Below are 57,037 nucleotides of genomic sequence, written 5' to 3'. Positions count from 1 at the left end.
GGCCTGCCGCGCGTTCCGCCGCCGGCAGGCCCTAAGCTTCCCGTCATGCTGAAGGTGGGCCTGACCGGCGGGATCGGCGCCGGCAAGAGCGAGGTGTCCCGGCTGCTCGTCGAGTGCGGCGCCGTGCTGATCGACGCGGACCGCATCGCGCGCGAGGTCGTCGCACCGGGGACACCCGGCCTCGCGGCGGTCGTCGAGACCTTCGGCGAGGACGTCCTCGCCGAGGACGGCGGTCTCGACCGGCCGAAACTCGGCTCGCTCGTCTTCGCCGACCCCGACAAGCTCGCCGCGCTCAACGCGATCGTGCACCCGCTGGTCGGCGCCCGGTCCCGCGACCTGGAGACCGCCGCCCCCCAGGACGCCGTCGTCGTCCACGACGTACCCCTCCTCACCGAGAACGGGCTCGCCCCCCTCTACGACGTGGTCGTGGTCGTCGACACCGACCCCGCCACCCAGCTCGACCGCCTCGTGCGGCTGCGCGGAATGACCGAGGCCGACGCCCGCGCGCGGATGGCGGCGCAGGCGACCCGCGAGCAGCGCCGGGAGATCGCCGACATCGTCGTCGACAACGACGTACCCCTGCCCGACCTGGAGCGACGCGTGAAGGACGTGTGGGCCGACCTGGTCCACCGGGCGCGGACGGCGGAGCGGGACGGCGAGGGGCCCCGCGGGCGGTCCGGCGAGCGGCCCGAGGAATAGCGGCCCGCGCCGCGCGCGTTGAACGCCATGAGTGAGGGAAGGAATTTTCCGTGCCCGAAACCAGCGGTTCGACCGGACGTACTCCGGAGACGCACGTCATCGACTTCCGTGCCGCCGAGCAACTGCTCGCCGCACGGGATCCGCGGGGCGCGGTGAAGCTGCTCGACGGTGTCATCGCCGCGTATCCCGAGAACACCGCCGCCCGGCTGCTGCGCGCGCGAGCCTTCTTCGCCGCCGCGCAACTGCGGCCCGCCGAGCTGGAGTTCACGATCGTCCTGGAGCGCGAGCCGGACAACGCGTTCGCCCACTTCGCGCTCGCCCGCACCTATGAGCGGCAGGGCCGCGCCGACCAGGCGAAGAGGCACTTCCGCCTGGCCGCCGCCCTGGACCCGAACCCGCAGTACCTGAAGGCGGCACGGTTCGAGTCCTAGTCCTTCGCCCGGAGTCCTTCGCCCGGATCGGGCCGGGCGGGACCGGATCGGAGCGGGACCGGACCGGATCCCGGGTGGTCGCCGCCCCGGGCCTCAGGGACGATGCCGCTCCGGCGGCCGGTACGGCGGGACGTCCGGGCCCGGCTGGAAGTGGGACCCCTCCCGCAGATGCCTGGCGATCACCGACATGTCGACGGTGATCACGAGCCACAGCACCCCGCAGGCGACCGCCCAGCCCCAACGCCCCACGAGCGCGAACGCCACCGTCCCGAAGATCGCCCAGAGCAGCCCCCACGCACTCAGCCACAGTCGCATCCTCAGTGCACTGCGCGCTGTCACCGGCTCACTGCCCGTACGCATCGGATCACCACTCCTTCCTGCAACGTACTCCCCGGCCCGGACGTTCTCCAGGGAAGCCCGGACGTTCTCCAGGGAGGCGTGTCCACCGCCGGCCGCGCCTTCGTCGAAAAGACTGCCTTCACTCGAACGAATGAACCCGAGGGGTGGTGGAACGGCCGTGCGGGCGTGGGCCGTTGGGAGGGCATGAGGCGTGAGATGCGAGAAGGACACGAGGTGACGGGCCCCGGTGCCGTCACCCCGGACGGCTGCGCGGTCGAGCTGTACAGCCGTCCGCCGGTGGGCGGGGAACCCGATATCTGGCCGAGGACGGGATCTGGGTGCGGGCGGTCAGGCGATGAAGTCCGGCGCGGAGCGATGAGTTCACGACGGGGGAGCGGTCTGTCCCTCCGACAGCATCACCCGCCGCTTCCCCCAGGAGACCTCCATGTCCGAGACCACGGCACCGCTCCCCTCCGCTGCTTCCGCCGTCGCCGTTCCGTCCGAGTCGACGAACCCCGGACGCAGGCGTGCCCGCCTCGCACTGCGCGGACTGGAGGTGCTGCTCGCTCTCTTCTACGGGATCGCCAGCGCACTGCCGAAGCTGATCGCCCACCCGTCGGCGGCCGAGGGCTTCGACAAGCTGGGCTGGGGCAGCACCGGCATGTACGCCATCGGCGTCCTCGAACTGGCCGGCGCGATCGCCCTGCTTATCCCGGTCCTCCGGTCGGTGGCCGCGGTCTGCCTGGGAGCGCTCATGGTGGGCGCGTTCATCGTGACGATCGTGGCCATGGACGGGCAGAACGCGGCGACGCCCCTCGTCCTGCTCGTCCCGCTGGCCCTGATCGCCTGGGCCCGACGCGGCTCCGTGCGGGACCTGCTGCGGCTGGTGCGGCGCACGCGGTGACCCGGACCGGGCCGTCCGGCCCCCCGACCCCGCCTTACCGTAGACCCATGGCCCCGGACGCACCGCTGGACCCCGCTCCCCTTCCCGCCCTGGACCGGCGGGTCGCGGGGTGCCGGGCCTGCCCCAGACTCGTCGCATGGCGGGAGGAGGTGGCTCGCACGAAGCGGGCGGCCTTCGCCGACTGGACCTACTGGGGGCGGCCGGTGCCGGGGTTCGGTCCGGCCGACGCGCGGCTGCTGATCGTGGGGCTGGCTCCGGCCGCGCACGGAGGGAACCGTACGGGCCGGATGTTCACGGGCGACCGTTCCGGGGACGTGCTGTACCAGGCGCTGTACGACGTGGGGCTCGCCTCGCAGCCGACCTCCGTGTCCGCCGACGACGGCCTCGCCCTGCACGGCGTGCGGGTCACCTCCCCGGTGCACTGCGCGCCGCCCGCCAACAAGCCGACCCCGTGGGAGCGGGACACCTGCCGGCCGTGGCTGGTCCAGGAACTGCGACTGCTGCGGCCGACGGTGCGGGCGGCCGTCGTGCTGGGGGCGTTCGGCTGGCAGGCCGCGCTGCCCGCGTTCGCCGAGGCGGGATGGGCCGTGCCCCGGCCCCGGCCGGCCTTCGCGCACGGGGCGCGGGTACCGCTCGACGGCCTGGACCTCTTCGGCTGCTTCCACGTCAGCCAGCGCAACACCTTCACCGGGCGCCTCACCCCGGAGATGCTGCGGGAGGTACTGCGCACGGCGGCGACGGCGGCGGGACTGAACTGACGCCCCGGCGCGGCCGGCCTGTTCCTGCCGCCAGGCCGGCCCGCCGGTGTCGGTCCGGCCCGGTCTGCCGTTGCCGTTGCCGTTGCCGTTGCGACCCGGCTTGAGCCGGCTCGGCTCGGCGTTGTCGGTCCGGCCTGCCTGCCGCTGCCGGCGAGCCGGACCTGGTCGACCTCACCCGGTCGACCTCACCCGGTCGGCCTCACCCCGTCGACCTGCCCAGGGTGGCTCGGCCGGAAGGGAGAACCCCGGATCCGGCCCAGGCGTCACCTCTTCGAAACGCGGCCGTTCCGCCTTCTCCCCGATCGCCCCGTACTGTGGAGACACAGCCCCAAGCAGCAGCCCCGGCCACCGTCGCCCGAAGGCACGCCCGCCCTCGTCCGAACGGAGCCCTGTGTCCCCGCGTTCTGCCGTGGCCGTTCGCCCGCCCACCACCCTGCCGCCCTGGCTCGCGCACGCCCTGCGCGCCCAGCGCGGGCCCGTCCCGTGGAGTGCGGTCGTCCGCGGCGCGCTCGCCGCGGGACCGCTGCTGCTCACCGCCGTCCTGGCCGGGCACGCCTCCCTCGGGGTCGTCGCCGCCATCGCCGCCATGCTCGCCGGGATCAACGACCGCCCCGGCAGCCGGCGCACCGCCGTCCGGCGGCTCGGAGCGCCCGCGCTCGCCGGAGCGGCCGGACTCCTCGTCGGGACGTACGCCGGCGACCACACCGGGCCGGTCGCGCTGACGCTCCTCCTCACCGGTCTGGGCCTCCTCGCCGGCGGTGTGAGCGCCGTCGGGCCCGTCGCCTCCGGAGGCGCGACCCAGCTCCTCGTCGCCGCGGCGATCGGCGCGGGCATGCCCCTGCCCGACAGCGGCGGGGCACGGGCCCTCGCCTTCCTCGCCGGCGCGGGATGGCTGATCGTGCTGCGGCTCGCCCTGCCCACGCCGGGCGCGTTGGCCGGAGACTTCCGCTTCGACGGGGAGCGGGCGGCCGTGGCCGGCGTGTACGAGGCCGTCGCCGCCCTCCTCGACGCCGCCGGCACCGAGCACGCCACCGCCCGCCGGGCCGCCCTCACCGCCGCTCTCGACCACGCCCAGGACGCCCTCGCCGGGCCCAGACTGCGCCGCTACGCCAGTTCCGCGGCCGAACGCCGGCTGCACGCCCAGTACGCCGCCGCCCTGCCCCTCGCCGAGGCCGCCACCGCCCTCGCCTGGGCCGGCGCCCCCCTCACCGACCGGGCCGCCGAGGGACCCCGGCGCCTCGCCGCCGCCGTACGGGAGAACACGGCCACCGGACCGCTGCCCGCGCCCGCCCGGTCCGCGCCCGCGCTGCGGGCCCTGGACGACGCCCTGCTCCGGGCCGCGGACGCCTTCGACCGGGGCGTCGGATCGGACCTGCACACGCGTCGGCGCGGCGCCCGGGACCTGCTGCGGACCACGTTCGGGGCCGGTGGACGGGAGTACGGGCTGCGGGTCGCCCTCTGCTTCGGCGCCAGTGCCGCCATCGCCCAGGCACTGCACCACTCGGGCTGGTACGGGCAGCACACGCACTGGTACTGGCTGCCCGCCACCGCCGTCTTCCTCGTCAAGCCCGACCTCGGGCCGCTGGTCTCCCGCGTGCTGTGCCGGGCCGCCGGGACGGTGCTGGGGGCGCTGCTCTTCGCCGGGTTCGCCGCCGTGCTGCCCCGCCCGGAGGGGCTGGTCGCCCTGGTCGCCGTGTGCGGGGCGCTGATCCCCGTCGCCACGCGCCACTTCGCCGCGCAGACCGCCGTCGTCACCGTCCTGGTCCTGTCGCTCGTCATGGTCGGAGGGGAGCCCCAGGCCTCCGTCGGGCGCATCGGCGAGACGCTGCTGGCCTGCGCGCTCGTGCTCGTCGTCGGACACCTGCCGATGCCGGGGGAGCGCGGCGGGCAGGTGCGCGCCCGGCTCGCGTCCGCCGCGGGCGCCGCGCACGTCTACCTCGTTCATGTACTGGACGGCCGGAACGGCCCCGACGACCGTGCCGCCCGCTGGACCCTGCGCCGCGAGGCCTACCGGGCGCTCGCCGAGGCCCGCGCCGCCATCGCCCTCTCGGCCGCAGAACTGCCCGCGCTCGCCCGGCACACCGAGGGCACCGACGAGGTCGCCGCCCTCCTCGAACGCCTCGTCGACACGGCCACCGCCGCCGCCGTCCACCTCGACGACACCGGCCGGCTCGACCGCCGCCACAGCGACCGGCTCACCGAACTCCTCGCGGAACTGGCCGCACACCGGGAACGGGTGGGGCTGCCGGACCACGTCACGGACCCGGCCGTCGTGGTGTGACCGCGCTCCCGGACGGGCCGGCACGGCCCGGTGCGCGGGCCCGGTACGTGGGGTGCGGGGTGCGCCACCGGGCGGCCCGGCGGCGGCCCTCCGCGCGCGCCGAAGCCGGGGACCCGGGAAGCCGGGGCCCGGGGACCCGGGGTCGAGGACACGGTGTGTACGGATTCCGACGCGAAGGGTGGCAGGCGCGTTCGGAAGGTGATCCGGTCCTCACACTCCGCGTTGAACTTGTGTCAACTGCGTCTCAGTAAGGTCACCGACCGAGGCGTTCCCTCTCCGAAGAGCGTTAACTCCTACAGGTACGACGCTTATCGGAGGTGTGCGAGATGGTGAACGGGCGAACGGTGCTCGAACGCTTTCCCGCGGGTGGGCCGCGTGGATCGTGGCCCGCGGAGGAGTTCGCGCAGGCGCGACGCAGCGAGGGACTGGCCGCCGAGGTTGTCATGGACCTCGCGACCGACACGTTCCTGGTGGTCGTCCGGGGCGGCGAGGCCACCGACTGACGCCGCGCCGGCCCGCCTCCGCGGCGGGTGCCGGGCCCGTCGGCGGACCGGCGGACGGCCCGGCCGACGGCACATGAGGTTCCGCGCACCCCTCGCCCCCGGCCGGCGGCTCGTCGAGGGCGCCTGACTCCGGAGCCGGCCCGGCTCCGGGGCGCGCACCGGGTACGTCGGACGCCGGGCGCGGACGGGCGCCGCCGAGGGGCCGAGGACCGCGTCAGGGCCACGGAGCGATCAGGGCCCGGTGCCGGGCACCCGGACGCGCGTCACGCGCTGATCGGCCGCGACCAGGTGGGCGGGGTGTCCGTGAGGCGGCACAGCGTCAGGTAGAGCGGGATGGGCGGGGTGTAGGGCAGGGTGCCGTCCGGCCGGTGGATGAGGCCGGGGGCCCGCCGGGAGTCCGGTACGACCGCGCCCGTCGCGTACCGCGTGGGAGCGGGCCACTCCAGGGCGTAGTCGGAGTCCGACGGCACCAGCCACCACCAGTGCGCCTCGTCGGCGTACACGCAGCCCACCCGCGGGAGGCGGGGCATGACCAGCGGGCCCAGCGGCGCCGGGACGGCCACGGCGTCGCAGCCCAGCGGGGCCGTCATCCCCTCGGGAACCGCGAGCCGGTGCGGAACCCGCGGGGGGTCGTCGCCGAGGCCGCGTCCCAGGCGGACGAGTGTGTCCAGGCTGAGCACCCCGATCCGGCCGGGGGCCGCGCTCATGCCGTGTCCCGGCCGCGCGGGGGGAGGCCCACGGGATCCGTGCCGGGGTGCGGGCGCCGGACGGGCGCCCCGCCCGTCGTGTCGAGCGCGTGGTCGGCACGGTCGGCGGGCCTGGAGGACTCGCCGGTCCCCGGGCCGCGGTGCCACTGCGGCGCGATGCGGGGCGGAGGGCCGTCGGACGGGTACGGGAGCCGGCCGAGGGGGACACCCGGCCGGGCGGTGTCGGACCGGCCGTCGGCGAGGGTGTGGGAGGGCCGGTGCGGGTGGCCGGAGGCGCGGGCTTCCGTGCGCCCTTCCGCGGGGTGCGTCCTGCGGGCCTGCTCGGCGGTCCCGGCGTCACCGTGTCCGTCGTGTCCGTCCCCGGCGGCACCGTGCACCGGGTGTCCGTGCGGGGTCTCTGCGTGCCGGGTGTCTGCGTGCCGGAGGCCGCCGTGCCGGACGTCTGTGTGCCGCAGGTCTGTGTGCGGCACGTCCTGGAGCCGGGCGTCTGCCTGATCGTTGTGCTCGTCGGGGGCGTCGGCCTCGTCGTCCGGGCCGCCGGCCGGGTCCGGCTTCGGGCGGGCGCCCCAGCCGAGGTCGGCACGCGGGACGCGGACCGGGTCGGCGGCGGGGGCGTCGTGGACGGTGAGGTCGTCGCGTCGCCCGGCGGAGTGCGCGGAGCGGCCGGAGTGCCCGCGACCGACGGCGTCCTCGGAACGCCCGGCGTGCCCGGGGAGAGCGGTTTCACCGGAGCTTCCGGGGTTCCCGGGCTCCTGGGGGGCATCGGAGGCCCGGCGGGACAGGTCCGCCCAGACCAGCAGTCCGGAGCCGTGCTCCTGGGCGCCCCAGGAGTGACAGAGGGCGTCGACGAGGAACAGGCCCCGCCCGTGTTCCTCCTCGGGACGCTGCGGCGAGGGGTGCGGCTCGCCGGGCGCGCAGCCCTCGTCGCGCACGGCTATGCGCACGAGGTCGTCACCGTCGTACAGCTCGCAGACGACCACGCCGCTCGCGGTGTGCACGACGGCATTGGTGACCAGCTCGGATATGACCAGGGCGGCCGTGTCACAGGTGTCCTCGCACACCGACCAGCCGGTCAGCCGGGCCCGCGCCAGACGTCTGGCCTGCGCCGGGGAACCCGGATGCGCGGCCAGTTCGAACCGGAACCGGCGCTGGGCAGCGGCCTGGTCGAAGCCCGCTCCCTCCCCCACTCTCGAATGCGCTCGACCGGGGGAACCCGCATCGGCACCGAGACCCTGGGGGTGGCCTGCGGCAGCGTCTGTTCCTAAGGGCGCGGACGGAATCACGCTTGCCACTATCGCCCCGCCGTGAACACTTGGCAAGTGTCACTCTGAAAAATGCAGAGTGCCGTGTGACGCGGTGAAAGGCCGTGGCACACTGCTCGCAACAGCATGTCGAGCGGCGCCAGTTGGGATCACCGGAGTTCCGTACGTATTCGTACGCACCTTCGAATCAGGTCTTCGGGTGGCGCCGCACGGCTGTCGGGAAGTTCTCGTGATCGCCCGGCCGGGCCAAGTGAGCCGTCGGCCGGGCTCTTCGTGGAGGTGGAGCGTGAGCGAACCGCGGTCCGCGCCGACGGTGGGACAGGTCGTCCTCGGCCGGCGCCTGCTGGACCTGCGGGAGGGGGCGGGGCTCAAGCGCGAGGAGGCCGCCCGCATCCTCCGCGTCGCGCCCGCCACGGTCCGCCGCATGGAGATGGCCGAGGTCTCCCTCAAGATCCCCTACCTCCAGTTGCTGCTGAAGGCGTACGGCGTCACCGACGCGGAGGCCGAGGGCTTCGTCCAGCTGGCCGAGGAGGCCAACCGGCCGGGCTGGTGGCAGCGCTTCCACGACGTGCTGCCCGGCTGGTTCTCGATGCACGTCAGCCTCGAGGGCGCCGCGGCCCTGATCCGCCAGTACGAACCGCACTTCGTCCCCGGCCTGCTGCAGACCGAGGACTACGCGCGCGGAGTGCTGAAGTCCGGAGCCATCGGCCAGACCCGGCCGGAGGACATCGAACGCCACGTCGACCTGCGCATGCAACGCCAGGGGCTGCTCACGCGCGAGGACGCGCCCCGGCTGTGGGTGGTCATGGACGAGACCGTGCTGCGCCGCCCGGTGGGCGGCCCGGAGGTGATGCGCGCGCAGATCGACAAACTGCTCGACGCCATGAAGCTGCCCAACGTGACGCTGCAGATCGCCCCGTTCTCCGCGGGGCCGCATCCCGGCACGTACGGGCCCTTCGTGCTGTTCCGATTCGCCATGCCCGAACTTCCGGACATGGTCTACGGCGAGTACCTGACCGGCGCCGTCTACCTGGACGCGCGCACCGAGGTGGCGACCCACCTCGAGGTCATGGACCGCATGGCGGCACAGGCCGCCACTGCACATCGCACGAAGGAGATCCTCCAGGATCTCCGCAAGGAGTTGTGAATGGAACGCATCAAGTCCCCGACCAGGCCGCGTGGCCGCGCTCAGCGGATCTACAACGGCATGCCCGCGAGGGAACTGGGCAGCGAGGGCTGGCACAAGCCGTGGAGCGGCGGCAACGGAGGCAACTGCCTGGAGGCCATGAAGCTCGCCGACGGCCGGATCGCCGTCCGCCAGTCCACCGACCCCGACGGTCCGGCGCTGATCTACACCTCCGACGAGATGACGGCCTTCATCCAGGGCGCGAAGGCGGGAGAGGCGGACTTCCTGCTGTCCTGAACCGATCCACCTGTTCCTTCTTCCTGCGCATCTTTTACTCAACTTCCTTATCTTGGTACTGACTTGATCATTATTCGTGTCACATGCTCATGGAGTTCGTCATGACCGGGCAGGACCCCGCCGGAGCCGTCGAGATCGACACCGGCAAGCCGCACCCCGCGCGGATGTACGACTGGTACCTCGGTGGCAAGGACAACTACCCCGTGGATGAGGAGATGGGCCGGCAGATGCTGGCCCTCGATCCCCGCGTCCCGGTGATGGCCCGGGTCAACCGGGCGTTCATGCACCGCGCCACGCGCTGGCTCGCGGGCCACGGCGTCCGGCAGTTCCTGGACATCGGCACGGGCATCCCGACCGAGCCGAACCTCCACCAGGTCGCCCAGCAGGTCGCGCCCGACGCCGCCGTCGTCTACTGCGACAACGACCCGATCGTCCTGGCCCACGCGGCCGCCCTGCTGCGCAGCACCCCCGAGGGCGTCACCGAGTACCTCCAGGCGGACGTCCGGGACCCGGCCACCATCGTCGAAGGCGCCCGGAAGGTCCTCGACTTCGAACGTCCCGTGGCGCTCTCGCTCATCGCGCTGCTGCACTTCGTCTCCGACGAGGACGGGGCCCACGAGCTGGTCGACCGGCTGCTCGCCGCGGTCCCCTCGGGCAGCTACCTGATGATGACCCACGCCACCGCCGACTTCACCCCGGAGGAGTCCGCGGCGGCCACGGCGAAGCTCAAGGCGGCCGGTGTCACGCTGGCGCTGCGCTCGCGCGACGAGTTCGGCCGTTTCTTCGACGGACTGGAACTGGTCGAACCCGGTGTCGCGGTGGTGCCCGAGTGGCACCCCGAACTCGGTGAGCCGGTGCCGGGCCAGGAGGACGGCGTCATCCCCGGCTACGGCGCGGTGGCACGCAAGCCGTAGGCGTCGGGCGGGCCGGGGCGCGCGACGGGTTTCGGCGGTCCGGCGGTGCGTCGGTGTGTCGGTGCGGCACGACGGGATTCCGCCGTTGTGCCGGTGCGGGATGACGGGACTCGGCGGGGCGGTCGTCGGCGTCCGGAACCGACCGCGTCGGGCGGTCGTCGGCGTCCGGAACCGACCGTGCCGGGCGACGGTCGGGGTCCGGTGTTCGAGGCCGGCTCCTCGGGACGGAGCCCGATGCCCCGTCCGGCGGGGCCGGGGGCCTGCGACGGGCCGGGGGATAGGCGGCGGGGCGGGGAGCGGTGGCCGGCTCGGGCGGCACGCCGACGAGCACGGGAGCGGGGGCCGGCTCAGGGCAGCACGCCGAGCAGGGCCTCCAGCGCCGCCCCGTAGGCGTGCTCGGCGGGCGTGGCGTACCCCACGACCAGCCCGTCGTGCGCCGCCGCGCCCGTTTCCGGGTGCCGGAAGCCGGCCAGGCCGTCCAGCGCGATGCCCTGCCGGCCGGCCGCCTCGACCGTGGCCCGCTCGGTGCCCGGCGGCAGCCGCAGCACCGCGTGCAGCCCGGCCGCGACCCCGGTGACGCCGACCCGCGGCGCGTGCTCGGCCAGCGCCGCCACCAGGCGGTCCCGGCGGCCCCGGTACCGCTGTCGCATGCGCCGCACGTGGCGGTCGTAGGCCCCGGAGACGATGAGGTCCGCCAGGCCCAGCTGGTCCGGCGCGCTCGCCCAGGCCTCCCGGTCGCCCTTGGCCGCGAGGACGGCGCCGACGTACCGCTCCGGCAGCACCATCCAGCCCAGCCGCAGGGCCGGGGACAGGCTCTTGCTGACCGAGCCGACATGGATCACGTGCTCGGGGTCCAGGCCTTGGAGCGCGCCGACGGGCTTGCGGTCGTAGCGGAACTCGCCGTCGTAGTCGTCCTCCAGCACCACGGCGCCCCGCGCGCGTGCCCAGTCGATCACGGCGGCCCGACGGCTCGCGTGCAGCGGACCACCGGTCGGGAACTGGTGGGCGGGCGTGAGCAGCACGCCCCGCTCGCGCCCCAGCAGACCCACGTGCGCCCCGTCCTCGTCCAGGGGGAGCGGCACCGTCCGCACGCCCGCCGCGGCCAGCAACTCCCGGTGGAACCCCAGGCCGTACGCCTCCACCGCCAGCGGACCGCGCAGCACCCCGCCCCCGTGCCGGCCCCCGCCGAACAGCAGCCGCAGCGCGTGCGCGAAGCCGGAGCAGATCACGATGCGGTCGGGTGCGGTGCGCACGCCGCGCGCGCGTGCCAGGTACTCCGTGAGCGCCTCGCGCAACTCGCGGCGCCCGGCGGGGTCACCGGGACCGAACACCTCGTTGGGCGCCTGCTGGAGCGCCCGCCGGTAGGACGCCAGCCAGGCCGCACGCGGGAAAGCCGACGTGTCCGGGGTGCCCTGGCGCAGGTCGTGCCGCGGGCCACGCGCGCGTGGGGGTGTCTCGACGGGCCTTCGCGCGGCGTGTCGCAAGGGCTCCGCGCGGTCGGCGACCCGTGTACCGGATCCCTGGCGGGCCGTCAGCCAGCCCTCCGCCACCAGTTCGGCGTAGGCGTCGGCCACCGTGTTGCGTGCCACCCCGAGATCGGCCGCGAGGGAACGGTAGGGCGGCAGCCGGGTGCCCGCCGGAAGCCGTCCGCCGCGCACGGCCTCGCGCAGCGCCCGGATCAGCGCGGCCCGCCGTCCGCCCGCTCCGGACAGCTCCAGATGCAGGTCGGCACCGATCCGCTCAGCGGAATCGGCCCATGATCCCTCCATGGAAATGCACCTTACAGAGGGTCTTCCGGCTCGTGGATCGATCTGCGTGACGACGGCGAACGCCCAGAACCGCGCCTCCCTTCCCTCGACCACTGCGCGTACCGCCTGCACCTGCACACGAACGACGCACGCAGGGCCGGCGAGAGGAGTACCGGCTGCCCCTGGTCGCGGTCCGGCGTGGGGCCCGGCACTTCCGTGCGGAGAAGGAGCAGGTCGCCCCGGCCCCGGCCGAGGAGCTCCCCCGGTGGCCGACGGAGGTGTCCCGGACGACGTCCACGCGGCGGCCGCGGCCTGTTCCGACGGCGCGGAACCCGTCCGGGCACCGGCCCTCGTCCGCACGATCGACACCTGGAACCGGGCCGCCCTGGCCACCGCGGGGGTGGCGGGCTCCGACGAGCGCTCAAGCGGCCGCCCGCGGGCCGGCGGCACCGCACGGTCACCGGCCACGAGTCCCACCGGCCGTGCGTCGCACCGGCCGCCGGTCCCCGGCCGCCGGTCCCCGCCCGCGCGTCGGCCGTTCGCGCGCCTGCCTACGCACTCATCGGGCGGTCGTACGGCCCGATCGGTGCCGGCAGCCGTGAGCTTCCCGTCAGATGGCGGTCGACGGCCGCGGCGACCGACCGTCCCTCCGCGATGGCCCACACGATCAGCGACTGCCCGCGCGCGGCGTCCCCGGCGGCGAAGATCCCGGGCACGTTCGTCGCGAAGCCCGCGTCCCGCGCGATCGTGCCGCGCGGCTCCAGCGCCAGCCCCAGCTGTTCGGTGAGCCCGTCGTCCCGGTCGGGACCGGAGAAGCCGAGGGCGAGCAGGACGAGGTCGGCGGGGAGCGCCCGCGCGGTGCCCTCCACCGGCCGCCGCCTCGCGTCGACCTCGACGAGGTGCAGCGCCCGGACGTGCCCGCTCCCGTCGCCGGTGAAGCGGAGCGTGGACGCCGCGAACAGGCACGCGTCCGCGTCCGCCGCCGGAGCGACACCGAGTTCGCGCGCCTCCTCGTGCGCGGCGGACAGCCGGTAGATCTTCGGATACGTCGGCCAGGGATCGGTGTCCTCGTCGCGCTCCGTACCCGGCCGGGCGTAGATGTCCAGCTGCGTCACCGACGCGGCACCCTCCCGCAACGCCGTGCCCAGACAGTCGGCACCCGTGTCGCCGCCGCCGACGATGACGACGTGCCTGCCCGCGGCGGACATCGGGGACCGCTCCAGATCTCCCTCGCACACCCGGTTGGCCAGCGGCAGGTACTCCATCGCCTGCTGGATACCGGTCAGCTCCCGCCCCGGCACGTGGAGTTCCCGCCACTCGGTCGCTCCGGTGGCGATCACCACGGCGTCGTGACGTGTCCGCAGATCATCGGCCATGACATCGCGCCCGACCGTGGTCGACGTACGGAACTTCGTGCCCTCCGCCCGCATCTGCTCGATCCGGCGGTCCAGCTGCCGCTTCTCCATCTTGAACTCGGGAATGCCGTACCGCATCAGCCCGCCGATCCGGTCGTCCTTCTCGTAGACGGCGACCGTGTGCCCGGCCCGCGTCAGCTGTTGGGCGGCGGCCAGTCCGGTCGGCCCGGAGCCGATCACCGCCACCGTCCGTCCGGACAGCCGGTCCGGTGGCCGGGGCGGGGTGAGTCCGTCCGCCCAGGCCCGGTCGGCGACGGCGGCCTCGACGTTCTTGATGGTGACGGCGGGCTGGTTGATGGCGAGCACGCAACCCGCCTCGCACGGAGCGGGGCACAACCGCCCCGTGAACTCCGGGAAGTTGTTCGTCGCGTGCAGCCGGTCGCTCGCCGCCCGCCAGTCCTCGCGGGAGACCAGGTCGTTCCACTCGGGGATCAGATTGCCGAGCGGGCAGGCGTCGTGGCAGAACGGGACGCCGCAGTCCATGCAGCGGTCGGCCTGTGCGCCGACGAGGGGGAGCAGCGCCCCGGGGACGTACACCTCGTCCCAGTCCCGGACCCGCTCTCCCACCGGCCGACGCGGCCACTCCTGGCGGGGCGTGGTCAGGAAACCCTTGGGATCGGCCATGGCCGTCTTCCTCGCGCGCTTGCGACGGGGCCGTGCGTCATCGGGCGGCACTCTTGCGGCCACGATACGTCCGCTCCGCGCCCCGCGCAGGGCGCCGGGCAACGCCTGCCGGGAAGTGCCCGGCCGGGAGCAGCCCGTCGGGCAGCGCGGCCGGACGTCAGGGCGACACCCGCCTGGGCCGGGATCGGACGTCGGGGCGACACCCGCCGGGGCCGGCGCGCGGGCGAGCGCGACGCCGGTCGAGGCGACCGCGCGAACGTCGTTCCGGACGGTCCGCACCGCCCGTACACCGGCCGGGAGGAGGCCACGTTCGCCGTGCCCCTCGTCGGGCCGCCGCACGACCGTCACCTCCGCGACCACGGCCCCCGGCCCGGCCGCGCCGACGGACCCGGAGGCCGGCCCGTCCGGTGCCGCCGACCTCAGCGGCCGACGGCACCGGCCTCCCCCCACCCCCACTCCCGCAGTACCGCCGCCACGCCCGCCGTGATCCGCTGCCGCGCCTCCCGCCGAGGCACCCCCCTCATCAGCAGTTCGTCGTACGGGGTGTCCAGATGCCGTACGGACGCCACGACCGCCGACACGACCGCGCCCTCGGACAGCAGCCGCCCGGCGGCACTGCGTCCCACCCGTCCGCTGCCCCGCTCCGACGCGTGCGCGGCGATCGTGCCGGCCCGGTCCCGCGGGCAGTGGGGGAACAGCCGCAGGACCTCCTCCGCGAACGCCTCCGTGAACCGCGCGTCCTGTGCCACCCGCCGCCGCGCGTCCCGCACCCGGCGCCGTCCCCGTGCCTCGGCGTCCGCCAGGCATCGCGCCTCCGCCCGCGCCAGCCCGGCCTCCTCGACGAGGACGCCCCGCCGCTCGTAGCGCCCCCTGCGGCGGTCGAACCGCACGACGATCACGGAGAGCCCGCTCTCCTGCCGCGCCCTGCGCGTGAGCGCCGTGTCGCCGCGCGGCAGGAAGACGAGATGCCCCAGGTCCACGCAGCCGAGACAGTGCGGCACGCCGTCCTCGACGACGAGCAGCGGCAGCGGTCCTCGTCGGCATCCCGCACAGTGCCGACGGCGCGACGGCTGGACCGCGACAAGCCCGCTGCCGGGCAGTGGAGTCAGGGGAACCCGCATACCGGCTGCATTCCCCCTCCCGAACCCGCCCACCCGGTCGTCGCACCCGCCCGCAACGAGCTCAGCCCGCAACGAGCTCAGCCCGTCCCGTGCGACGGACATCCGGGTGCGGCGGGACACCGCCGCCTCGAACGCGTCCGGACCGTCTCCGCCGCGCCTCTCCTCCCCGTGGCAGGCCCGGTGGGGACGACATGGTCGTCCGGGACCGGTGTCTGTCGCATCATGGGCCGTGTGCGACTCGAAGCGATCACATGGGAACGCCTCGGTGACCTCCTCGCCGACCGCCTGCTCGACCTGAAGCCGGAGGACGGCAGCCCGTGGCCACGCATCGCCTTCGACGGCGCCCCGGCGGCCCGACCGGGCGACCTCGCCGAACGCGTCGCCGAGGCGCTGCGGATACGCGGACGCCCCTCCCGCGCCATCGACACCCAGGGCTTCCTGCGCCCGGCCTCCGTCCGCCTGGAGTACGGCCACCACGACGTCGAGGCCTACTACGACGGCTGGTTCGACACCGGCGCCCTGTGGCGCGAGGTGTTCGGCCCCCTCGAACCCGGCGGTGACGGACGGATCCTGCCCGACCTGTGGGACCCGGTCACCGACCGGGCCACCCGCAGTCCCTACGTCCCGCTCCCGCGGGGCGGTTTCCTGTTGCTCCACGGCCCCCTCCTGCTGCGCCACTGGTTCCCCTTCGACCTGACCGTCCACGTCCTCCTCTCCCCGCCCGCCCTGCACCGCCGCACCGCCGAGGCGGACCGGTGGACTCTGCCCGCCTTCGAGCGCTACGACCAGGAGACCGACCCGGTGGCCACGGCGGACGTCCTGGTCCGCGCGGACGACCCACGACGCCCGGCGTGGAGCGGGCACTCCGGGGACGGCCGCTGACCCGATGCCGTCACCCGCCGCTTCCGGCCGCCCGACACTTTTAAATGCACGTGCATGCAACTAGGCTGCCGTCATGACGTTCTCCTCCGGTACGCCCGTCTCCCTCGACGCCTCGGTCCGCCGCCTCCTCGACGGCAGGAACTTCGCGTCCGTGGCCACCCTCGGCCCCGACGGGGCTCCCCAGAACTCGGTGGTCTGGATCAAACGCGAGGGCGACACCGTCCTGTTCTCCTCCACCGACGGACGGCAGAAGGTGCGCAACCTCCGCCGTGACCCCCGCGTCAGCCTCTCGGTGTTCGACCTCGCCGATCCCTACACGTCCGTGGAGATCCGCGGGACCGCCGAGATCCTCCCCGACGACGACAAGCGCCTGCCGCACGAGCTGTCGCACAAATACCTCGGCACCGACCCGCCGGCCGAGAAGGACGACGAGGCGCGCCTGATCATCCGCGTCGTCCCGCGGAAGATCGTCGGCTTCTCGGTCTGAAGCGTTTTCGGCACCTCCCCTCCGCCACCCGGCCCTCCTCCCCGACCGGCCCACTGCCGCCCGGTTCTCCCGCCGGCGGGTCCCTGCCGCCCGCCGTCTCCCGCCGGACGTGCGATCGACGGAGGGCCCGGAGAGAATGGGACGCCGGAACACGAGAGTGCAGGGCGCCGGGACGGCGGCGCACCCCCGCGTCACGCCGGCCGCCCCGCACCGGGAGGCACGCCATGACCACCGCCGGACAGATCATGCACCGGGGCGCCCAGTGGATCCCCGCCCACGAGACCCTCGACCGCGCCGCCCAGTTGATGCGCGACCTCGACGTCGGAGCCCTCCCCGTCAGCGACGAGAACGAGCGGCTCTGCGGCATCCTCACCGACCGCGACATCGTCGTCGGCTGTGTGGCCATGGGGCACGACCCCGCCGAGGTCACCGCCGGTCAGATGGCCAAGGGGACCCCGCGCTGGGTCGACGCCGACGCCGACGTCGGCGAGGTCCTCCAGGAGATGCAGGGACACCGGATCAAGCGGCTGCCGGTGATCGAGAACAAGCGCCTGGTGGGCATGATCAGTGAGGCCGATCTCGCCCGGCACCTGACCGACGAGCAGATGGCCTCCTGGACCGAGAGCGTCTACGCCAGGACCGGCACCGCCCCCTCTTGACCCGGCCGTCGCGAGCCGCCCCCTCAGAGCCAGCCGTTGCGGCGGAAGCCGCGGTACAGCGCCAGACAGGCGGCGGTTATCAGTCCGACGGCCATGCCGTAGCCGTACTTCCAGTGCAGCTCCGGCATGCGGTCGAAGTTCATGCCGTAGACCCCGCAGATCATGGTCGGTACGGCCACGATCGCGGCCCAGGCGGTGATCTTCCGCATGTCCTCGTTCTGCGCGACGGTGACCTGGGCGAGGTGCGCCTGGAGGATCGAGTTGAGCAGTTCGTCGAAGGCGGCGATCTGTTCGGTGGCGCGCAACAGGTGGTCGGAGACGTCCCGGAAGTAGGCCTGTATCTCGGGATCGACCACCCGCATCGGCCGGGCCGCCAGATCCTGGAGCGGCCGGCTCAGCGGCACCACCGCCCGCTTCAGCTCCAGCAGTTCCCGCTTGAGCTGGTAGATCCGCCCGGGGTCGGCCCGCGCCCCGTTCTCCGCGAAGACGTCCGTCTCGACCTGGTCGATGTCCATCTGTGCGGCGTCGATGACGTTGAGGTATTCGTCGACCACGTGGTCCGCGAGGGCGTGCAGCACCGCCGACGGCCCCTTGGCGAGCTGACCGGGGTCGGACTCCAGCCCTTCGCGCAGCGGGCCCAGCGAGCCGTGCCGCCCGTGGCGCACGGTGATGACGAAGTCCTGGCCGACGAACACCATGATCTCGCCGGTGTCGACCACCTCGCTCGTCGCCGTGAGCTGTTCGTGCTCGACGTAGCAGACCGTCTTGAACACCGCGAACAGCGTCTCGCCGTACCGCTCCACCTTCGGGCGCTGATGGGCCTCGACCGCGTCCTCGACCGCCAGCGGATGGAGGTCGAAGAGGTCGGCGATGCCCGCGAACTCCGCGTTCGTCGGCTCGTGCAGGCCGAGCCAGACGAATCCTTGCCCGCTCTTGCGCACCCGCTCCACGGTGTCGACCAGGTCGCCCTCGGCCGGGACGCGCGCGCCCTCGCGGTAGGTCACGCAGTTCACCACCGAGGAACCCAGCGGTGACCGCGCGGGATGGCTCAGATCGACCCGGGCCCGCCGCCGGGCCAGACGCGCCACCCTGCGCAGGCCGCCCACCCCGCCCAGGCCAGTGACCTTCCGCAGATTCCCCGCCATGGTCATCCCGACCTCCTTCTCGGATACCCCTGCGTGATCCCACGCCGTGGCGCGCCAGTCTGCCAGGCCGGCGCAGACTCCGGGCAAGCCTGGGGAAAAGGGACGTTCCGCTTGGTTCCCGCCTGTGGACGACCTGAAGTGGGTCTGCCCCGCGGACGGCTTCCCATCCGCTTCCCACCTCGCCGGGACCGTCTCCGGCCCTCGTCCCCCGCCGCGTCGCCCACCCCGTCCGACCGGGACGGCTGGGGTGATCGCGGCATGACGCGAGCCGACCGCCACTCCCTCCTCACCTCAGGCGGCTCCACCTTCTTGATCGGGTTGATCGAGCCATTTGTAGGGTCGGATCGCCCAGGGGTGCTGGGTGTGGCTGTCAGGCGGCTGCCGTCTTGTGGTTTCCCCTGCTTCGCCGCCCAGTGCCCCACGACGACTCGGCCGCCGATCAGGAAGCATGGACCTGGCGACGGCCCCGATGATCCAGGCCCGGGGGAGGAAGGGACAGGCGCCGACGGCAGGCGTGGTCACCGTCGCCGGCAGCGGTCCGCCGGGACCCGCCCCGCGACCGACGGCGCCTGACGTCGACGGCGCCTGACGTCGACGGCGCCTGACGTCGACGGCGTCTGACGGTCGACGGCGCCGCCGGGTCCCGACCCTCGTCGCACGCGGCGGCTCCGTACCCTCACCCGGCGCGCGCCGGATCCACCGCTCCGGTGCGCCGTCCCGGTCTGCCGCCCACCCGCTCCACCGCCAGCGCGCCCGCTCCGCACCCCTCGGCCGCGGCCTTCGCGGGCTCCGCGCCCCCGAGCAGGGCGGCGAGGAACGCGCCGGTGAAGGCGTCGCCCGCGCCCGTCGTGTCGCGCGGTGTCGCCGGGACGGCGCGCACACGGGCGACGACGGCGCCGCCCCGGGCCACCAGGGCTCCGTCGGCCCCCTGCTTGGCCACCACCAGCGGCACGCGACGGCTGAGTTCGGCGGCCGCGTCCGCCCCGTCGGCCGATCCGGTCAGCAGACAGGCCTCGTCCCGGCTGGGCAGCAGCACGTCCACGCCCCGCACCAGGGCCAGGAACCGGTCGGCGCCCAGTTCCGCCAGGAAACCCGCCGACGCCGGGTCCAGGCTCACCGGCACCCCCCGCGCGCGTGCCGACGCCAGCGCCGTCCGCACCAGCGCCCGTCCCGACGCGGAGAACAGCAGATAGCCCGACAGGTGCAGCTGGGCGACCCCGTCGAGCAGCACGTCCGACCAGTCGTCCGGTTCGAGCCGCAGGGAGGCACCGCTGTCGGTGAGGAACGTCCGCTCCGCCGCGGCCCCGGTGTCGACCAGGCAGACCACCGTCCCCGTCGGTGCCTCGGGATCGACGACGAGCAGGGGCCGTACCCCGCAGGCGACCAGCTCGCGTTCGTGCCAGGCCGCCGACTCCGCCCCCACCCGGCCGAGCAGCCGTACGTCCGCACAGCCCCGGTGCGCCGCCCAGCACGCCACGTTGGCGCCCGCGCCGCCCGGCAGCGTCCGGACCACCGCGGCCGTGTCCGTCCCCGGGGCCAGCGGCCCCCGGTGGCGCGCGACGACGTCCGTGACGACGTCCCCGACCACCAGCAGCGCCCCGCCCCCTCGCCGGCCGGACGCGGGGACGGCAACCGGTCCCGGCCCGCCGGAGCCGCGGTCCGCCCCGTCAGGAGCCGGCCCCGGGTCCTCGGAGCGGCGATCCGCCCCGCCCGGACCGCCGGTCACGCCCCGGCCCACGCCGAGGCGATCCGCCCCGCCAGCCGTACGTTGCCGCGCACCGCGGCCAGGTTGGCGCTCAGAGAGGCGCCGTCGGTGTGACGGACCAGGTGATCGAGCAGGAACGGCGTGACGGCCTGGCCCGTGACCCCTTCCGCCGCACACGCCTCCAGCGCCTCGGCGAGCACACGCGCGTGCAGCGCGGGATCCAACTGCTCCTCCTCCGGCACCGGGTTCGCGACGACCAGCGCCGACTCGGGCAGCCCGAGGTCGACCTGAGCCCGCATCACGTCCGCCACCTGAGCGGGACTCCCCAGCGTCCAGTCCACCGGATGTCCCGAGTCCGACAGGTAGAAGCCGGGAAAGCGGTCGGTGCCGTACCCGGCGACGGCGACCCCCAGCGTCTCCAGCCGCTGAAGCGTCGCCGGCACGTCCAGGATGGACTTCACCCCCGCGCACACCACCGTGATCCGGGTGCGCGCCAGCAGGCCCAGATCGGCCGACTCGTCCTGGGTGACCGCCCATTCCCGGTGCACCCCGCCGAGTCCACCCGTCGCGAACACCCGTACCCCGGCCAGCGCCGCGAGCAGCGCGGTCGCCGACACCGTGGTCGCCCCGCTCGCCCCCGAGGCCACCGCGAGCGGCAGGTCACGGTGGCTCAGCTTGCGGATGCCGTCCTCGCTCGCGACCCGCTCCACCTGCTCCTCGTCGAGGCCGACGTGGGGCCGCCCGTCCAGCACGGCGATCGTCGCCGGTACGGCGCCCTCCGCCCGCACCAGCGCCTCCAGCTCCCGCGCCACCTGAAGGTTGCGCGGGCGCGGCAGCCCGTGCGCGATGATCGTGGACTCCAGAGCCACCACCGGGCGACGCGCGTCGACCGCCTCCCGCACCTCTTCCGACACCACCAGCACCACGTGCCCGCCTCCTGTCCGTCGGTCCCCCCTCATCCCTGGCGGGCGGCGCGCCCGGCCAAACCCTTGCGGCCTGTGGGGGACGACACCAGCCTGGAGGGCATGACCGACAACCCGACCCGCCTCGACCACGTCGTCCTGTGGGTGCGCGACCCGATCGCCGCGGCCCGCTTCTACGAGGACGTCGTCGGCCTGGCACCCGTCCGGCTCGCCGCGTTCGCCGCGGGTGAGGAGCCCTTCCCCTCCGTCCGGGTCGACGACGGGAGCCTCCTCGACCTGATGCCGCTGACCATGGTGAAGCGCATGACGATGCTCCCCGGGGCGGCCGACAGCGCCGGACACCCCGTGAACCACGTCTGCCTCGCCCTGTCCCGCACCGCCTTCGACGCCCTCCGCACCCGCCTGGCCGAGCACGACGTCCCCGTCTCGGACGTCTCGCACGGCTCCTTCGGAGCCCGGGGAGAGGCCACGCGCAGCCTCTACTTCCGCGACCCCGACGGCAACGTCGTCGAGATCCGGCACTACGACTGACGCGGGCGCCGCCACGCTCGGGCGGGACGGCCCCGTCCCGGAGCGGCCGTCCCGCCCGAACCGCTCCGCCTGCTCCGTCCCGCCCCGGGCCCGCTCAGAACAGCGGCTCGGGCAGGACCCCCTCCAGGGCGAGCAGCCTGCGCTTGGCCTCCAGGCCGCCGCCGAAACCGCCGATCCCGCCGTCCCTCTCCACCACCCGGTGGCAGGGCACCACGACCGGCAGCGGATTGGCGCCCATCGCCGTCCCCACCGCCTGCGCCGCGCCGGGCTGGCCCACGCGTCCGGCGAGATCGCCGTAGCCGACGACCGCGCCGTAGGGGACGCCGCAGGCCAGCTCGCGCAGGACCTGCCGGTGGAAGCCGGAGATCAGCGACCAGTCCAGGGGAAGTTCGAAGTCGCGCCGCTCCCCGGCGAAGTAGGCGTCGACCTGGCGTATCGCCTCGGACAGCAGCGGTGACCCGGGCGACTCGACCGGCTCCGCGCCCAGCCGGTCCGCGAGGCGGCGCAGCGCTTTCCCGCGCACCGGCTCATCGGCGTGGAACACGACGTTGACCAGGCCCTCGCGTGTCGCGGCCAGCAGCAGCGGACCGATGACGGTGTCGACGACGGTCCACACGACCTGCTGCTCGTCCTGCCCGTGGCTGTCCATGCGCCCACCGTACGACCTGCCACCGACAACACGGTGCCCGCCGACGAGCGCGGTGCCCCGACCGGGCGCGGGGTCAGCCCCCGTGCAGGGCGCGCGCCACCACGTCCGGCTTGTCGGTGATGACGCCGTCGACGCCGTACCGCGCCACCCTTCGGGCCGCCGCGGCGTCGTCGACGGTCCAGACGAAGATCCTCAACGGGCTGCCGTGCGGTCCCCCGACCGCGTGCACGGCGGAGACGTACTCCGCGGAGAGGGCCACGTACGAGGGATTGATCAGGTCGGCGAAGGCCGCGCAGCCGGGCAGGTCCCGCACCGCCGGCCTGCCCAGCAGGCCGGTCGTCACCGACGGCGCCAGGCCGTGGACGGCCCGCAGGCTGCCGGCGTCGAAGCTCTGCACGACCAGCCGGTCGAGATGCTCCCGGTCCAGCCACCCCTCGCCGGCGAGCACCTCGAGGGTGTCCTGTTCGATCCCCGGGTACAGCGCGGGGTTCTTCAGCTCCAGCAGCAGTTTCTGGCCGTGACGCTCGACACGGCGGACGTACTCCCGGAGCGTCGGCACGCGCGCGCCCGCGTACGCGGGGCCGAACCAGCCGCCGGCGTCGAGCCGGGCGACCTCGGCCGCGGTGAAGTCCCGCACCTTCCACGGGGCCCGCCCGGGAAAGACCTCCTCGACGTCGGTGGTCCGCTCGAGGCTGTCGTCGTGGATCACCACCAGTTCACCGTCCTCGGTGCGCTGGACGTCGTTCTCCACCCAGCGGGCGCCCAGGCGGGCGGCCGCGTCGACGGCCGCCAGCGTGTTCTCGGGAGCCCGGGCGGAAGCACCCCTGTGGGCGATCACCGCGGGCCGTCCGACGATCCCCGCCCGGGCGTCGTGGACCGGGAGCAGGAGGGCGACGAAACCCACCAGCGCGGTGGCCGCCGCGGCGACCGTGCGTGCGTGCATGCGTACTCCTCGCATCGGAAGGTCACGTACGGCACCACTGTGACAGCGGAGAGTGGACCACGAGTGTGTGTGAGCGCGCGCGTGAGGGCCGGAGGACGAAAATTGACGGCCGGGGACGCACACCGGTGCCGCACATTGCGGCAAGGCCGTGTTTCTTTGCCGGAAAATCGTTCGACCGTTCAGGCGGCAGTCATACTGCTCTGCGTCAACCCTGATCGCTCGCGCGGTCCTGGGTACACGGCGCGCTCCACGCATTCCAGCAACAGGGGAAGGGCAACCGCGCATGCACGGCACGGTCGACGGATTCAGCTACGGGATCGTCACACCGCTGGTGGCCTACCTCATGGCCTGCCTCGGCGGTGCCCTCGGCCTGCGCTGCACGACCAGAGCCGTGCTCGTCGCCCACTCCTGGCGCCCCGGATGGCTCGCCCTCGGCGCGGCCGCGATCGGCTCCGGCATCTGGACCATGCACTTCGTCGCCATGACGGGCTTCACGGTCGCCGGCGCCCCGATCCACTACGACAGGCCGATGACCTACGCCAGCCTCGGTGTCGCCGTGGTCATGGTGGGCGTCGGGGTCTTCATCGTCGGCTACCGGGGCGCGGCCGGTACCGCCCTGTTCACCGGAGGCACCATCACGGGCCTCGGGATCGCCTCGATGCACTACCTGGGCATGGCCGGCATGCGGTTCGACGGCAAGTTCGAGTACAACACCCTCACCGTGGGTGTCTCCGTGGCCATCGCGATGGCCGCCGCCACCGCCGCGCTGTGGGCCGCCGGCCAGGTCAGGGGCTTTCTGTGGAGCGTGGGCGCGAGCCTCGTCATGGGCCTCGCCGTGACCGGCATGCACTACACGGGCATGGCCGCCCTCAGCGTCCATCTGCACGCCACGGGATCACCGTCCGCGGGCGACCCGCCCGCCGACCTCCTCGCGCCGATGCTGATCGGCCCGCTCGCCTTCCTCTGCCTCGCCGGCGTGGTGGTGCTCTTCGACCCCCTCATGATGACGGGCAGGCCCGACCGGACCCCCGCCGCGCACCGGCCCGGTGTCCCGGCCCACCCGCACCCCGTCCCCCGGGCCCGCCGCAGGACGGCCCCCCGCGAGCGCCGGACCCCGCAGAACCGCTGACCGGACCGCATTGTCGGTGGCGGGCCGTACGGTGGATGACATGCGGCCCGTTTCCAGCATCGAACGCACGGTGGCGCCTTTCGAGGTCGTCAGCTCCTACCAGCCCAGCGGTGACCAGCCGGCGGCCATCGCCGAGCTGGCCAAGCGCGTCGAGGCCGGTGAGAAGGACGTTGTCCTCCTGGGCGCGACCGGCACCGGCAAGTCCGCGACCACCGCGTGGATGATCGAGAAGCTCCAGCGCCCCACGCTCGTGATGGCGCCGAACAAGACGCTGGCCGCCCAGCTGGCCAACGAGTTCCGCGAGCTGCTGCCGAACAACGCGGTGGAATACTTCGTCTCGTACTACGACTACTACCAGCCCGAGGCGTACGTCCCGCAGTCGGACACCTACATCGAGAAGGACTCCTCGATCAACGAGGAGGTCGAGCGGCTGCGCCACTCCGCGACCAACTCGCTGCTCACCCGCCGGGACGTCGTCGTGGTCGCCTCGGTCTCCTGCATCTACGGCCTCGGCACCCCCCAGGAGTACGTGGACCGCATGGTCCCCCTGAAGGTCGGCGCCGAGATCGACCGCGACCAGCTGCTGCGCCGCTTCGTCGACATCCAGTACACACGCAACGACACGGCCTTCACCCGCGGCACCTTCCGGGTCCGCGGCGACACCATCGAGATCTTCCCGGTCTACGAGGAGCTGGCCGTCCGCATCGAGATGTTCGGCGACGAGATCGAGGCCCTGTCGACCCTCCATCCGCTCACCGGCGAGATCATCAGCGACGACGAGCAGCTGTACGTCTTCCCCGCCACGCACTACGTGGCCGGCCCCGAGCGCCTGGAGCGCGCCGTCAACGACATCGAGAAGGAGCTGGGCGAGCGCCTCGCCGAACTCGAGAAGCAGGGCAAGCTCCTCGAGGCCCAGCGCCTGCGCATGCGCACCACGTACGACATCGAGATGCTCCGCCAGATCGGCAGCTGCTCGGGCGTGGAGAACTACTCGATGCACTTCGACGGGCGCCTGCCGGGCTCCCCGCCGAACACCCTGCTCGACTACTTCCCCGACGACTTCCTCCTCGTCATCGACGAGTCCCACGTCACCGTCCCGCAGATCGGCGCCATGTACGAGGGCGACGCCTCCCGCAAGCGCACCCTCGTCGACCACGGCTTCCGGCTCCCCTCCGCCCTCGACAACCGCCCGCTGAAGTGGGAGGAGTTCCAGGAGCGCGTCGGGCAGACCGTCTACCTGTCGGCGACGCCCGGCAAGTACGAACTCTCGCGCGGGGACGGCGTCGTCGAGCAGATCATCCGCCCCACCGGCCTCATCGACCCCGAGATCGTCGTCAAGCCCACCGAGGGCCAGATCGACGACCTGGTGCACGAGATCCGCACACGCGTCGAGAAGGACGAGCGGGTCCTGGTCACCACCCTCACCAAGAAGATGGCCGAGGACCTCACCGACTACTTCCTCGAGCTGGGCATCCAGGTCCGCTACCTGCACAGCGACGTCGACACTCTGCGCCGCATCGAGCTGCTGCGCGAACTGCGGTCCGGCGAGTTCGACGTGCTGGTCGGCATCAACCTCCTGCGGGAGGGCCTCGACCTGCCCGAGGTGTCTTTGGTGGCGATCCTCGACGCCGACAAGGAGGGCTTCCTGCGCTCCGGCACCTCGCTGATCCAGACCATCGGCCGCGCCGCGCGCAACGTCTCCGGCCAGGTCCACATGTACGCCGACAAGGTCACCCCGGGCATGGAGCGGGCCATCGAGGAGACCAACCGCCGCCGGGAGAAGCAGATCGCCTACAACACGGCGCACGGGATCGACCCGCAGCCGCTGCGCAAGAAGATCAACGACATCGTCGCGCAGATCGCGCGCGAGGAGGTCGACACCGAGCAGCTGCTGGGCTCCGGCTACCGCGCGAAGAAGGACGGCGGCGGCACCAAGGCGCCGGTGCCCTCCCTCGGCGGCAAGGCGGCCAAGGGCGCGAAGTCCGCCGGGTCCGCGAAGGGCAGGGCCAAGGAGACGGTCCCCACCGACCGCCCCGCCGCCGAACTCGCCGACCAGATCGAGGAGATGACGACGCGGATGCGGGCGGCCGCCGCGGATCTCCAGTTCGAGGTCGCGGCCCGGCTGCGCGACGAGGTCTCCGAGATGAAGAAGGAACTGCGCCAGATGAAGGAGGCGGGCATCGCCTGAGATACCGCGCGAGGCCCGACCGCCGTACGCGCCGTGTTGCAAGAACGACACAAAGTGCGGTCCCGGGTACGGCACTGTCAGTGCCCTTGCGTAGGGTTTTCGTCAACCGCGGGGACCGCGGCAACAGGGGACAGTCAGAGAGGAATCAGCGCGTGACCGTCAACATGACCAAGGGTCAGGCCATCAGTCTGCAGAAGACCGACGGAGGCAGCCTGACCGCGGTGCGCATGGGTCTCGGCTGGCAGGCTGCCCCCCGGCGCGGCCTGTTCGGCTCCCGCACCCGGGAGATCGACCTCGACGCCTCCGCGGTCCTCTTCGCGGACAAGCAGCCGGTCGACGTCGTCTTCTTCCGCCACCTGGTGAGCGACGACGGCTCGGTCCGGCACACCGGCGACAACCTCGTCGGCGGCGTCGGCCAGGGCGGCGACGACGAGGCGATCCTCGTCGACCTCTCGCGCGTCCCGGTCCACATCGACCAGATCGTCTTCACGGTGAACTCCTTCACCGGCCAGACCTTCCAGGAGGTGCAGAACGCGTTCTGCCGCCTGGTCGACGAGACCAACGGCCAGGAGCTGGCGCGCTACACGCTCGCGGGCGGCGGCGCCTACACCGCGCAGGTCATGGCCAAGGTGCACCGGGTGGGCGCGGGCTGGAACATGACCGCCCTCGGCACCCCGGCCAACGGCCGCACCTTCCAGGACCTGATGCCGGCCATCCTGCCCGTGCTGTAACCGGCCCGGGCGGCACACGACGACACGACACGCGACGCAGGGGGACAAGAGGCGATGACGGCCGAGCTGGTGCGGGGCCAGAACCACCCGCTCTCGGAGGTCCGCCTCGAGATCCGGGTCTCGGCCGGTGCCCCGGTCGTGGCGGCGGCCACGCTCTGCGACGAGAGCGGCAGGATCCACGGCGTGGAGTGGGTCGCCCACCCGGGCGCACCCACTCTTCCCGGTCTCGAGGTCTCCCGGCAGGCGGCCGCCGACCACCGCCTCGCGGTGGACCTGGACGCCGTCGCGGAGAGCGTGCACCGCGTCAGTGTGCTGCTGGCCCTGCCCGCCGGGGTGGGCGGACCGGCCGCCTTCGGCTCCCTCGCCGCCCCCTCCGTCGCCGTCACCGGCCTCGACGGCTCCGAGGTGGCCCGCTTCACCCTCACCGGTCTCGGCCCCGAGTCGGCCGTCGTCGCCCTGGAGCTGTACCGGCGCCAGGGTGCCTGGAAGGTCCGGGCGGTCGGCCAGGGGTACGCGGGCGGCCTCGCCGCGCTCCTCGCCGACCAGGGCCTGGCACCGGCCCAGGAGCTCGCGTCCGGCATCAACGAGGCCGTGGCCCGGGGTCTGGCCCGTTCGGTGCCGGCCCCACCGCCGCGCACGGCCGACGCCGACGACCGCTCCCGGCAGGCGACCGCCTCCGCCCTCGGCCCCGACCAGGGCGGATCCCCCTACGGCGGGCAGAGCACCCAGGGTGCGGCCGGCCCGTACCCGGGTCCCCAGCCGTCGCAGGGCGCGGCGGATGCGGTGGCGGGGCACCCGGCGGGGCCCGCGGACCCCGCGGCCACCACCCGGCCGGGCACCCCCTCGGCGTCCGGCACCGGCGGGCCCGTCGACTACAGCCACCCGCGGCGGCGGACCACCGCCCCGCCGCCCCCGCCCGCCGCGCCCCCGGCCGAGCCCGGCAGGCCCGCGCGGCCGGTCGCCGGCGACGCCACCGGCTGGTCCATGGAGGAGCGGCTCTACAACCAGGTCTGGGGCATGTTCGAGGACCTCGCCCGCACCACGGCCGCCTACCGCAGCGCCGTCGACTTCGCCGACACGCGCAGGGAGCGGGAACTCGACGAGGTCCTCTCCGACCCGCGCAGCCGGATCGGCGGCCAGGGCGACGCCGCCCGCGAGACCGCCCGTGCCAAGCACGCCCAGCTCGTCGACCAGGCCCGGCAGGTGCTGGACCGCGATCTCGCCCAGCTCGTGGCCGAGGCCGAGGTCGTCGAGCCGGCGCTGCCGCCGGCCTTCGCGCGCTGGGACAATCCCGTCTGGCACGCCTATCGCGTCCCGATGGAGATGCCCATGGCGCTGCGCCTGGGCGACCTGCACCTTCCCGAGAGCGACCGGCTGCGCGTCCCCATGCTCATCCGCCTCCCGCTGGAGCGAGGTCTGTGGATCGACAGCGGGCGGACGGGCTCGCCCGACGGCTCGTTCCCCGACTCCCACGAGCTGCGCCGGCTCGCGCTGGACTCGGCCGTAGCGCACACGGCCCGGCTGCTGGCGGTCCACCCGGCCGACGAGCTCACCGTGCACGTCGTCGACCCGGACGGTTCGGGCGCGCCGGCACTCGCCCCGCTGGTGCGCAGCGGGGTCCTGGCGGCACCGCCGGCGGTGGGATCGGCCGGGGTGACGGAGGTCCTCACCCGCCTCACCCAGCACGTCGACCTGGTGCAGATGGCGGTGCGCGGGGGTGCGGCCGACTCGCTCCCGCCCGGTTTCGACACCGCCCAGCAACTCCTGGTGGTCAACGGCTTCCCCTACGGCTTCGACGACCGCGCCGTGACCCGGCTCCGCTACCTCGCGGACGAGGGCCCGTCCGTCGGCGTCCATCTGATGATGGTCGCCGACCGCGAGGACGCCGCCGGTTACGGTCCGTTGCTGGATCCGCTGTGGCGCGGGCTGATGCGGCTGACGCCGGTGCCCGACGACCACCTCGCCGATCCCTGGGTCGGCCACGCCTGGACGTACGAGCCGGCCCTCGTGCCGTCCGGCAGCCAGGTCCTCCAGCAGGTCCTGGCACAGGTCGCCGCGGCCCGCCGGACATGGCGGGGCTGACCCCTTCCCCCGCTTCACCGGGCGACCGTAAAGCGCCCTGACCAGCGGACTTGGTCTTTGTTTTACCGATCCCTTTACCTTTCCTTGGGGATTGGGTACTGTTTTTCGTACGGAGGGGAGTACTCCCTACCAGCTGCGACGTACCCGTCAATACGGATCAGGACCGATCCCGGGGCGTCGGCCCGTGCGGCCCCGTGCGCATGCTGTGCGCCGGGACCCGGGGTGGAAGAGACCTCCGGCAGCGCGACGACGCTGATCACCTGCCGTTACGTACTGCCGGAGGCGCAGTGGATGTTTCCGTGACCCTATGGGTCCTGACCATCGTGGGCCTGAGTGCCCTCATCGCGATCGACTTCTTCATCGGCCGCAAGCCGCATGACGTGTCGATCAAGGAAGCCGGTATCTGGACCGTCGTCTGGATCGCCCTGGCCGCCCTGTTCGGGCTCGGGCTGCTCCTCTTCGGAGGGGGACAGCCCGCCGGAGAGTTCTTCGCGGGCTTCATCACCGAGAAGTCGCTCAGCGTCGACAACCTCTTCGTCTTCGTCCTGATCATGGCGAAGTTCGCCGTCCCCTCGCAGTACCAGCAGCGGGTCCTGCTCGTCGGCGTCCTCATCGCCCTGGTCCTGCGGGCGATCTTCATCGCCGCGGGTGCCGCGATCCTCGCCAGCTTCGCCTGGGTGTTCTACCTCTTCGGCGCCTTCCTGATCTGGACGGCCTGGAAGCTCATCCAGGAGGCCAGGGCGGACGAGGAGGACGAGGAGTTCGAGGAGAACAAGCTCCTCAAGGCCGCCGAGCGCAGGTTCGGCGTCGCCGACCGCTACCACGGCACCAAGCTGTGGATCGAGCAGAACGGCAAGCGGGTCATGACCCCGATGCTGGTCGTGATGCTCGCGATCGGCACCACCGACGTGCTGTTCGCCCTCGACTCGATCCCCGCGATCTTCGGCCTGACGCAGGACCCGTACATCGTGTTCACCGCCAACGCGTTCGCGCTGATGGGTCTGAGGCAGCTGTACTTCCTCATCGGCGGCCTGCTGAGGAAGCTCGTCCACCTCAGCTACGGCCTGTCGATCATCCTCGGCTTCATCGGCGTCAAGCTGGTGCTGCACGCGCTGCACGAGTCCGGGGTCCACGTCCCCGAGATCAGCATCCCGGTCTCGCTCGGCGTCATCTGCTCCGTCCTGATCGTCACCACGATCACCAGCCTGCGGGCCTCCAGGAAGCAGGCGGCGGCCGAGGAGACGCGGACCGGGGACGAAGGCGCCCCGAAGGACAGCGTCGACGTCTGACACCGGACGGCGCGGGAACCATCTCCGGGAGCGGTGCGCGGCGATTCGCCGGGCGCCGCTCCCGGCTGTTCCCGGCCCTCCGGACGGAATGCGGAGCCCGTACCGCTCTGCGACGATCGCTGCATGACCGCTCGGCTCAGGTCGCTCACGACCCGCTGGACATCCCTCGTGCCGGCGCTCGCCGTCGTCCTGCTGGCCCTGACCTGGGGCCGAGACCTCGCCCCCGCGGTCGTCGCCCTGGTCACGGTCGTCCTCGCCGGAGCGGTCCTGGCGGCCGTGCACCACGCCGAGGTCGTCGCGCACCGCGTCGGCGAACCGTTCGGCTCCCTGGTCCTCGCGGTCGCCGTGACGATCATCGAGGTCGCGCTCATCGTCACGCTGATGGCGGACGGCGGCGACAAGAGCTCCACCCTCGCGAGGGACACGGTCTTCGCGGCCGTGATGATCACCTGCAACGGCATCGTCGGCCTGTGCCTCCTCGTGGCCTCCCTGCGCCACGGCACGGCGGTCTTCAACCCCGAGGGCACCGGAGCGGCCCTGGCGACCGTCGCCACGCTGGCCACCCTCAGCCTGGTCCTGCCGACCTTCACCACCAGCAAGCCGGGCCCGGAGTTCTCCACCGTCCAGCTCACCTTCGCCGCCCTGTCCTCGCTGATCCTGTACGGCCTGTTCGTGGCGACCCAGACCGTCCGGCACCGCGACTACTTCCTCCCGGTCACCCGGCAGGGCGACACGATCACCGGGGACGACCACGCCACCGCGCCCTCGTCCCGGACCGCGCTGATCAGCCTGAGCCTGCTCGGCCTGGCCCTCGTCGGCGTGGTCGGACTGGCCAAAGGGGTCTCGCCCACGATCGAGGACGGCGTGGAGGCCGCCGGGCTCCACCACGCCGTCGTCGGTGTGATCATCGCGCTGCTCGTGCTGCTCCCCGAGACCATCGCCGCACTGCGCTCCGCCCGCCGCGACCGGGTGCAGACCAGCCTCAACCTCGCACTCGGCTCCGCGATGGCCAGCATCGGCCTGACGATCCCCGCGGTCGCCCTGGCCTCGCTCTGGCTCTCCGGCCCGCTCGTCCTCGGCCTCGGCCCCACCCACATGGTGCTGCTCGCACTGACCGTCGTCGTCAGCTCCCTGACGGTCGTTCCGGGAAGGGCGACCCCGCTGCAGGGCGGTGTGCACCTGGTGCTGTTCGCGGCGTACCTGGAGCTGGCGGTCAATCCCTAGGCTCTTCCGTCCGAGCGGGTACCGGCAGGGTCCCCGGCAGCAGGGGAGGCGGCCGAGGCCGAGCAGGGAGATGTCCGTCAGATGCACGCCCACCCCCGGGGAACGCGCTCCGCGTGCTTCTGCTGTGCGAACGCCGTGGCCGCGAGGGGCGTGAGCGCGCCGCCGAGCACTCCGCCGAGGTGATGGCCGGCCGGGCTCGGCGGCAGGACCGGAGGGAACCTCCACGGCGCGGCGGCGGCACAGCCGACGGGGCTCAGCGGCCGTACGGGGCTCAGTACGTGACGGTGATGCGGCGTGCGGGCCCGTCGACGCGGATCGTCCCCCCGTAGGGGAGGACGAGCTGCGGGTCCGTGTGGCCGAAGTCCACGTCGAAGACGGCGAGGGTGGCGGGCGCATACGTCTCCAGTGCGCTCAGGACCGCTTCGCGCTGCTCCACGGCGTAGCGGGCGGCCTCCGCGGGACCGTTGGGGCGCTCGAAGGACCACGTCTTGGCGCGGCCCATCAGGAGCGCGGAGAACCGCTGGAGGAGGCCGCGCTCGCCCATGCCGCGCAGGATCCGGAAGACCTCCGTGGCGCCGGGGAGTTCCTCGGAGGTCTCCAGGAACAGCACGCCGCCGTCGTAGACCGACAGGTCGTGGGAGATCTCGCGGTCGGCCATCAGGAGCCAGGAGAGGATCTCCAGGTTGCCGCCCCAGCCACGGCCCTCGACGACGCGGTCGGCATTGCGCCAGATCCAGCCGGTGCCCGGCCGGGTCTCCGGCTCCGACGCGAAGGTCGCCGGGTCGGCCCAGTCGCCTTCGACGTCGTTCCAGCGCTCGGCCGGCCGCAGCTCGTAGGCGCCCGAGGTGAACAGGGCCGCCCGCAGGGAGTCCGCGGTCAGCGGGTCCATGGCCACCGGCCGCCCGAGCTGCACCATCACGCTCGCGCCGTGATAGCCGACGATCCCGGTGCTGTACAGGAAGGCGAGCAGGTTGGTGTTGTCGCTCGTGCCGAAGAACGGCTTCGGGTTGGCCCGGATCAACTCACGGTCCAGCAGCGGCAGCACGGTGATCTGGTCGTCACCGCCGATCGACGCGATGACCGCCTTGATGCCGGGGTCGGCGAAAGCGGCGTGGATGTCGTCGGCCCGCGCCCGAGGCGTGGCGCCCATCGTGCGGGTCGTCGGGTACTCGACCGGTTCGAGGCCGAACTCCTCGCGCAGCCGTTCCAGGCCCAGTTCGTGGGGGACCGGGAAGAGACCGGGCAGGCCGGCGGCCGGCGAGAGGACGGCCACGCGGTCACCGGGGGAGGGCTTGGGAGGGTACGAGGGGGTGGTCATACCGGTGAGACTAGGCTTCCCGCCCCGCTGTTTCACCGTGATAAACCAGGTCCGAACGGCGGTCCGACGGCCCGCCCCACGCCGAACGGACCGGAGGAACCGTGCCCCGCACCCTGGCCAACGCCCCCCTCATGATTCTCAACGGCCCCAACCTGAACCTCCTGGGGCAGCGCCAGCCGGAGATCTACGGCTCCGACACGCTCGCCGACGTCGAGGCGCTGTGCGCGAAGGCCGCGGCGGCGCACGGCGGCACGGTGGACTTCCGGCAGTCCAACCACGAGGGCGAGCTGGTGGACTGGATCCACGAGGCGCGGCGCGACCACTGCGGCGTCGTGATCAACCCCGGCGCCTACTCGCACACGTCGATCGCGATCCTCGACGCGCTCAACGCCTGTGACGGACTGCCGGTGCTGGAGGTCCACATCTCCAACATCCACCGGCGGGAGTCCTTCCGGCACCACTCGTACGTCTCGCTGCGCGCCGACGGCGTCATCGCGGGCTGCGGGGTGCAGGGCTACGTGTTCGCCGTGGAGCGCGTCGCGGCGCTGGCGGGGGGCGGGGCGGGCGAGCACGTGAGCCGCGGTCTCGCGTGAGCACCGGCTTCCCGGCAGGCGCCCCTCACCGGCGTCCGACCTCCACGGGGACAAGGCGCCGTACGAGTCGATCGCGTCCGTCGTCCACCGTCGACGGGTGGCAAGTTGCGTGACCCATATGGGGCATTAGTGTGGAAATTGGTCCCCCGCACTCTATGTACCCAAGGGGTAGTCATGACCGCTAGGCACGGGAAACGCTCCGTCATCGCCTGCTCGGTCCTCATCCTCGGCCTCGCGCCGGTGGGCGTGCAGCAGGCTTCAGCGGCCGCACCGGCCGAGGCCCACGCCAGTGCGCCTGCGGCCGTCAACAGCCCGCGCGACTACCGGCAGGGCTTCAGGGACGGGTTCCGGGACGGCTATCAGGATGCCAGGGACGACTGTCGACTGAACTCGAGGCTGCGGAGCCTCAGCAGCAACGACTACACCCGTGGTTACGCCGACGGCTACAGTTCGGGTTTCGCCCGGGCCGAGCGGCGGTACTGCTGAATCCCGCAGGTTCGGTGAGCCATCTGTCGTAGCGTCAGGGAGGTCGTTCTCCGGGGCACTTCGGAGCCTTCGGAGGCGGCCTCCCCGTCTCGTCCCGTCTCGTCTCCGCCTCGGGGCGGGAGATGGCGTGCGGCGCGTCCGGCGCCGGTCGTTCCGCACGGATCGACGGATCACCAGCCGCGGGAGCGCCACTCTCCCAAGTGCGGCCTCTCGGCCCCGAGCGTCGTGTCGTTCCCGTGGCCCGGATAGATCCACGTCTCGTCCGGCAGGGAGCCGAAGATCTTCTCTTCCAGGCCGTCCATCAGGCTCGTGAAGTCCGCCGTGCTCGTCGTCCTTCCGGGACCCCCCGGGAAGAGGCAGTCGCCGGTGAACACGTGCGGATGCCCGTGCGGGTCGTCGTACACCAGGGCGATCGAGCCCGGTGTGTGTCCGACGAGATGGCGCGCGGTGAGGCGCACCTCGCCCACCCGGACGACGTCGCCGTCGTCGAGCGGGACGTCGGTCGGCACCGGGATGCCCTCGGCGTCCTCCCGGCCGGCGTACGTACGCGCGCGCGTGGCCACGACGACCTCGGCGAGCGCCTGCCAGTGGTCTCCGTGACGGTGCGTGGTGACGACGGAGGCGATGCCGTCGTCACCGATCGTGCCGAGCAGCGTCCGGGCGTCGTCGGCCGCGTCGATCAGCAGCTGCTCGTCCGTGGCCCGGCAACGCAGCAGATAGGCGTTGTTGTCCATCGGACCGACCGCGACCTTGGTGATCATCAGGTCCTTCAGCTCGTGCACGTCCGCCGGGCCGCCGACCCGCACCTCTCCGCTGTACGTCATGACCGCCAGCCTATAGCGGGGGGAGGGCCGGGAGCGGTCCGCCGTCGACCGTCAGCGCGGAGCCGTCACGGCGTCCCGAGAGCCAGCCGAGCAGGTCCGCGGCGGGGCCCCGGACGCCGACGGGCCCGCCGGGCGCGCCGCCGCCCGTGGTCCAGGTCCCGCCCTCGTCGCTGCGCAAGCCCGTCGACGGTACGTCCGCGTGGCCGCCGAAGCGGTCCGCGAGGAAGTCGATCTCCCGCGCGACGAACTCCTCCGGCAGGTCCTCCAGCTCGTAGCCGATCCCGAGGTCCACGTGGTGCAGCTCCACCTCGGCCCAGCGCCGGAAGGGCACCCGCGCCGCCGAGTCGGTGACGCCGTTGCGCAGCTCGACCGTGCGCGACCAGTCCGCGGGGACGGCGGCGGCCTCCTGGAAGCGGTCGGCGCTCTCCCGGACGTCCGCGAGCTGGACGTCCGGGGGGCGCGGTGCGTCCCGCTCGATGTCGGCGTCCCGCACGGCGGCGTCGACGTACATGGGGCGGCCCTGGAGGACGTTCACCAGGGCGTCGGCGTTGCGGGCCAGGTGGGCGAGGACGTGGCCGCGGCTCCAGCCGGGCAGGCGTGAGGGCTGCGTCACGGACACGTCGTCCAGTGCGGCGACCGCGGTGAGCAGCCGTTCGGTCGCGTCACGTACAGACGCCAGGTCATGAGCGTGATCAATCATGGTGCTGACCTTAGCTTCGTCACTCCTTCGGGTGAAGGAAATCGGCAGCCGCCCTTAAATCGAATACACGTGCTATAAGGTCGTGGGCGGCGTCGGGCATGCTGGAGTGCAGGGGATTGTTGTCAACCCGTGAATCCGACCGGCGTTGTCAGTGGCTCCCCCTAGTCTGAGAAGGACGGGGGCCCCGCCCCTGTCACTTCTCTCAAGAAAGGTGCGGACCGGCGTGGCCGACCGTCTCATCGTCCGTGGCGCGCGCGAGCACAACCTCAAGAATGTCTCGCTCGACCTGCCGCGCGACTCGCTCATCGTCTTCACGGGCCTGTCGGGGTCGGGCAAGTCCTCGCTGGCCTTCGACACGATCTTCGCCGAGGGGCAGCGGCGCTACGTCGAGTCCCTCTCCTCCTACGCCCGGCAGTTCCTCGGGCAGATGGACAAGCCGGACGTCGACTTCATCGAGGGCCTCTCCCCGGCCGTCTCGATCGACCAGAAGTCGACCTCGCGCAACCCGCGCTCCACGGTCGGCACCATCACCGAGGTCTACGACTACCTGCGCCTGCTCTTCGCGCGCATCGGCAAGCCGCACTGTCCCGAGTGCGGCCGCCCCATCTCGCGCCAGTCGCCGCAGGCCATCGTCGACAAGGTGCTGGAGCTGCCCGAGGGCAGCCGCTTCCAGGTGCTGTCGCCGCTGGTCCGCGAGCGCAAGGGCGAGTTCGTCGACCTGTTCGCCGACCTCCAGACCAAGGGCTACAGCCGCGCGCGGGTGGACGGCGAGACCGTCCAGCTCTCCCACCCGCCCACGCTGAAGAAGCAGGAGAAGCACACCATCGAGGTGGTCATCGACCGCCTCACGGTGAAGGAGTCCGCCAAGCGCCGCCTCACCGACTCCGTCGAGACCGCCCTCGGCCTGTCCGGCGGCATGGTCGTGCTGGACTTCGTCGACCTGCCCGAGGACGACCCCGAGCGCGAGCGCATGTACTCCGAGCACCTGTACTGCGCGTACGACGACCTGTCCTTCGAGGAGCTGGAGCCCCGCTCCTTCTCCTTCAACTCGCCCTTCGGCGCCTGCCCCGACTGCTCCGGCATCGGCACGCGCATGGAGGTCGACCCCGAGCTGATCGTCCCCGACGAGGACAAGTCCCTCGACGAGGGCGCCATCCACCCCTGGTCCCACGGGCACACCAAGGAATACTTCGGCCGCCTGATCGGCGCCCTCGCGGACGCCCTGGGATTCCGCACCGACATCCCCTTCGCGGGTCTGCCGCAGCGCGCCAGGAAGGCCCTCCTCCAGGGCCACAAGACGCAGATCGAGGTCCGTTACCGCAACCGGTACGGCCGCGAGCGCGTGTACACGACGCCGTTCGAGGGCGCCGTCCCGTTCGTCAAGCGCCGGCACACCGAGGCCGAGAGCGACGCCAGCCGCGAGCGCTTCGAGGGCTACATGCGCGAGGTGCCCTGCCCCACCTGCGAGGGCACCCGCCTCAAGCCGATCGTCCTCGCGGTCACGGTCATGGGGAAGTCCATCGCCGAGGTCGCCGCCATGTCGATCAGCGACTGCGCGGACTTCCTGGGCGAGCTGAAGCTCGACGCGCGCGACAAGAAGATCGCCGAGCGCGTCCTGAAGGAGGTCAACGAGCGCCTGCGGTTCCTGGTCGACGTCGGCCTGGACTACCTCTCGCTCAACCGCGCCGCCGGCACGCTCTCCGGCGGCGAGGCCCAGCGCATCCGCCTGGCCACCCAGATCGGCTCCGGTCTCGTCGGCGTGCTGTACGTCCTCGACGAGCCCTCCATCGGCCTGCACCAGCGCGACAACCACCGCCTGATCGAGACCCTCGTCCGGCTGCGCGACATGGGCAACACGCTCATCGTCGTCGAGCACGACGAGGACACCATCAAGGTCGCCGACTGGATCGTCGACATCGGCCCCGGCGCGGGCGAGCACGGCGGCAAGGTGGTGCACAGCGGCTCCCTGAAGGAGCTGCTCGCCAACGACGCGTCGCAGACCGGGCAGTACCTGTCCGGCAAGAAGGCCATCCCGCTGCCCGACCTCCGGCGTCCGCGCGACCCGTCCCGGCAGCTCACGGTGCGCGGGGCCCGCGAGAACAACCTGCGGGACATCGACGTCTCCTTCCCGCTCGGCGTCTTCACCGCGGTCACGGGCGTCTCCGGCTCCGGCAAGTCGACCCTGGTCAACGACATCCTGTACACGCACCTGGCCCGCGAACTGAACGGCGCGAGGAACGTGCCGGGGCGCCACACGCGCGTGGACGGCGACGACCTCGTCGACAAGGTCGTCCACGTCGACCAGTCGCCCATCGGCCGCACCCCGCGGTCCAACCCGGCGACCTACACCGGCGTCTTCGACCACGTCCGCAAGCTGTTCGCCGAGACCACCGAGGCCAAGGTCCGCGGTTACCTGCCCGGCCGCTTCTCCTTCAACGTCAAGGGCGGCCGCTGCGAGAACTGCGCGGGCGACGGCACGATCAAGATCGAGATGAACTTCCTCCCGGACGTCTACGTCCCGTGCGAGGTCTGCCACGGCGCCCGCTACAACCGGGAGACCCTCGAGGTCCACTACAAGGGCAAGTCCATCGCCGACGTCCTGAACATGCCGATCGAGGAGGCGACCGGGTTCTTCGAGGCCGTCCCCGCGATCGCCCGCCACCTCAACACCCTCAAGGACGTCGGCCTCGGCTACGTCCGGCTCGGCCAGTCCGCGACCACCCTGTCCGGCGGTGAGGCACAGCGCGTCAAGCTCGCCAGCGAGCTCCAGCGCCGCTCCACCGGCCGCACGGTCTACGTCCTGGACGAACCGACCACGGGCCTGCACTTCGAGGACATCAGCAAGCTCCTGAAGGTCCTCTCCGGCCTCGTGGAGAAGGGCAACACGGTCATCGTCATCGAGCACAACCTCGATGTGATCAAGACCGCCGACTGGGTCGTCGACATGGGGCCCGAGGGTGGCGCGGGCGGTGGCGTCGTCGTCGCCGAGGGCACGCCGGAGGAGGTCGCCGGGGTCCCGGCCAGCCACACCGGCAAGTTCCTGCGCGAGGTCCTCGGCGACCGCGTCAGCGACGCGCAGGCGGTCAAGGCCCCGCGCGGGACGGCGAAGAAAACGGTCGCGGCCAAGGCGGCGCCGAGGAAGACGGCGACCGCGAGGGCCGCCGTCGCCGGCACCGCGAAGAAGGCCACGGCCACGACCACGAAGAAGACGACGGCCGCGAAGAAGGCGACGAAGAAGTAGAAGGAACGGCGGCGCCCCGTGGGGAGTTCCCCACGGGGCGCCGCCGTCTCACAGCTCGCCGAGTTCCGAGGCGTACGGCGGTTCCGCGCCCGCCCGCGAGCAGGTGACCGCCGCCGCGCGGGCCGCGAAGCGCAGCAGCCGTTCCCAGCCGTCCCGGCCCAGGTCCGCGAGAGCCTGCGGGGAGAGGGCGTCCTGGACCGAAAGGGCGTGCAGCAGAGCCGCGTTCACGGTGTCGCCGGCGCCGATGGTGTCCACGACGTCGACCTTCTCGCCGGGCACCGGGTACACGGAGCCGTCCCGGGTGAAGGCGGTCAGCCCGTCGCCGCCGTGCGTGATCACGACGGCGGAGGGCCCGGCGGCCAGCCAGTCGCGCGGGGTGCCGCCCAGCCAGAGGGCGTCCTCCTCGGAGAGCTTGAGCAGGGACACCGAGGGCAGCCAGCTCCTGAAGCGCGCCCGGTAGGCGTCGGCGTCGGGGATCAGACCGGGCCGGACGTTCGGGTCCAGGGCGGTGAAGAGGCCCCGGGCCGCCGCCGTGCGCATCAGCTCCTCGTACGCGCTCGCGCCCGGCTCCAGCACCAGCGAACAGGTGCCGAAGGACACCGCGCGGCTGCCGGCGGGCAGACCCGCGGGAGCGGTGAACAGCCGGTCCGCGGTGCCCTCGACGTGGAACGAGTAGGCGGCCGAGCCGTTCCCGTCGAGCGTGGCCACCGCGAGGGTGGTCGGCTCCGCGCCCCGCTGCACCGCCGACACGTCCACCCCCGCGTCGCGCAGCCCCTCGAGGAGCGCCTCGCCGAAGGCGTCGTAGGAGACGCGGGAGCAGAACGCGGTCGCGGAGCCGAGGCGGCCCAGCGCCACGGCCGTGTTGTACGGGCCGCCGCCGAGGGCCGGCTGCAGAGCCGCGAGGGCGCCAGTGCCCTGCGGTACCAGGTCGATCAGGGCCTCACCGGCGACGACGATCACGGGGCGGTTCCTCTCCGGTGGCTCGCCGAGCACACCGCTCGGGCTGTCGGGGGCCAAGGGTCCCACGAAGCCCGGGGGTTCGGACACGGTTCCCCGTACGGTGAACGACGGACAGCTCCTCCCGCGCGGCGGACGGCGGACGTACACGCCGACGCAAGCGTTCCCGCGCCGCGCCCCGCCCCGCCCCGCGAGGCCGCGCGCTCCGCCCCGGCCACCGCCACCCTTCCCCGTGCGCCCCGTGACGACCGCTTCGGCGCAACCCGTGGCATTCCGTGGCAACCCGCCTCCGTCCGCCCCGCTCCCGGCCGGTATCGTGCGCGGGGCGGCGGGCCCGCAGGCCGCGTACCGTACGGCGGTCCCGCACCGTCGGCCCCCGCCCCGCCCCGGACCCTGGAGATGCGCATGCCCGCCCGCCCGTCAGCGACCCGCCGTACCGTCCTGCGGGGAGCGGCCCTCGCACCGGCCGCGGGCCTCGGTCTGGCCGCCTGTTCGCCGACCGGCGGGACCACCGCGCCCGCCACCCCGACCGCGCCCGTCGAACTGGGCGCGGCCGACGAGGTCGCGAAGGGGGGCGCCATGCTCCACCGGGACCACAACGTGGTGGTCAGCCGGTCCGCGGCCGGCGAGCTGAAGGCGTACAGCTCGATCTGCACGCACGCGGGGTGCCCCATCAACAAGCTCGAGGGGACGACCCTGATCTGTCCCTGCCACGGCAGCGAGTTCGACGCCACGACCGGCGAGGTGCTGCGGGCACCGGCGACCGTGCCGCTGAACGAGCTCCCGGTCAGGACCGAGAACGGCAAGATCGTTTCGGGGCCGGCCGTCTGACCGGCCGAGGCCCCCTCGTTCACTCCCAGTCCCACCCGATGCCCACCATGCCCGACCGCACCCGCGGCTCGACGAGGTGCACCGAGCGGTGGCGCCCGCTGAGGACAAGTTCCTGACGGCTGCCGCGCGGGGCCGCGGGCGAGTGCCGTGCGAAGCGGTGGCAGCGCACCGGCACGGCGCTCTCGGCGAACCGGACCTGCAGGGCGTACTGGCCACCGGGGGCGTCGAAGCCGCGGACGTACTCGTGGGCGGCCCCGGCGGTGCCGTCCTCGACGCCGTAGCCGAAGAGGAAGGTGTCGCCGGCGCGCAGGCGGGTGTCGAAGAGGAACTCGGCCACCAGGACGCCGGTGTCGTGGTGCCGGCGGACGCGGCCGGTCCGGCAGTTCTCCAGGGCGTGCACGGACATCCGTTCCGGGGCGCAGCCGGGGTTCCCGTGGTGGACGGCGACGAAACGGTCGACGCCGTCGCGGCGGGCGCGGACGACATGCTGCGACTCGCGTTCCAGCAGTTCCCGGCAGGCCCCGATGCGGACCCGCTCGTGGTGGCCCAGGGCGTGCAGCCCGTCGTCCGGGGGGCGCCCCCATTCGACGAGGAGCTTCTCCAGGACGTCCGAGGCCTCCAGGAGCGACCGGTACGTGCGGCCGGCCGGCTGTCCGGCGGGCGCCTTCCCGTCGGCCTCCGCGAGCAGCCGGATCAGGGACTCGTCCGGCAACCGGAGGATCTCCTCCAGGGCGCGCACGGCCCGCAGCGACTCCGGGCGCTGCGGGCGCCGGGCCCCCTGCTGCCAGTAGCTCAGGCTCGTGACCCCGACCTTGACCCCGTGCCGCGACAGATGGTGCTGGACGCGCTGCAGGGGCAGCCCCCGGGCGGCGATCGCGGCGCGCAGGGCGACGTGGAAGGGGCCGCCGCTCAAGGCCCCGTCCAGTTCGGCCGCGGCACCGGGGCCGGGCCGGGCGCCGGCCGTCACACCGGCCCTCGGGCAGGTCCCCGCCGAGGTCTCCGCGGCGGTGTGCGCGTCGGCGTCCACGTGCTCTGGGGCATGCGGCATGCGGGGGCCTCTCTGTGAATGCTCGCGACGGCCGGTCGGACCGTTCGCGCGGGTGTCCGGGCCGCCCCGGCGACGCGGGCGCGCCCTCCCCTTCGCAGCGCGGGGTTCACCGCCCGGAGTCTCCCCGCATTGAAGCGTGTCGACATGGTCCCGACAACAGGTGCCGCGGGAACGCGGTGCCGCCGTGGCCGAGTCGGCGCCCTTGCCCCGCACGCCCGGCGCCGTCGTCCACAGCCCCGCCGGACTGTCACCACACGCCAGTAGGGTGTGAGACATGGCCGACCCCTCCAGCTACCGCCCCAAGCCGGGGCAGATCCCCGACTCTCCCGGGGTGTACCGATTCCGCGACGAGCACCGCCGGGTGATCTACGTCGGAAAGGCGAAAAGCCTGCGCCAGCGCCTGGCGAACTACTTCCAGGACCTGGCGGGCCTCCACCCGCGCACCCGCACGATGGTCACGACGGCCGCGTCCGTCGAGTGGACCGTGGTGTCCACGGAGGTCGAGGCGCTCCAGCTGGAGTACTCCTGGATCAAGGAGTACGACCCCCGGTTCAACGTCAAGTACCGCGACGACAAGAGCTACCCGTACCTCGCGGTGACGATGAACGAGGAGTTCCCGCGCGTGCAGGTGATGCGCGGCCACAAGAAGAAGGGCGTCAGGTACTTCGGGCCGTACGCGCACGCGTGGGCGATCCGGGACACCGTCGACCTCCTCCTGCGCGTCTTCCCCGTCCGCACCTGCTCGGCCGGCGTCTTCAAGAACGCCGCCCGCACCGGCCGGCCCTGCCTGCTCGGCTACATCGGCAAGTGCTCCGCGCCCTGCGTCGGCCGGATCTCGCCCGACGACCACCGGGAGCTGGCGGACGAGTTCTGCGACTTCATGACCGGTCGCACCGGAGCCCATCTGCGCCGTCTGGAGAAGCAGATGGCGGAGGCGGCCGAGGAGATGGAGTACGAGCGGGCCGCCCGCCTGCGCGACGACATCGGGGCCCTGAGGAAGGCCATGGAGAAGAACGCGGTCGTGCTCGCCGACGCGACCGACGCCGACCTGATCGCGGTCGCCGAGGACGAGCTGGAGGCGGCCGTCCAGATCTTCCACGTCCGCGGCGGACGCATCCGCGGCCAGCGCGGCTGGGTCACCGACAAGGTCGAGGAGATCACCACCGGCGCCCTCGTCGAACACGCCCTCCAGCAGCTCTACGGCGAGGAGACCGGCGACGCGGTGCCCAAGGAGGTCCTGGTCCCCGCCCTGCCCGACCCGCTGGAACCGGTCCAGGAGTGGCTCACCGGCCGCCGCGGGTCCCACGTCTCGCTGCGCATCCCCCAGCGCGGCGACAAGCGGGCCCTGATGGAGACCGTGGAGCGCAACGCCCAGCAGGGCCTCGCCCTGCACAAGACCAGGCGCGCCTCCGATCTCACCACGCGCTCGCGCGCGCTGGAGGAGATCGCCGACGCCCTGGATCTGGACAGCGCCCCGCTGCGCATCGAGTGCTACGACATCTCGCACCTCCAGGGCGACGACGTCGTGGCCTCCATGGTCGTCTTCGAGGACGGCCTGGCCCGCAAGAGCGAGTACCGCCGCTTCCAGATCAAGGGCTTCGAGGGCCAGGACGACGTCCGCTCGATGCACGAGGTGATCACCCGCCGCTTCCGCCGCTACCTCGCGGACAAGGAGCGGACGGGGGAGTGGACCGACGCCGACGCCACCGGCGGAGCCGCCGACGCGGACGCCACCGGGACCGCCGACTCCGCCGGGCTTTCCGCCGGGGCCGCCGACGGCCCGGTCGCCGACAGCCTCACCGAGGACGACGGCCGCCCCAAGCGGTTCGCCTACCCGCCCCAGCTCGTCGTCGTGGACGGCGGACAGCCCCAGGTGGCGGCGGCCCGGCGGGCGCTGGACGAACTGGGCATCGACGACATCGCCGTCTGCGGCCTCGCCAAGCGCCTGGAGGAGGTCTGGCTGCCGGACGACGACGACCCCGTGGTCCTGCCCCGCAGCAGCGAGGGCCTCTACCTGCTCCAGCGGGTCCGTGACGAGGCGCACCGCTTCGCGATCACCTACCAACGGACCAAGCGGGCCAAGCGGTTCCGCGCCGGCCCGCTGGACGACGTGCCGGGTCTCGGCGAGACGCGCAAGCAGGCGCTCATCAAGCACTTCGGTTCGGTGAAGAGGCTGCGCTCGGCGACGATCGACCAGATCTGCGAGGTGCCCGGCATCGGCCGCAAGACGGCCGAGACGATCGCCGCGGCCTTCGCCCGGGCGGCTCCGCCCGCACCCGCCGTGAACACGGCGACCGGGGAGATCATGGAGGAGGAGCCCGACACGACGGCGGGCTCCTCCGGGGAGCCCGTGTCCGCGGGCGCCCCGGAAGACCGACGGGGGCAGGAGACATGACCGAGCACGACGCACCACCCGCACCGGAGCGAGAACCCACGCCCACGGCGCCGCCCGCGACGGCGGGGGTCACCCCCCAGCAGGAACACAGCCGGACCGGCGAGGACCGCCCCCGGCACCACCCCCGGCACGACGTGGTCCCCGCCGGGGCCGAACACCCCGTGGACGCCCCCGGCGCCGCGCCCACCGCAGGTCACGAAGACGGAGCACAGGTGAGTACCGACGTCACGCCGCCCGGGATCCCCGAGGCGGCCATCCCCGAGCTGGTGATCATCTCCGGCATGTCCGGGGCCGGCCGCTCGACGGCCGCCAAGTGTCTGGAGGACCTCGGCTGGTTCGTCGTCGACAACCTCCCGCCCGCCCTGATCCCCACCATGGTGGAGCTGGGCGCCCGCTCCCAGGGCAACGTGGCGCGGATCGCGGTCGTCGTCGACGTGCGCGGCCGCCGGTTCTTCGACAACCTCCGCGAGTCCCTCGCCGACCTCGAGGCCAAGGGCGTCACCCGGCGGATCGTGTTCCTGGAGTCCTCCGACGACGCCCTGGTCCGCCGCTTCGAGTCCGTGCGCCGCCCGCATCCCCTCCAGGGCGACGGCCGGATCGTGGACGGCATCGCCGCCGAGCGCGAACTGCTGCGCGAGCTGCGCGGCGACGCCGACCTGGTGATCGACACCTCCAGCCTCAACGTGCACGAGCTGCGCGCCAAGATGGACGCCCAGTTCGCCGGCGACGAGGAGCCCGAACTGCGGGCCACCGTGATGTCCTTCGGCTTCAAGTACGGCCTCCCCGTGGACGCCGACCTGGTCGTGGACATGCGCTTCCTGCCCAACCCGCACTGGGTCCCGGAACTGCGCCCCTTCACCGGGCTGAACGAGGAGGTCTCGGGATACGTCCTCAACCAGCCCGGGGCAAAGGAGTTCCTCGACCGGTACACCGAGCTCCTCCAGCTGGTCGCCGCCGGCTACCGCCGCGAGGGCAAGCGCTACGTGACCATCGCGGTCGGCTGCACGGGCGGCAAGCACCGCTCGGTGGCGATGTCGGAGAAGCTCGCCGCGCGCCTCGCGGCCGAGGGCGTGGAGACGGTGGTCGTGCACCGGGACATGGGACGGGAATGACGGGACGCACTCCGCGGCTGGGCAGGCTGCGCAGAACGGTGCCGGAAGGGCGCACGGGCCGGCCGGTCGAGGCCCGCGGTGCCAGACCGCGCCGCCGCGGCGCCCAGCCCAAGGTCGTCGCCCTCGGCGGCGGCATGGGGCTGTCCGCGTCGCTCACCGCGCTGCGCCGGATCACCGGCGACCTCACGGGGGTCGTCACGGTGGCCGACGACGGCGGTTCCAGCGGGCGGCTGCGCGACGAACTGGGCGTGCTGCCCCCCGGCGACCTGCGCAAGGCCCTGGCCGCCCTGTGCGGCGACGACGAATGGGGCCAGACCTGGGCCCGGGTCGTCCAGCACCGCTTCCAGTCGCAGGGCGAGATCAACGGCCACGCCGTCGGCAACCTGCTGATCGTCGCCCTGTGGGAGCAGCTCGGCGACCACGTCCAGGCCCTGGACCTGGTCGGCAAGCTCCTCGGCGCACAGGGACGCGTGCTGCCCATGTCCGCCGTGCCGCTGGAGCTCCAGGCACTGGTCAAGGGGCACGATCCGGCCCGCCCCGAGGACGTCGACACCGTGCGCGGGCAGGCGACCGTCGCGCTCACCACCGGTGAGGTGCAGTCCGTGCACCTCGTGCCGTCCGACCCGCCGGCCGTCCCGGAGGCGGTGGCGGCCGTCCTCGACGCGGACTGGGTGGTGCTCGGACCCGGTTCCTGGTTCTCGTCGGTCATCCCGCACCTGCTGGTGCCCGAACTGCTGGACGCGCTCACCGAGACGAAGGCACGCCGGGTACTCTCACTCAATCTCGCGCCGCAGCCGGGAGAAACCGAGGGCTTCTCCCCGCAGCGTCATTTGGAGGTTTTGGGACGACACGCCCCTAAACTCGCCCTGGACGTGGTGCTGGCCGACGAGGCCGCCGTGCCCGACCGCGACTCCCTGACCGATGCCGCCAAGCGGTTCGGGGCCGCGGTCGAGCTGGCGCCGGTGGCCCGGCCCGACGGCACCCCGAGGCACGACCCGGAGCTGTTGGCCGCCGCGTACGACCGTATTTTTCGGATGCATGGAAGGATCGGCCCATGGCGATGACGGCAGCGGTGAAGGACGAGATCTCCCGGCTCCCCGTCACCCGGACCTGCTGCAGGAAGGCGGAGGTCTCCGCCGTTCTGCGGTTCGCCGGCGGCCTCCACCTGGTGAGCGGGCGCATCGTGATCGAGGCGGAGCTGGACACGGCGATGGCGGCCCGCCGGCTCAAGCGCGACATCCTGGAGATCTTCGGTCACAGCTCGGAGCTGATCGTGATGGCGCCCGGCGGTCTGCGCCGCGGCTCGCGTTACGTCGTACGGGTGGTGGCGGGCGGTGACCAGCTGGCCCGCCAGACCGGTCTGGTGGACGGCCGCGGACGCCCCATCCGCGGGCTGCCCCCGCAGGTGGTCTCCGGGGCCACCTGCGACGCGGAGGCGGCCTGGCGCGGGGCCTTCCTGGCGCACGGTTCGCTCACCGAGCCCGGCCGGTCCTCCTCCCTGGAGGTCACCTGCCCGGGTCCCGAGGCCGCGCTCGCGCTGGTCGGCGCCGCCCGCCGGCTGTCGATCGCCGCGAAGGCCCGTGAGGTGCGCGGGGTCGACCGGGTCGTGGTCCGCGACGGGGACGCGATCGGCGCGCTGCTCACCCGCCTCGGCGCCCACGAGTCGGTGCTGGCCTGGGAGGAGCGCCGGATGCGCCGCGAGGTGCGCGCCACGGCGAACCGCCTCGCCAACTTCGACGACGCCAACCTGCGCCGTTCCGCCCGGGCCGCCGTCGCCGCCGGTGCCCGCGTCCAGCGCGCCCTGGAGATCCTCGGCGACGAGGTGCCCGAGCACCTGGCGGCGGCCGGCCGGCTGCGCATGGATCACAAGCAGGCCTCCCTGGAGGAGCTGGGCGCGCTCGCCGACCCGCCGCTGACCAAGGACGCGGTCGCCGGCCGGATCCGCCGACTGCTGGCGATGGCCGACAAGCGGGCCTCGGACCTCGGCATCCCGGGCACGGACGCCAACCTCAGCGAGGAACTCGCCGACAACCTGGTGGGCTGACCGCCCGACCGGGGCTGACCTGCCAGGGCCGACCGGCCGGGGCCGCCCGACCGGGGCTGACCGCCCGACCGGCCGGGGCCGCCCGCCCTGCCGGCCGATGTCCCCGCCGGATGTCCGCGCCGACGTCCCGTCCGGGCCGGACCCGGCCCGGACGGCCGGTACGCGGTGGCGACTCGCCGGTGCCGACCGCCCTCAGCGGGTGGCCGGCACCGGCCCGGCCACCCGCGCGGTCCCTCCCGCCGCACGGCACGGCCACCCTCGCCGCACGAAGCGGTCACCCCCACCGCACCGGCACGGCCACCTCCCGCCGCGCCCCCCGAGAACCCCGCCGCACCGGCGCGGTCACCCCCGTGGCCACCCCCGCAACGCCGGCCCCGTCCCTCCCGTGAACACCCGCCTCGGCGCCAACTACCGCCCCACGGCGCCATTTTGACGCACCCTTGACTCGATCATGAACAGTCATGAGCCTGACTCTGTCCGCCGCCGTGGCGGACCCACGCAAGGGGGGTCCATGAGACGTAGAGCGAGATCGATCCTCGCTGTCGGCGCGCTCCTGATCGGCGGAGCGAGCATCGCACCCATCGCCCGGGCACAGCCCGGAAGTTCCCCCGGCACCTCCGACGCCGACGAGGTCAAGGTCTTCCGCGCCGAGGTCACCCAGCAGCAGGTACCCCTGCTGCTGGCGGCCGGCCAGGACGGCCACGAGCTCAGTGAGCGGGCGACCGGACGGGGCACCGCCACCGTCGAGGTGTACCTCACCGACGACCAGGCGCGGAAGCTGGAGAAGCAGGGCGTCCCGCTCACCGAGCACACCCTCTCCGCCAGAGCCGAGAACCGCGTGGCGGCCGCGGCCGACGGCGTGTTCCGGCCGTACAGCGGCAGCGGCGGCCTCAAGGAGGAGATCCTCCGCACCGCCCGGCAGAACCCCGGCCTCACCAAGGTCGTCTCCATCGGGAAGACGGTCCGCGGCCAGGACATCCTCGCGCTCAAGCTCACCAAGAACGCGAAGAAGACCGCGGACGGCTCCAGACCCTCGGTGCTGTACATGTCCAATCAGCACGCGCGCGAGTGGATCACCCCGGAGATGACCCGGCGGCTGATGCACCACTACCTCGACACCTACCGCACCGACCGGCGCGTCAGGAAGCTCGTCGACTCGACCGAGCTGTGGTTCGTCCTGTCGGCCAACCCCGACGGCTACGACCACACCTTCCAGGACCCCGCCAACCGCCTGTGGCGCAAGAACCTGCGCGACGTCAACGCCGACGGCGAGATCCGCACCGGCGACGGCGTCGACCTCAACCGCAACTTCGCCTACAAGTGGGGCTACGACGACGAGGGCTCGTCCCCCAATGCCACCAGCCAGACCTACCGTGGCGCGGGCCCGAACTCCGAGCCCGAGACCAAGGCGCTCGACGCCTTCGAGAAGCGCGTCGGCTTCGCCTACGGCATCAACTACCACTCCGCGGCCGAACTCCTCCTCTACGGCGTCGGCTGGCAGGTCGCCACCGACACCCCGGACGACGTCGCGTACCGGGCGCTCGCCGGCACCCCGGAGAACTCCGCGATCCCCGGCTACCGCCCGCAGGTCTCCTCGGAGCTGTACACCACCAACGGCGAGGCCGACGGCCACGCCTCCAACGTCAACGGCACCGCGATGTTCACCCCCGAGATGTCGACCTGCCAGACGGCCTCGAACCTCTTCCCGGACGACCAGTGGAACGCCGCCGACTGCCAGTCGGTGTTCAACTTCCCGGACGACGAGAAGCTGATCCAGCAGGAGTTCGAGAAGAACGTCCCCTTCGCGCTCTCCGTCGCCGAGAGCGCCGCCCGCCCCGACCGGCCGAAGTCCTCCGTCGGACTGGCCGCCCCCGACTTCACCCCGGCGGGCTTCACCACGTCGTACGGACGCGGCGCGGACCAGGAGGTCTCCGTCGTCGTGCGCAAGGCGGTCCGCGACAAGGAACTCAGGTACCGCGTCAACGGCGGCCGCACCCACGGCCAGGCACTCAGGCCCTGGAAGGGCGGCGAGACCTACGGCGGCGAGGACGACCTCTTCTACGACGAGTACCGGGCGAAGGTCCGCCACGGCGAACCCGGCGACGAGGTCGAGGTGTGGTTCACCGGCGAGAGCGCCGGCGGCCGGAAGGTCTCCAGCGCGCACTTCACCTACACGGTCGCCGAGCGGCCGCGGGCCGACACCCTCGTCGTCGCCGAGGAGGGCGTCACCGCCACCCTGGCGCAGACCTACGTGGACGCGCTCAGGGCCAACGGCCGCAGGGCCCTCGTCTGGGACGTCGCCACACAGGGCGCGCCCGACGCGCTCGGCGTGCTGAGCCACTTCGGCACGGTCGTCCACTACACGGGCGCGAGCGTCCCCGGCAACCCGACCCAGCTGGAGCTGCGCGCCTTCCTCAACGAGGGCGGCAAGCTCATCGAGGCCGGCGAACTGGCCGGCGGCAGCGTCGACCTCGGCGACGGCACCCCGTCCGACGACTTCAGCCAGTACTACCTGGGCGCCCACTCGCGCACCTCCACCCCCGGCGCCACCGGATTCGACGGTGCCGGAGCGCTCCTCGGATACAGCGCGCCGCTCACCGGCGCCCCCGGCAACCCGCTGGACCGGGCCGGCACCTACGGCGTCACCTCCGACGAGCTGCCCCCCGCCACGTACCCGCAGTTCGCGAGCGCGGGAGCGGGACGGTTCGCGGGGACCGTCAACCCGTACGGGCCGTACGCGGGCACGGGCATGGCGGCCGCCGTCCACACCGACGACGCCTACAAGCGCCTCACCCGCACCATCGACCTCACCGGTGTCACCGCCGCCGACCGGCCCGCCCTGCGCACCCGGCTGCTGTGGGACACCGAACCGGGCTACGACAACGCGCTGGTCGAGATCCGCACGGCCGGGGCCGACGACTGGACGACCCTGCCCGAGGCCGGCGGCGCCACCGGCACCGCCGTGCCCGCCGAGTGCGCGGCCGGCTACTACATCGGGGAGCACCCGCAGCTGCGGCACTACCTGACCCTCACGGCGGACGGGTGCACCGCGACCGGCACCACCGGCTCCTGGAACGCCCTCACCGGCGCCTCCAGCGGCTGGCAGCAGGTGGAGTTCGACCTGAGCGCCCACGCCGGGAAGACCGTGGAGGTCTCCCTCGGCTACGTCACCGACCCGGGCAGCGGCGGCCACGGCGTCCTCGCCGACGAGGCCTCGCTCGTCGTGGGCGGCACTGCCACCCAGACCGAGGGCTTCGAGACCTCCCTCGGTGCCTGGCGGGCCGCCGGACCGCCCCCGGGCAGCCCGGCCGTGCTGAAGGGCTGGGCGCGCACCGGCACGCTCTTCCAGACCTACGGGGCGGTCACCACCGACGACACCGTGCTGCTGGGCTTCGGCCTGGAACACCTCGCCGCGGCGGCCGACCGCACCGCGCTCATCGGAAAGGCCCTCGACTCACTTGACGGCTGACACGCAGAGCTCGGACAAGGACGACACGGAGTGACCGAACCGGGCCGCCGGCCCTCCGGCGCGGGGCGGTCCGTACCCCTACTGACGGGTACGGACCGCCCTGCCGGGTATGGGCGAAGTCGATGTCACCCCGGCCGCCTCGGAGAGGTAGGGTCGGGGGTGGTCGGGGACATCCCAAATACAGCTCGCCGGCACCTCGTGGCCGGCGTACCAACGAGGAGATCGGTTCGTGACGATCCGCGTAGGCATCAACGGCTTTGGCCGCATCGGTCGTAACTACTTCCGCGCGCTGCTGGAGCAGGGTGCTGACATCGAGATCGTGGCTGTCAACGACCTGGGTGACACCGCGACAACCGCTCACCTGCTCAAGTACGACACCATCCTGGGCCGCCTGAAGGCCGAGGTGTCGCACACCGCCGACACGATCACCGTCGACGGCCACACCATCAAGGTCCTGTCCGAGCGCGACCCCGCCGACATCCCGTGGGGCGACCTCGGCGTCGACATCGTCATCGAGTCGACGGGCATCTTCACCAAGAAGGCCGACGCCGAGAAGCACATCGCCGGCGGCGCCAAGAAGGTCCTCATCTCGGCTCCGGCCAAGGACGAGGACATCACCATCGTGATGGGCGTCAACCAGGACAAGTACGACCCGGCGAACCACCACGTCATCTCCAACGCCTCCTGCACCACCAACTGTGTGGCGCCGATGGCCAAGGTCCTCGACGAGAACTTCGGCATCGTCAAGGGTCTGATGACGACGGTCCACGCGTACACCAACGACCAGCGCATCCTGGACTTCCCGCACAAGGACCTGCGCCGCGCCCGCGCCGCCGCCGAGAACATCATCCCGACCACGACGGGTGCCGCCAAGGCCACCGCCCTGGTCCTGCCCCAGCTCAAGGGCAAGCTCGACGGCATCGCGATGCGCGTCCCGGTCCCGACCGGCTCGGCGACCGACCTGGTCGTCACGCTCCAGCGCGAGGTCACCAAGGACGAGGTCAACGCCGCGTTCAAGAAGGCCGCCGAGGACGGCGACCTCAAGGGCTTCCTGACCTACACCGAGGACCCGATCGTCTCCTCGGACATCGTCAGCGACCCGTCCTCCTGCACCTTCGACTCCTCCCTGACCATGGTCCAGGAGGGCAACACGGTGAAGATCCTCGGCTGGTACGACAACGAGTGGGGCTACTCCAACCGCCTCGTCGACCTGACGGTCTTCGTCGGCAACCAGCTCTGATCGACGGATCAGGCACCTCGATGTGAGGGCAGGGCCCGGACGGCGCGGGGACGCGTCGCCGGGCCCTGCCTCACGTGCAGACCGCCCTCTCCACGATCACGGAGAACACGAGCCCTCCCGGGAGCCCCTTACATGAAGACGATCGACGAACTCCTCTCCGAAGGCGTGGCCGGAAAGCGGGTCTTCGTCCGCGCCGACCTCAACGTGCCGTTGGTGAACGACGGCACCACCGTGGAAATCTCTGACGACGGCCGCATCCGCGCCGTGCTCCCGACCGTCAAGGCCCTCGCGGACGCGGGCGCCAAGGTGGTCGTCGCCTCGCACCTGGGCCGCCCCAAGGGCGCCCCGGACCCGGCCTTCTCGCTCGCCCCGGCCGCCACGCGGCTCGGTGAGCTCCTCGGCACCGACGTGGCGTTCGCGACCGACACGGTCGGCGACTCCGCCCGCTCGACCGTCGCCGCCCTGACCGACGGACAGGTCGCCGTCATCGAGAACCTGCGCTTCAACGCGGGCGAGACGGCCAAGGACGACGCCGAGCGCGGCGCCTTCGCCGACCAGCTGGCCCAACTCGCCGACGTGTACGTGGGCGACGGCTTCGGCGCCGTCCACCGCAAGCACGCGTCGGTCTTCGACCTCCCCGCCCGGCTGCCGCACGCCGCCGGCTACCTCATCGCCACCGAGGTCGGCGTCCTGAAGAAGCTCACCGAGGACGTCGAGCGGCCCTACGTCGTCGCCCTCGGCGGATCCAAGGTCTCCGACAAGCTCGCCGTCATCGACCAGCTGCTCGGCAAGGCGGACCGCCTCCTCATCGGCGGCGGCATGGTCTTCACCTTCCTCAAGGCCAAGGGCCACGAGGTCGGCGCCTCCCTGCTCCAGGAGGACCAGATCCCGGTCGTCCGGGAGTACATCGAGCGGGCGGAGAAGAGCGGCGTGGAGCTGGTCCTCCCCGTCGACGTGGTGACCTCCACCGCCTTCCCGGACCTCAGGACCAAGGCGCCGTCGCACCCGAACACCGTCGCCGCGGACGCCATCCCCGCAGGTCAGCTGGGCCTGGACATCGGCCCCGAGACCCGCAAGCTGTACGCCTCGAAGCTCGCCGACGCCGCCACCGTCTTCTGGAACGGCCCGATGGGCGTCTTCGAGCACCCCGACTACGCCGAGGGCACCAAGGCGGTCGCCCAGGCCCTCCTCGACTCCCCGGCCTTCACGGTCGTCGGCGGCGGCGACTCCGCCGCGGCCGTCCGCCTGCTGGGCTTCGACGAGAACGCATTCGGCCACATCTCGACCGGTGGCGGCGCCTCCCTCGAATACCTCGAGGGCAAGACGCTCCCCGGCCTCGCCGCACTGGAGGACTGACCCCGCATGAGCACCCGTACGCCGCTGATGGCGGGCAACTGGAAGATGAACCTCAACCACCTCGAGGCCATCGCCCACACCCAGAAGCTCGCCTTCGCCCTGGCCGACAAGGACTACGAGGCCGTCGAGGTCGCCGTCCTGCCGCCCTTCACCGACCTGCGCTCCGTACAGACGCTGGTCGAGCACGACAAGCTGAAGATCAAGTACGGCGCCCAGGACATCTCCGCCCACGACGGCGGCGCCTACACCGGCGAGATCTCCGGCCCGATGCTCGCCAAGCTGCGCTGCACCTACGTCGCGGTCGGCCACTCCGAGCGCCGGCAGTACCACGGCGAGACCGACGAGCGGGTGAACGCCAAGGTCAAGGCCGCCTACAAGCACGGCCTCACCCCGATCCTGTGCGTCGGCGAGGAGCTGGACGTCCGCGAGGCGGGCAACCACGTGGCGCACACCCTCGCCCAGGTCGAGGGCGGCCTGCGGGACGTCCCGGCCGAGCAGGCCGAGACCGTCGTGGTCGCCTACGAGCCGGTGTGGGCCATCGGCACCGGCAAGGTCTGCGGTGCCGAGGACGCCCAGGAGGTCTGCGCGGCCGTCCGCGGCAAGCTCGCCGAGCTGTACTCCCAGGACGTGGCCGACAAGATCCGCATCCAGTACGGCGGCTCGGTCAAGTCGGGCAACGTCGCCGAGATCATGGCGCAGCCCGACATCGACGGCGCGCTGGTCGGAGGCGCCTCGCTGGATCACGAGGAGTTCGTCAAGATCGTGCGCTTCCGCGATCAGTGACCGGGCTGTGAGTATGCGGTAGCGGCGATCCGTCGTACCCTTGCGGGGGCACAGCGTGGAAGCTGTGCCCCCGTCGTCGTCCGAATCCGAGGAAGTTGGTCCAGCCGTGGTTTTGGGGTTCTCGATCGCCCTGATCGTCTTCAGCCTGCTGCTGATGCTGCTGGTGCTGATGCACAAGGGAAAGGGCGGCGGTCTCTCCGACATGTTCGGTGGCGGCATGCAGTCCTCCGTGGGCGGCTCCTCGGTCGCCGAGCGCAACCTCGACCGCATCACCGTGGTGATCGGTCTGCTCTGGTTCGCGAGCATCATCGTCCTCGGCATCCTGATGAAGACGAACAGCTGATCAGCCTCTCGCAGGCACACATCCGGTACGTAAGGCCCCATGTTCGGTACGCGCAGCTGAGCGCGGCCTATCATGGGGCTTGCGTCTACGTGTGGGGGGTTGTAGCTCCAATCACTGGACGCGCGTTGGGCCTTACGTAGACTGAGGCGCTCGCAGCGAAGCGAAACGCCGACTCGCTTCGCGGCACCATCACGCAGGGAGTTACGACCGTGGCAAGTGGCAACGCGATCCGGGGAAGCCGGGTCGGGGCGGGGCCGATGGGCGAGGCCGAGCGCGGCGAGTCCGCGCCGCGTGCCCGCATCTCCTTCTGGTGCTCCAACGGGCACGAGACACAGCCCAGCTTCGCCAGCGACGCGCAGGTTCCCGACACCTGGGACTGCCCGCGCTGCGGCTTCCCGGCCGGCCAGGACCGGGACAACCCCCCGGCTCCGCCGCGCACCGAGCCCTACAAGACGCACCTCGCCTATGTGCGGGAGCGGCGCAGCGACGCGGACGGCGAGGCGATCCTCGCCGAGGCGCTCGCCAAACTGCGGGGCGAGATCTAGGAGTTGAGGAACGGTCAGGCGCCCGCCGCGGCACATGACCGTACTTGTTCCGCGCACCGGTGGCCGTCCGCCACCGGACGGGTGATGACCCGTGCCGTCCTGCCCTGCCCCGTCCTGCCTTTCTTCTCCTCCGTCCTGCCGGCCGTCGCGCTGACACCCGCGGGCCGTGTGTACGTATCTCCTGTCGCGCACCGCGGGACGGTCCCACGACAGCTCATGTCACGCCCTGATCAACTAGGTTGGGACCGCAGCGGGACAAGACGCGCGGCACGGACAGGTGAGAGAAGAGGGCTGGGTCCGACATGAACGCAGACGGCCGTACGAGGCTCGACCGGACGCCCGAGTGGACCGCTCTGGCCAAGCACCGCGAGGAACTCGGCGAGGTGCGGCTGCGCGAGCTGTTCGCCGCCGACGCCGGGCGCGGCAGCAGGTACACACTGCGGGTCGGCGACCTGCGCATCGACTACTCCAAGCATCTGGTCACCGACGAGACGCTCGCGCTGTTGCGGGAACTCGCGGTCGCGACCGGTGTCTTCGGTCTGCGGGACGCGATGTTCCGGGGCGAGAGGATCAACACCACCGAGGACCGGGCGGTGTTGCACACCGCGTTGCGTGCTCCGCGGGGTGCGGTGGTGGAGGTGGACGGGGAGGACGTCGTGCCGGCGGTGCACGAGGTCCTGGACAGGATGGCGGATTTCGCCGGGCGGGTGCGTTCGGGGGAGTGGACCGGTCACACCGGCCGGCGGATCCGTACGGTGGTCAACATCGGTATCGGTGGTTCCGATCTGGGGCCGGCGATGGCGTACGAGGCGCTGCGCTGCTTCACCGACCGCTCTGTGGGGGTGCGGTTCGTGTCGAACGTGGACGGGGCGGACCTGCACGAGGCGGTGCGGGACCTGGACCCGGCGGAGACGCTGTTCGTCGTGGCGTCGAAGACGTTCACCACGATCGAGACGATCACCAACGCGACCTCGGCGCGTTCCTGGCTGCTGGCGGGGCTGGGCGGTGCGGAGGAGGCGGTCGCCAAGCATTTCGTGGCGCTGTCGACGAACGCCGCGAAGGTGACGGAGTTCGGTGTCGACCCGGCGAACATGTTCGCGTTCTGGGACTGGGTGGGGGGCCGGTACTCCTTCGACTCGGCGATCGGGCTGTCCCTGATGATCGCGATCGGTGCGGACCGGTTCGGTGAGCTACTGGAGGGGTTCCGGACCGTCGACGAGCACTTCCGCACCGCTCCGGCGGAGGAGAACGCGCCGTTGCTGCTGGGGCTGCTGGGCATCTGGTACGGCAATTTCCTGGGGGCGCAGTCGCACGCGGTGCTGCCCTACAGTCACTACCTGTCGAAGTTCACGGCGTATCTGCAGCAGCTGGACATGGAGTCCAACGGCAAGTCGGTGGACCGGGCGGGCCGGCCGGTCTCGTGGGAGACGGGTCCGGTGGTGTGGGGCACGCCGGGCACCAACGGGCAGCACGCCTACTACCAGTTGATCCATCAGGGCACGAAGCTGATCCCGGCGGACTTCATCGGTTTCGCCCGTCCGGCGGGTGAGCTGAGCGAGGAACTCGCCGCCCAGCACGATCTGCTGATGGCGAACTTCTTCGCGCAGACCCAGGCGCTGGCCTTCGGCAGGACGCCCGAGGAGGTGCGCGCCGAGGGGGTGCCGGAGGAACTGGTGGCCCACAAGACGTTCCGGGGCGACCGTCCCACCACCACGATCCTGGCCGCCGAGCTGACGCCGTCGGTGCTGGGCCAGCTCATCGCGTTGTACGAGCACAAGGTGTTCGTGCAGGGCGCGGTCTGGGACGTCGACTCCTTCGACCAGTGGGGCGTGGAACTCGGCAAGGTCCTCGCCAAACGCGTCGAACCCGCCCTGACCGAGGGCACGGACGTCCCCGGCCTCGACACCTCCACGAAGGCCCTCGTCGCGACGTACCGGGAACTGCGCGGCCGCTGACGGCGCGACGGCCCGACGGGGTGACGGCCGTGGGGGGGGGGGGGGGGGGGGCCGCCCGGGGGGGGGGGGGGCCCCCCGCCCGCCCCCCCGAGAGCCCCCGG

General features: G+C 72.7%; 50 protein-coding genes. 34 read left to right on the top strand and 16 right to left on the bottom strand.

Going from position 1 to position 57,037, the window contains the following annotated elements; genetic code table 11:
* Window positions 1-45 precede the first annotated feature (45 nt).
* Window positions 46-699, top strand: a complete 654-nt coding sequence (gene coaE / locus ACZ5FU_RS23770; protein ID WP_451777167.1) for a dephospho-CoA kinase — start codon at window positions 46-48, stop codon at window positions 697-699.
* A 50-nt stretch (window positions 700-749) separates the two neighbouring features.
* On the top strand, window positions 750-1,130 hold the full coding sequence (locus tag ACZ5FU_RS23765; RefSeq protein ID WP_363087312.1) for a tetratricopeptide repeat protein: 381 nt from the start codon (window positions 750-752) through the stop codon (window positions 1,128-1,130).
* 93 nt (window positions 1,131-1,223) lie between these two features.
* Here the strand turns inward: ACZ5FU_RS23765 and ACZ5FU_RS23760 are convergent, their stop codons facing one another.
* Window positions 1,224-1,490 carry a DUF6343 family protein gene (locus ACZ5FU_RS23760; protein WP_451528880.1) on the bottom strand — a complete coding sequence of 89 codons (267 nt, stop codon included), beginning with the start codon at window positions 1,488-1,490 and terminating at the stop codon, window positions 1,224-1,226.
* Between the two features lie 424 nt (window positions 1,491-1,914).
* Here ACZ5FU_RS23760 and ACZ5FU_RS23755 point away from each other — a divergent pair, with 424 nt between their 5' ends.
* The 4 genes from ACZ5FU_RS23755 (at window position 1,915) to ACZ5FU_RS23740 (ending at window position 5,915) form a co-directional block, all read left to right on the top strand.
* On the top strand, window positions 1,915-2,373 hold the full coding sequence (locus ACZ5FU_RS23755) for a DoxX family protein (RefSeq protein ID WP_468838724.1): 459 nt from the start codon (window positions 1,915-1,917) through the stop codon (window positions 2,371-2,373).
* Between the two features lie 47 nt (window positions 2,374-2,420).
* Window positions 2,421-3,131, top strand: a complete 711-nt coding sequence (locus tag ACZ5FU_RS23750; RefSeq protein WP_468838720.1) for a uracil-DNA glycosylase — start codon at window positions 2,421-2,423, stop codon at window positions 3,129-3,131.
* A gap of 409 nt (window positions 3,132-3,540) precedes the next feature.
* On the top strand, window positions 3,541-5,412 hold the full coding sequence (locus tag ACZ5FU_RS23745; protein ID WP_451528883.1) for an FUSC family protein: 1,872 nt from the start codon (window positions 3,541-3,543) through the stop codon (window positions 5,410-5,412).
* 326 nt (window positions 5,413-5,738) lie between these two features.
* Window positions 5,739-5,915: a hypothetical protein gene (locus tag ACZ5FU_RS23740; protein ID WP_451528884.1), complete on the top strand. Its 177-nt coding sequence runs from the start codon at window positions 5,739-5,741 to the stop codon at window positions 5,913-5,915.
* Between the two features lie 263 nt (window positions 5,916-6,178).
* On the opposite strand, the gene ACZ5FU_RS23735 is transcribed toward ACZ5FU_RS23740, so the two are convergent.
* Together ACZ5FU_RS23735 and ACZ5FU_RS23730 are read right to left on the bottom strand one after the other, a co-directional pair.
* Window positions 6,179-6,622 carry a hypothetical protein gene (locus tag ACZ5FU_RS23735; RefSeq protein WP_451528885.1) on the bottom strand — a complete coding sequence of 148 codons (444 nt, stop codon included), beginning with the start codon at window positions 6,620-6,622 and terminating at the stop codon, window positions 6,179-6,181.
* A complete protein-coding gene (locus ACZ5FU_RS23730) occupies window positions 6,619-7,809 on the bottom strand; it encodes an ATP-binding protein (RefSeq protein WP_468838716.1) in 1,191 nt (396 codons plus the stop codon). The genes ACZ5FU_RS23735 and ACZ5FU_RS23730 overlap by 4 nt, the downstream gene beginning before the upstream one ends.
* A 361-nt stretch (window positions 7,810-8,170) precedes the next feature.
* On the opposite strand from ACZ5FU_RS23730, the gene ACZ5FU_RS23725 reads away from it, so the two are divergent.
* The 3 genes from ACZ5FU_RS23725 to ACZ5FU_RS23715 all read left to right on the top strand — a co-directional run bounded on the left by ACZ5FU_RS23725 (window position 8,171) and on the right by ACZ5FU_RS23715 (window position 10,221).
* Window positions 8,171-9,031 (top strand): helix-turn-helix domain-containing protein, encoded by an 861-nt coding sequence (locus ACZ5FU_RS23725; protein ID WP_451777164.1) that lies wholly within the window; start codon window positions 8,171-8,173, stop codon window positions 9,029-9,031.
* Complete coding sequence (locus ACZ5FU_RS23720; protein WP_363087323.1) at window positions 9,032-9,307, top strand: DUF397 domain-containing protein; 276 nt, start codon at window positions 9,032-9,034, stop codon at window positions 9,305-9,307.
* A 101-nt stretch (window positions 9,308-9,408) separates the two neighbouring features.
* Window positions 9,409-10,221 (top strand): SAM-dependent methyltransferase, encoded by an 813-nt coding sequence (locus ACZ5FU_RS23715; RefSeq protein ID WP_451528888.1) that lies wholly within the window; start codon window positions 9,409-9,411, stop codon window positions 10,219-10,221.
* 347 nt (window positions 10,222-10,568) lie between these two features.
* Here the strand turns inward: ACZ5FU_RS23715 and pdxR are convergent, their stop codons facing one another.
* From pdxR to ACZ5FU_RS23700, 3 genes are all read right to left on the bottom strand, one after another.
* Entirely contained in the window at window positions 10,569-11,990 is a 1,422-nt protein-coding gene (gene pdxR / locus ACZ5FU_RS23710) for a MocR-like pyridoxine biosynthesis transcription factor PdxR (protein WP_451777161.1), read from the bottom strand.
* 530 nt (window positions 11,991-12,520) lie between these two features.
* On the bottom strand, window positions 12,521-14,008 hold the full coding sequence (locus tag ACZ5FU_RS23705) for a glutamate synthase subunit beta (protein ID WP_468838711.1): 1,488 nt from the start codon (window positions 14,006-14,008) through the stop codon (window positions 12,521-12,523).
* 419 nt (window positions 14,009-14,427) lie between these two features.
* On the bottom strand, window positions 14,428-15,129 hold the full coding sequence (locus tag ACZ5FU_RS23700; protein WP_451528892.1) for a DUF2293 domain-containing protein: 702 nt from the start codon (window positions 15,127-15,129) through the stop codon (window positions 14,428-14,430).
* 222 nt (window positions 15,130-15,351) lie between these two features.
* Between ACZ5FU_RS23700 and ACZ5FU_RS23695 the strand changes: the two genes are divergently transcribed.
* The 3 genes from ACZ5FU_RS23695 to ACZ5FU_RS23685 all read left to right on the top strand — a co-directional run bounded on the left by ACZ5FU_RS23695 (window position 15,352) and on the right by ACZ5FU_RS23685 (window position 17,157).
* Window positions 15,352-16,011 carry a nucleoside/nucleotide kinase family protein gene (locus ACZ5FU_RS23695; protein ID WP_451528893.1) on the top strand — a complete coding sequence of 220 codons (660 nt, stop codon included), beginning with the start codon at window positions 15,352-15,354 and terminating at the stop codon, window positions 16,009-16,011.
* 73 nt (window positions 16,012-16,084) lie between these two features.
* Window positions 16,085-16,498, top strand: coding sequence for a PPOX class F420-dependent oxidoreductase (locus tag ACZ5FU_RS23690; protein ID WP_451528894.1), 414 nt, complete (start codon window positions 16,085-16,087; stop codon window positions 16,496-16,498).
* Window positions 16,499-16,722: 224 nt separating this feature from the next.
* The gene (locus tag ACZ5FU_RS23685) at window positions 16,723-17,157 is read left to right on the top strand and encodes a CBS domain-containing protein (RefSeq protein WP_451528895.1); all 435 of its coding nucleotides are present in this window, start codon (window positions 16,723-16,725) and stop codon (window positions 17,155-17,157) included.
* A 23-nt stretch (window positions 17,158-17,180) separates the two neighbouring features.
* On the opposite strand, the gene ACZ5FU_RS23680 is transcribed toward ACZ5FU_RS23685, so the two are convergent.
* From ACZ5FU_RS23680 to ACZ5FU_RS23670, 3 genes are all read right to left on the bottom strand, one after another.
* Window positions 17,181-18,308: a magnesium and cobalt transport protein CorA gene (locus ACZ5FU_RS23680; protein WP_451777153.1), complete on the bottom strand. Its 1,128-nt coding sequence runs from the start codon at window positions 18,306-18,308 to the stop codon at window positions 17,181-17,183.
* A gap of 670 nt (window positions 18,309-18,978) precedes the next feature.
* Window positions 18,979-19,890 (bottom strand): carbohydrate kinase family protein, encoded by a 912-nt coding sequence (locus ACZ5FU_RS23675; protein WP_468838707.1) that lies wholly within the window; start codon window positions 19,888-19,890, stop codon window positions 18,979-18,981.
* 134 nt (window positions 19,891-20,024) lie between these two features.
* The gene (locus ACZ5FU_RS23670) at window positions 20,025-20,930 is read right to left on the bottom strand and encodes a pseudouridine-5'-phosphate glycosidase (RefSeq protein ID WP_468838777.1); all 906 of its coding nucleotides are present in this window, start codon (window positions 20,928-20,930) and stop codon (window positions 20,025-20,027) included.
* A 102-nt stretch (window positions 20,931-21,032) separates the two neighbouring features.
* On the opposite strand from ACZ5FU_RS23670, the gene ACZ5FU_RS23665 reads away from it, so the two are divergent.
* Entirely contained in the window at window positions 21,033-21,461 is a 429-nt protein-coding gene (locus ACZ5FU_RS23665) for a VOC family protein (protein WP_451528899.1), read from the top strand.
* A 94-nt stretch (window positions 21,462-21,555) separates the two neighbouring features.
* On the opposite strand, the gene ACZ5FU_RS23660 is transcribed toward ACZ5FU_RS23665, so the two are convergent.
* Entirely contained in the window at window positions 21,556-22,110 is a 555-nt protein-coding gene (locus ACZ5FU_RS23660) for a methylated-DNA--[protein]-cysteine S-methyltransferase (protein WP_451777148.1), read from the bottom strand.
* Window positions 22,111-22,183: 73 nt separating this feature from the next.
* Window positions 22,184-23,053: a glycerophosphodiester phosphodiesterase gene (locus ACZ5FU_RS23655; protein WP_468838703.1), complete on the bottom strand. Its 870-nt coding sequence runs from the start codon at window positions 23,051-23,053 to the stop codon at window positions 22,184-22,186.
* Window positions 23,054-23,336: 283 nt separating this feature from the next.
* On the opposite strand from ACZ5FU_RS23655, the gene ACZ5FU_RS23650 reads away from it, so the two are divergent.
* The 6 genes from ACZ5FU_RS23650 (at window position 23,337) to ACZ5FU_RS23625 (ending at window position 31,696) form a co-directional block, all read left to right on the top strand.
* Window positions 23,337-24,182, top strand: coding sequence for an MHYT domain-containing protein (locus ACZ5FU_RS23650; protein WP_451528902.1), 846 nt, complete (start codon window positions 23,337-23,339; stop codon window positions 24,180-24,182).
* Window positions 24,183-24,222: 40 nt separating this feature from the next.
* Complete coding sequence (gene uvrB / locus ACZ5FU_RS23645) at window positions 24,223-26,370, top strand: excinuclease ABC subunit UvrB (RefSeq protein ID WP_451528903.1); 2,148 nt, start codon at window positions 24,223-24,225, stop codon at window positions 26,368-26,370.
* Between the two features lie 152 nt (window positions 26,371-26,522).
* Window positions 26,523-27,101, top strand: coding sequence for a TerD family protein (locus ACZ5FU_RS23640; RefSeq protein WP_451528904.1), 579 nt, complete (start codon window positions 26,523-26,525; stop codon window positions 27,099-27,101).
* A 54-nt stretch (window positions 27,102-27,155) separates the two neighbouring features.
* A complete protein-coding gene (locus tag ACZ5FU_RS23635; protein WP_451777142.1) occupies window positions 27,156-29,183 on the top strand; it encodes a TerD family protein in 2,028 nt (675 codons plus the stop codon).
* A 287-nt stretch (window positions 29,184-29,470) separates the two neighbouring features.
* Entirely contained in the window at window positions 29,471-30,472 is a 1,002-nt protein-coding gene (locus ACZ5FU_RS23630; protein WP_451528906.1) for a TerC/Alx family metal homeostasis membrane protein, read from the top strand.
* 123 nt (window positions 30,473-30,595) lie between these two features.
* Window positions 30,596-31,696, top strand: coding sequence for a calcium:cation antiporter (locus tag ACZ5FU_RS23625; protein WP_451528907.1), 1,101 nt, complete (start codon window positions 30,596-30,598; stop codon window positions 31,694-31,696).
* A gap of 271 nt (window positions 31,697-31,967) precedes the next feature.
* Here the strand turns inward: ACZ5FU_RS23625 and ACZ5FU_RS23620 are convergent, their stop codons facing one another.
* Window positions 31,968-33,014 (bottom strand): S66 family peptidase, encoded by a 1,047-nt coding sequence (locus tag ACZ5FU_RS23620; protein WP_451528908.1) that lies wholly within the window; start codon window positions 33,012-33,014, stop codon window positions 31,968-31,970.
* A 101-nt stretch (window positions 33,015-33,115) separates the two neighbouring features.
* On the opposite strand from ACZ5FU_RS23620, the gene aroQ reads away from it, so the two are divergent.
* On the top strand, window positions 33,116-33,607 hold the full coding sequence (gene aroQ / locus ACZ5FU_RS23615) for a type II 3-dehydroquinate dehydratase (RefSeq protein WP_451528909.1): 492 nt from the start codon (window positions 33,116-33,118) through the stop codon (window positions 33,605-33,607).
* 174 nt (window positions 33,608-33,781) lie between these two features.
* Window positions 33,782-34,093 (top strand): hypothetical protein, encoded by a 312-nt coding sequence (locus tag ACZ5FU_RS23610; protein ID WP_451528910.1) that lies wholly within the window; start codon window positions 33,782-33,784, stop codon window positions 34,091-34,093.
* A 170-nt stretch (window positions 34,094-34,263) separates the two neighbouring features.
* On the opposite strand, the gene ACZ5FU_RS23605 is transcribed toward ACZ5FU_RS23610, so the two are convergent.
* Window positions 34,264-34,917, bottom strand: coding sequence for an MBL fold metallo-hydrolase (locus tag ACZ5FU_RS23605; RefSeq protein ID WP_451528911.1), 654 nt, complete (start codon window positions 34,915-34,917; stop codon window positions 34,264-34,266).
* A gap of 10 nt (window positions 34,918-34,927) precedes the next feature.
* Window positions 34,928-35,617 carry a maleylpyruvate isomerase family mycothiol-dependent enzyme gene (locus ACZ5FU_RS23600; RefSeq protein WP_468645985.1) on the bottom strand — a complete coding sequence of 230 codons (690 nt, stop codon included), beginning with the start codon at window positions 35,615-35,617 and terminating at the stop codon, window positions 34,928-34,930.
* A 223-nt stretch (window positions 35,618-35,840) separates the two neighbouring features.
* On the opposite strand from ACZ5FU_RS23600, the gene uvrA reads away from it, so the two are divergent.
* Window positions 35,841-38,858 (top strand): excinuclease ABC subunit UvrA, encoded by a 3,018-nt coding sequence (uvrA, locus tag ACZ5FU_RS23595; RefSeq protein WP_468645987.1) that lies wholly within the window; start codon window positions 35,841-35,843, stop codon window positions 38,856-38,858.
* Window positions 38,859-38,906: 48 nt separating this feature from the next.
* Here uvrA and ACZ5FU_RS23590 read toward each other — a convergent pair whose 3' ends face one another.
* Window positions 38,907-39,818 (bottom strand): carbohydrate kinase family protein, encoded by a 912-nt coding sequence (locus ACZ5FU_RS23590; protein ID WP_468838699.1) that lies wholly within the window; start codon window positions 39,816-39,818, stop codon window positions 38,907-38,909.
* Window positions 39,819-40,220: 402 nt separating this feature from the next.
* Here ACZ5FU_RS23590 and ACZ5FU_RS23585 point away from each other — a divergent pair, with 402 nt between their 5' ends.
* A complete protein-coding gene (locus ACZ5FU_RS23585) occupies window positions 40,221-40,646 on the top strand; it encodes a Rieske (2Fe-2S) protein (protein ID WP_451530703.1) in 426 nt (141 codons plus the stop codon).
* Between the two features lie 19 nt (window positions 40,647-40,665).
* Here ACZ5FU_RS23585 and ACZ5FU_RS23580 read toward each other — a convergent pair whose 3' ends face one another.
* Window positions 40,666-41,694: a hypothetical protein gene (locus ACZ5FU_RS23580; RefSeq protein ID WP_468838696.1), complete on the bottom strand. Its 1,029-nt coding sequence runs from the start codon at window positions 41,692-41,694 to the stop codon at window positions 40,666-40,668.
* A 274-nt stretch (window positions 41,695-41,968) separates the two neighbouring features.
* Between ACZ5FU_RS23580 and uvrC the strand changes: the two genes are divergently transcribed.
* From uvrC to pgi, 11 genes are all read left to right on the top strand, one after another.
* Window positions 41,969-44,089 (top strand): excinuclease ABC subunit UvrC, encoded by a 2,121-nt coding sequence (gene uvrC, locus ACZ5FU_RS23575; RefSeq protein ID WP_468838693.1) that lies wholly within the window; start codon window positions 41,969-41,971, stop codon window positions 44,087-44,089.
* Window positions 44,086-45,201: an RNase adapter RapZ gene (gene rapZ / locus ACZ5FU_RS23570; RefSeq protein WP_451777132.1), complete on the top strand. Its 1,116-nt coding sequence runs from the start codon at window positions 44,086-44,088 to the stop codon at window positions 45,199-45,201. Before uvrC ends, rapZ begins: the two co-directional genes overlap by 4 nt.
* Window positions 45,198-46,265 (top strand): gluconeogenesis factor YvcK family protein, encoded by a 1,068-nt coding sequence (locus ACZ5FU_RS23565; RefSeq protein ID WP_451530707.1) that lies wholly within the window; start codon window positions 45,198-45,200, stop codon window positions 46,263-46,265. Before rapZ ends, ACZ5FU_RS23565 begins: the two co-directional genes overlap by 4 nt.
* On the top strand, window positions 46,256-47,245 hold the full coding sequence (gene whiA / locus ACZ5FU_RS23560) for a DNA-binding protein WhiA (protein WP_451530708.1): 990 nt from the start codon (window positions 46,256-46,258) through the stop codon (window positions 47,243-47,245). Before ACZ5FU_RS23565 ends, whiA begins: the two co-directional genes overlap by 10 nt.
* Before the next feature lie 511 nt (window positions 47,246-47,756).
* Window positions 47,757-50,714: a M14 family metallopeptidase gene (locus ACZ5FU_RS23555; protein WP_469046552.1), complete on the top strand. Its 2,958-nt coding sequence runs from the start codon at window positions 47,757-47,759 to the stop codon at window positions 50,712-50,714.
* A 229-nt stretch (window positions 50,715-50,943) separates the two neighbouring features.
* Window positions 50,944-51,954, top strand: a complete 1,011-nt coding sequence (gene gap / locus ACZ5FU_RS23550) for a type I glyceraldehyde-3-phosphate dehydrogenase (RefSeq protein WP_451530710.1) — start codon at window positions 50,944-50,946, stop codon at window positions 51,952-51,954.
* Window positions 51,955-52,086: 132 nt separating this feature from the next.
* Window positions 52,087-53,310, top strand: a complete 1,224-nt coding sequence (locus ACZ5FU_RS23545; RefSeq protein WP_451530711.1) for a phosphoglycerate kinase — start codon at window positions 52,087-52,089, stop codon at window positions 53,308-53,310.
* A 6-nt stretch (window positions 53,311-53,316) separates the two neighbouring features.
* Window positions 53,317-54,093: a triose-phosphate isomerase gene (gene tpiA / locus ACZ5FU_RS23540; RefSeq protein ID WP_451530712.1), complete on the top strand. Its 777-nt coding sequence runs from the start codon at window positions 53,317-53,319 to the stop codon at window positions 54,091-54,093.
* Between the two features lie 112 nt (window positions 54,094-54,205).
* On the top strand, window positions 54,206-54,436 hold the full coding sequence (secG, locus tag ACZ5FU_RS23535; protein ID WP_356569274.1) for a preprotein translocase subunit SecG: 231 nt from the start codon (window positions 54,206-54,208) through the stop codon (window positions 54,434-54,436).
* Window positions 54,437-54,645: 209 nt separating this feature from the next.
* Window positions 54,646-54,981, top strand: coding sequence for an RNA polymerase-binding protein RbpA (locus tag ACZ5FU_RS23530; protein WP_356569151.1), 336 nt, complete (start codon window positions 54,646-54,648; stop codon window positions 54,979-54,981).
* Window positions 54,982-55,283: 302 nt separating this feature from the next.
* Entirely contained in the window at window positions 55,284-56,936 is a 1,653-nt protein-coding gene (pgi, locus tag ACZ5FU_RS23525; RefSeq protein WP_451530713.1) for a glucose-6-phosphate isomerase, read from the top strand.
* The last annotated feature ends 101 nt before the right edge of the window (window positions 56,937-57,037 follow it).

The organism is Streptomyces sp. NPDC031554 (assembly GCF_055580685.1).
Note: the sequence above shows the minus strand (reverse complement) of the source record. Positions and strands in the feature narration are given on the sequence as shown.

Bases quoted from the DNA above. Each gene is read 5' to 3' on its own strand.
- coaE (WP_451777167.1), top strand. From the start codon at position 46: ATGCTGAAGGTGGGCCTGACCGGCGGGATCGGCGCCGGCAAGAGCGAG.
- ACZ5FU_RS23760 (WP_451528880.1), bottom strand. From the start codon at position 1,490: ATGCGTACGGGCAGTGAGCCGGTGACAGCGCGCAGTGCACTGAGGATG.
- ACZ5FU_RS23755 (WP_468838724.1), top strand. From the start codon at position 1,915: ATGTCCGAGACCACGGCACCGCTCCCCTCCGCTGCTTCCGCCGTCGCC.
- ACZ5FU_RS23750 (WP_468838720.1), top strand. From the start codon at position 2,421: ATGGCCCCGGACGCACCGCTGGACCCCGCTCCCCTTCCCGCCCTGGAC.
- ACZ5FU_RS23740 (WP_451528884.1), top strand. From the start codon at position 5,739: ATGGTGAACGGGCGAACGGTGCTCGAACGCTTTCCCGCGGGTGGGCCG.
- ACZ5FU_RS23735 (WP_451528885.1), bottom strand. From the start codon at position 6,622: ATGAGCGCGGCCCCCGGCCGGATCGGGGTGCTCAGCCTGGACACACTC.
- ACZ5FU_RS23720 (WP_363087323.1), top strand. From the start codon at position 9,032: ATGGAACGCATCAAGTCCCCGACCAGGCCGCGTGGCCGCGCTCAGCGG.
- ACZ5FU_RS23715 (WP_451528888.1), top strand. From the start codon at position 9,409: ATGACCGGGCAGGACCCCGCCGGAGCCGTCGAGATCGACACCGGCAAG.
- pdxR (WP_451777161.1), bottom strand. From the start codon at position 11,990: ATGGAGGGATCATGGGCCGATTCCGCTGAGCGGATCGGTGCCGACCTG.
- ACZ5FU_RS23705 (WP_468838711.1), bottom strand. From the start codon at position 14,008: ATGGCCGATCCCAAGGGTTTCCTGACCACGCCCCGCCAGGAGTGGCCG.
- ACZ5FU_RS23700 (WP_451528892.1), bottom strand. From the start codon at position 15,129: ATGCGGGTTCCCCTGACTCCACTGCCCGGCAGCGGGCTTGTCGCGGTC.
- ACZ5FU_RS23695 (WP_451528893.1), top strand. From the start codon at position 15,352: ATGGGCCGTGTGCGACTCGAAGCGATCACATGGGAACGCCTCGGTGAC.
- ACZ5FU_RS23690 (WP_451528894.1), top strand. From the start codon at position 16,085: ATGACGTTCTCCTCCGGTACGCCCGTCTCCCTCGACGCCTCGGTCCGC.
- ACZ5FU_RS23685 (WP_451528895.1), top strand. From the start codon at position 16,723: ATGACCACCGCCGGACAGATCATGCACCGGGGCGCCCAGTGGATCCCC.
- ACZ5FU_RS23680 (WP_451777153.1), bottom strand. From the start codon at position 18,308: ATGACCATGGCGGGGAATCTGCGGAAGGTCACTGGCCTGGGCGGGGTG.
- ACZ5FU_RS23665 (WP_451528899.1), top strand. From the start codon at position 21,033: ATGACCGACAACCCGACCCGCCTCGACCACGTCGTCCTGTGGGTGCGC.
- ACZ5FU_RS23660 (WP_451777148.1), bottom strand. From the start codon at position 22,110: ATGGACAGCCACGGGCAGGACGAGCAGCAGGTCGTGTGGACCGTCGTC.
- ACZ5FU_RS23655 (WP_468838703.1), bottom strand. From the start codon at position 23,053: ATGCACGCACGCACGGTCGCCGCGGCGGCCACCGCGCTGGTGGGTTTC.
- ACZ5FU_RS23650 (WP_451528902.1), top strand. From the start codon at position 23,337: ATGCACGGCACGGTCGACGGATTCAGCTACGGGATCGTCACACCGCTG.
- uvrB (WP_451528903.1), top strand. From the start codon at position 24,223: ATGCGGCCCGTTTCCAGCATCGAACGCACGGTGGCGCCTTTCGAGGTC.
- ACZ5FU_RS23635 (WP_451777142.1), top strand. From the start codon at position 27,156: ATGACGGCCGAGCTGGTGCGGGGCCAGAACCACCCGCTCTCGGAGGTC.
- ACZ5FU_RS23625 (WP_451528907.1), top strand. From the start codon at position 30,596: ATGACCGCTCGGCTCAGGTCGCTCACGACCCGCTGGACATCCCTCGTG.
- ACZ5FU_RS23620 (WP_451528908.1), bottom strand. From the start codon at position 33,014: ATGACCACCCCCTCGTACCCTCCCAAGCCCTCCCCCGGTGACCGCGTG.
- ACZ5FU_RS23610 (WP_451528910.1), top strand. From the start codon at position 33,782: ATGACCGCTAGGCACGGGAAACGCTCCGTCATCGCCTGCTCGGTCCTC.
- ACZ5FU_RS23605 (WP_451528911.1), bottom strand. From the start codon at position 34,917: ATGACGTACAGCGGAGAGGTGCGGGTCGGCGGCCCGGCGGACGTGCAC.
- ACZ5FU_RS23600 (WP_468645985.1), bottom strand. From the start codon at position 35,617: ATGATTGATCACGCTCATGACCTGGCGTCTGTACGTGACGCGACCGAA.
- ACZ5FU_RS23585 (WP_451530703.1), top strand. From the start codon at position 40,221: ATGCCCGCCCGCCCGTCAGCGACCCGCCGTACCGTCCTGCGGGGAGCG.
- ACZ5FU_RS23580 (WP_468838696.1), bottom strand. From the start codon at position 41,694: ATGCCGCATGCCCCAGAGCACGTGGACGCCGACGCGCACACCGCCGCG.
- uvrC (WP_468838693.1), top strand. From the start codon at position 41,969: ATGGCCGACCCCTCCAGCTACCGCCCCAAGCCGGGGCAGATCCCCGAC.
- rapZ (WP_451777132.1), top strand. From the start codon at position 44,086: ATGACCGAGCACGACGCACCACCCGCACCGGAGCGAGAACCCACGCCC.
- ACZ5FU_RS23565 (WP_451530707.1), top strand. From the start codon at position 45,198: ATGACGGGACGCACTCCGCGGCTGGGCAGGCTGCGCAGAACGGTGCCG.
- whiA (WP_451530708.1), top strand. From the start codon at position 46,256: ATGGCGATGACGGCAGCGGTGAAGGACGAGATCTCCCGGCTCCCCGTC.
- ACZ5FU_RS23555 (WP_469046552.1), top strand. From the start codon at position 47,757: ATGAGACGTAGAGCGAGATCGATCCTCGCTGTCGGCGCGCTCCTGATC.
- ACZ5FU_RS23545 (WP_451530711.1), top strand. From the start codon at position 52,087: ATGAAGACGATCGACGAACTCCTCTCCGAAGGCGTGGCCGGAAAGCGG.
- tpiA (WP_451530712.1), top strand. From the start codon at position 53,317: ATGAGCACCCGTACGCCGCTGATGGCGGGCAACTGGAAGATGAACCTC.
- pgi (WP_451530713.1), top strand. From the start codon at position 55,284: ATGAACGCAGACGGCCGTACGAGGCTCGACCGGACGCCCGAGTGGACC.